Source organism: Peribacillus sp. B65 (assembly GCF_058513295.1).
The window spans coordinates 3,210,265-3,266,014 of sequence record NZ_CP195840.1 but is presented as its reverse complement, the minus strand read 5'-3'; the positions used below and the strand labels follow the sequence as shown (position 1 = coordinate 3,266,014).

General features: G+C 40.9%; 64 protein-coding genes and 4 riboswitches (1 of these 68 cut by a window edge). Of the genes, 36 read left to right on the top strand and 28 right to left on the bottom strand.

Translation table 11 applies throughout. From position 1 onward, the window contains the following. The 4 genes from ACSR9O_RS16025 to ACSR9O_RS16010 all read left to right on the top strand — a co-directional run. Positions 1-103, top strand: the 3' portion of a protein-coding gene (locus tag ACSR9O_RS16025) for a DEAD/DEAH box helicase (protein ID WP_491724694.1). It extends 3,107 nt beyond the left edge of the window; 103 of the gene's 3,210 nt are visible here — the last part of the coding sequence; the start codon falls outside the window, past its left edge; the stop codon is at positions 101-103. 208 nt (positions 104-311) lie between these two features. Further along, positions 312-794, top strand: a complete 483-nt coding sequence (locus ACSR9O_RS16020; protein WP_230176671.1) for a DUF2975 domain-containing protein — start codon at positions 312-314, stop codon at positions 792-794. Between the two features lie 10 nt (positions 795-804). Then, entirely contained in the window at positions 805-1,026 is a 222-nt protein-coding gene (locus ACSR9O_RS16015; RefSeq protein ID WP_101223077.1) for a helix-turn-helix domain-containing protein, read from the top strand. 58 nt (positions 1,027-1,084) lie between these two features. Next, positions 1,085-1,876: a DUF817 domain-containing protein gene (locus ACSR9O_RS16010; RefSeq protein ID WP_491725479.1), complete on the top strand. Its 792-nt coding sequence runs from the start codon at positions 1,085-1,087 to the stop codon at positions 1,874-1,876. Positions 1,877-2,044: 168 nt separating this feature from the next. Here ACSR9O_RS16010 and ACSR9O_RS16005 read toward each other — a convergent pair whose 3' ends face one another. The 3 genes from ACSR9O_RS16005 to ACSR9O_RS15995 form a co-directional block, all read right to left on the bottom strand. Continuing rightward, positions 2,045-2,359 (bottom strand): DMT family transporter, encoded by a 315-nt coding sequence (locus ACSR9O_RS16005; RefSeq protein ID WP_034309447.1) that lies wholly within the window; start codon positions 2,357-2,359, stop codon positions 2,045-2,047. Continuing rightward, positions 2,359-2,700 (bottom strand): DMT family transporter, encoded by a 342-nt coding sequence (locus ACSR9O_RS16000; RefSeq protein ID WP_063232562.1) that lies wholly within the window; start codon positions 2,698-2,700, stop codon positions 2,359-2,361. Before ACSR9O_RS16000 ends, ACSR9O_RS16005 begins: the two co-directional genes overlap by 1 nt. Positions 2,701-2,773: 73 nt before the next feature. Continuing rightward, positions 2,774-2,874, bottom strand: a riboswitch (guanidine-I (ykkC/yxkD leader). A gap of 285 nt (positions 2,875-3,159) precedes the next feature. Further along, complete coding sequence (locus ACSR9O_RS15995; protein ID WP_101223076.1) at positions 3,160-4,131, bottom strand: DMT family transporter; 972 nt, start codon at positions 4,129-4,131, stop codon at positions 3,160-3,162. A 486-nt stretch (positions 4,132-4,617) separates the two neighbouring features. On the opposite strand from ACSR9O_RS15995, the gene abrB reads away from it, so the two are divergent. Next, positions 4,618-4,902, top strand: a complete 285-nt coding sequence (gene abrB, locus ACSR9O_RS15990) for a transition state genes transcriptional regulator AbrB (RefSeq protein WP_053536026.1) — start codon at positions 4,618-4,620, stop codon at positions 4,900-4,902. A 60-nt stretch (positions 4,903-4,962) separates the two neighbouring features. Here the strand turns inward: abrB and ACSR9O_RS15985 are convergent, their stop codons facing one another. The 4 genes from ACSR9O_RS15985 to ACSR9O_RS15970 form a co-directional block, all read right to left on the bottom strand. Continuing rightward, positions 4,963-5,400: a GNAT family N-acetyltransferase gene (locus ACSR9O_RS15985; RefSeq protein ID WP_101223075.1), complete on the bottom strand. Its 438-nt coding sequence runs from the start codon at positions 5,398-5,400 to the stop codon at positions 4,963-4,965. Between the two features lie 340 nt (positions 5,401-5,740). Next, positions 5,741-6,886: a Ger(x)C family spore germination protein gene (locus ACSR9O_RS15980; RefSeq protein WP_157831030.1), complete on the bottom strand. Its 1,146-nt coding sequence runs from the start codon at positions 6,884-6,886 to the stop codon at positions 5,741-5,743. Positions 6,887-6,890: 4 nt separating this feature from the next. Further along, positions 6,891-8,375: a spore germination protein gene (locus ACSR9O_RS15975; protein WP_101223073.1), complete on the bottom strand. Its 1,485-nt coding sequence runs from the start codon at positions 8,373-8,375 to the stop codon at positions 6,891-6,893. Beyond that, on the bottom strand, positions 8,350-9,585 hold the full coding sequence (locus ACSR9O_RS15970) for an endospore germination permease (protein ID WP_491724693.1): 1,236 nt from the start codon (positions 9,583-9,585) through the stop codon (positions 8,350-8,352). The genes ACSR9O_RS15975 and ACSR9O_RS15970 overlap by 26 nt, the downstream gene beginning before the upstream one ends. A gap of 111 nt (positions 9,586-9,696) precedes the next feature. Here ACSR9O_RS15970 and ACSR9O_RS15965 point away from each other — a divergent pair, with 111 nt between their 5' ends. From ACSR9O_RS15965 to ACSR9O_RS15925, 9 genes are all read left to right on the top strand, one after another. Then, positions 9,697-10,215, top strand: coding sequence for a YfiT family bacillithiol transferase (locus ACSR9O_RS15965; protein ID WP_397315314.1), 519 nt, complete (start codon positions 9,697-9,699; stop codon positions 10,213-10,215). A gap of 34 nt (positions 10,216-10,249) precedes the next feature. Then, positions 10,250-10,762, top strand: a complete 513-nt coding sequence (locus ACSR9O_RS15960; RefSeq protein WP_101223070.1) for a GNAT family N-acetyltransferase — start codon at positions 10,250-10,252, stop codon at positions 10,760-10,762. 23 nt (positions 10,763-10,785) lie between these two features. Beyond that, positions 10,786-11,271: an SRPBCC family protein gene (locus ACSR9O_RS15955; RefSeq protein ID WP_101223069.1), complete on the top strand. Its 486-nt coding sequence runs from the start codon at positions 10,786-10,788 to the stop codon at positions 11,269-11,271. 643 nt (positions 11,272-11,914) lie between these two features. After that, positions 11,915-13,165, top strand: a complete 1,251-nt coding sequence (locus ACSR9O_RS15950) for an MFS transporter (RefSeq protein WP_491724692.1) — start codon at positions 11,915-11,917, stop codon at positions 13,163-13,165. A 127-nt stretch (positions 13,166-13,292) separates the two neighbouring features. Then, positions 13,293-13,490, top strand: a complete 198-nt coding sequence (locus tag ACSR9O_RS15945; protein ID WP_101223067.1) for a hypothetical protein — start codon at positions 13,293-13,295, stop codon at positions 13,488-13,490. Positions 13,491-13,661: 171 nt separating this feature from the next. Then, positions 13,662-13,784, top strand: a complete 123-nt coding sequence (locus ACSR9O_RS15940) for a hypothetical protein (protein ID WP_491724691.1) — start codon at positions 13,662-13,664, stop codon at positions 13,782-13,784. A 284-nt stretch (positions 13,785-14,068) separates the two neighbouring features. Further along, a complete protein-coding gene (locus ACSR9O_RS15935; protein ID WP_491724690.1) occupies positions 14,069-16,150 on the top strand; it encodes a methyl-accepting chemotaxis protein in 2,082 nt (693 codons plus the stop codon). A 247-nt stretch (positions 16,151-16,397) separates the two neighbouring features. Beyond that, a complete protein-coding gene (locus ACSR9O_RS15930) occupies positions 16,398-17,753 on the top strand; it encodes an arsenic transporter (RefSeq protein WP_101223064.1) in 1,356 nt (451 codons plus the stop codon). Positions 17,754-17,777: 24 nt separating this feature from the next. Further along, positions 17,778-18,443, top strand: coding sequence for a DUF2642 domain-containing protein (locus ACSR9O_RS15925; RefSeq protein ID WP_101223063.1), 666 nt, complete (start codon positions 17,778-17,780; stop codon positions 18,441-18,443). Here the strand turns inward: ACSR9O_RS15925 and ACSR9O_RS15920 are convergent. Then, complete coding sequence (locus ACSR9O_RS15920; RefSeq protein ID WP_491724689.1) at positions 18,414-18,635, bottom strand: hypothetical protein; 222 nt, start codon at positions 18,633-18,635, stop codon at positions 18,414-18,416. The two genes, ACSR9O_RS15925 and ACSR9O_RS15920, sit on opposite strands and share 30 nt — an antisense overlap. Before the next feature lie 394 nt (positions 18,636-19,029). Here ACSR9O_RS15920 and ACSR9O_RS15915 point away from each other — a divergent pair, with 394 nt between their 5' ends. Further along, a complete protein-coding gene (locus tag ACSR9O_RS15915; RefSeq protein ID WP_491724688.1) occupies positions 19,030-20,232 on the top strand; it encodes a C40 family peptidase in 1,203 nt (400 codons plus the stop codon). A 5-nt stretch (positions 20,233-20,237) separates the two neighbouring features. Here the strand turns inward: ACSR9O_RS15915 and ACSR9O_RS15910 are convergent, their stop codons facing one another. From ACSR9O_RS15910 to ACSR9O_RS15875, 8 genes are all read right to left on the bottom strand, one after another. Then, a complete protein-coding gene (locus ACSR9O_RS15910) occupies positions 20,238-20,867 on the bottom strand; it encodes a poly-gamma-glutamate hydrolase family protein (RefSeq protein ID WP_101223061.1) in 630 nt (209 codons plus the stop codon). Positions 20,868-20,936: 69 nt separating this feature from the next. Next, complete coding sequence (locus ACSR9O_RS15905; protein ID WP_157831026.1) at positions 20,937-21,086, bottom strand: CapE family protein; 150 nt, start codon at positions 21,084-21,086, stop codon at positions 20,937-20,939. A gap of 65 nt (positions 21,087-21,151) precedes the next feature. Continuing rightward, complete coding sequence (locus ACSR9O_RS15900) at positions 21,152-22,735, bottom strand: gamma-glutamyltransferase family protein (protein ID WP_260358402.1); 1,584 nt, start codon at positions 22,733-22,735, stop codon at positions 21,152-21,154. A 69-nt stretch (positions 22,736-22,804) separates the two neighbouring features. Further along, positions 22,805-24,082 (bottom strand): CapA family protein, encoded by a 1,278-nt coding sequence (locus tag ACSR9O_RS15895; protein WP_491724687.1) that lies wholly within the window; start codon positions 24,080-24,082, stop codon positions 22,805-22,807. A gap of 10 nt (positions 24,083-24,092) precedes the next feature. Further along, positions 24,093-24,542, bottom strand: coding sequence for a poly-gamma-glutamate biosynthesis protein PgsC (gene pgsC, locus ACSR9O_RS15890; protein ID WP_491724686.1), 450 nt, complete (start codon positions 24,540-24,542; stop codon positions 24,093-24,095). A 15-nt stretch (positions 24,543-24,557) separates the two neighbouring features. Continuing rightward, positions 24,558-25,739, bottom strand: a complete 1,182-nt coding sequence (gene pgsB / locus ACSR9O_RS15885; RefSeq protein WP_101223059.1) for a poly-gamma-glutamate synthase PgsB — start codon at positions 25,737-25,739, stop codon at positions 24,558-24,560. A 786-nt stretch (positions 25,740-26,525) separates the two neighbouring features. Next, positions 26,526-26,741 carry a hypothetical protein gene (locus ACSR9O_RS15880; RefSeq protein ID WP_101223058.1) on the bottom strand — a complete coding sequence of 72 codons (216 nt, stop codon included), beginning with the start codon at positions 26,739-26,741 and terminating at the stop codon, positions 26,526-26,528. Positions 26,742-27,179: 438 nt separating this feature from the next. Further along, entirely contained in the window at positions 27,180-28,859 is a 1,680-nt protein-coding gene (locus ACSR9O_RS15875) for a methyl-accepting chemotaxis protein (RefSeq protein WP_260358400.1), read from the bottom strand. Between the two features lie 185 nt (positions 28,860-29,044). Next, positions 29,045-29,087, top strand: a riboswitch (PreQ1 riboswitch). Between the two features lie 55 nt (positions 29,088-29,142). On the opposite strand from ACSR9O_RS15875, the gene queC reads away from it, so the two are divergent. The 3 genes from queC to queE are packed head-to-tail and all read left to right on the top strand — an operon-like array spanning position 29,143 to position 30,999. Continuing rightward, positions 29,143-29,808 carry a 7-cyano-7-deazaguanine synthase QueC gene (queC, locus tag ACSR9O_RS15870; RefSeq protein ID WP_101223056.1) on the top strand — a complete coding sequence of 222 codons (666 nt, stop codon included), beginning with the start codon at positions 29,143-29,145 and terminating at the stop codon, positions 29,806-29,808. After that, positions 29,808-30,278: a 6-carboxytetrahydropterin synthase QueD gene (queD, locus tag ACSR9O_RS15865; protein ID WP_101223055.1), complete on the top strand. Its 471-nt coding sequence runs from the start codon at positions 29,808-29,810 to the stop codon at positions 30,276-30,278. Before queC ends, queD begins: the two co-directional genes overlap by 1 nt. Next, complete coding sequence (gene queE / locus ACSR9O_RS15860; RefSeq protein WP_101223054.1) at positions 30,271-30,999, top strand: 7-carboxy-7-deazaguanine synthase QueE; 729 nt, start codon at positions 30,271-30,273, stop codon at positions 30,997-30,999. Before queD ends, queE begins: the two co-directional genes overlap by 8 nt. A gap of 52 nt (positions 31,000-31,051) precedes the next feature. Here the strand turns inward: queE and ACSR9O_RS15855 are convergent, their stop codons facing one another. Together ACSR9O_RS15855 and ACSR9O_RS15850 are read right to left on the bottom strand one after the other, a co-directional pair. Beyond that, positions 31,052-31,399: a DUF4260 domain-containing protein gene (locus ACSR9O_RS15855; RefSeq protein WP_101223053.1), complete on the bottom strand. Its 348-nt coding sequence runs from the start codon at positions 31,397-31,399 to the stop codon at positions 31,052-31,054. A 50-nt stretch (positions 31,400-31,449) separates the two neighbouring features. Continuing rightward, on the bottom strand, positions 31,450-32,019 hold the full coding sequence (locus ACSR9O_RS15850; protein WP_101223052.1) for a TetR/AcrR family transcriptional regulator: 570 nt from the start codon (positions 32,017-32,019) through the stop codon (positions 31,450-31,452). A 246-nt stretch (positions 32,020-32,265) separates the two neighbouring features. Here ACSR9O_RS15850 and ACSR9O_RS15845 point away from each other — a divergent pair, with 246 nt between their 5' ends. After that, positions 32,266-32,550, top strand: coding sequence for a hypothetical protein (locus ACSR9O_RS15845; protein ID WP_491724685.1), 285 nt, complete (start codon positions 32,266-32,268; stop codon positions 32,548-32,550). 46 nt (positions 32,551-32,596) lie between these two features. Next, on the top strand, positions 32,597-33,568 hold the full coding sequence (locus tag ACSR9O_RS15840) for an HD domain-containing protein (RefSeq protein ID WP_402939130.1): 972 nt from the start codon (positions 32,597-32,599) through the stop codon (positions 33,566-33,568). A 137-nt stretch (positions 33,569-33,705) separates the two neighbouring features. Here ACSR9O_RS15840 and ACSR9O_RS15835 read toward each other — a convergent pair whose 3' ends face one another. Further along, positions 33,706-34,146 (bottom strand): SRPBCC family protein, encoded by a 441-nt coding sequence (locus ACSR9O_RS15835; protein WP_402939127.1) that lies wholly within the window; start codon positions 34,144-34,146, stop codon positions 33,706-33,708. Positions 34,147-34,174: 28 nt separating this feature from the next. Next, on the bottom strand, positions 34,175-34,657 hold the full coding sequence (locus ACSR9O_RS15830) for an SRPBCC family protein (RefSeq protein WP_491724684.1): 483 nt from the start codon (positions 34,655-34,657) through the stop codon (positions 34,175-34,177). Between the two features lie 250 nt (positions 34,658-34,907). Next, positions 34,908-34,950, top strand: a riboswitch (PreQ1 riboswitch). Positions 34,951-35,000: 50 nt separating this feature from the next. Here ACSR9O_RS15830 and ACSR9O_RS15825 point away from each other — a divergent pair. Next, on the top strand, positions 35,001-35,543 hold the full coding sequence (locus ACSR9O_RS15825; RefSeq protein ID WP_491724683.1) for a VUT family protein: 543 nt from the start codon (positions 35,001-35,003) through the stop codon (positions 35,541-35,543). A 21-nt stretch (positions 35,544-35,564) separates the two neighbouring features. Then, a complete protein-coding gene (locus ACSR9O_RS15820; protein ID WP_157831025.1) occupies positions 35,565-35,714 on the top strand; it encodes a hypothetical protein in 150 nt (49 codons plus the stop codon). Positions 35,715-36,092: 378 nt separating this feature from the next. Here the strand turns inward: ACSR9O_RS15820 and ACSR9O_RS15815 are convergent, their stop codons facing one another. Further along, complete coding sequence (locus ACSR9O_RS15815) at positions 36,093-36,413, bottom strand: PadR family transcriptional regulator (RefSeq protein ID WP_101223047.1); 321 nt, start codon at positions 36,411-36,413, stop codon at positions 36,093-36,095. A 310-nt stretch (positions 36,414-36,723) separates the two neighbouring features. Here ACSR9O_RS15815 and ACSR9O_RS15810 point away from each other — a divergent pair, with 310 nt between their 5' ends. Continuing rightward, complete coding sequence (locus ACSR9O_RS15810) at positions 36,724-37,470, top strand: alpha/beta hydrolase (protein ID WP_101223046.1); 747 nt, start codon at positions 36,724-36,726, stop codon at positions 37,468-37,470. 101 nt (positions 37,471-37,571) lie between these two features. Here the strand turns inward: ACSR9O_RS15810 and ACSR9O_RS15805 are convergent, their stop codons facing one another. Next, the gene (locus ACSR9O_RS15805) at positions 37,572-38,276 is read right to left on the bottom strand and encodes a DUF421 domain-containing protein (protein ID WP_491724682.1); all 705 of its coding nucleotides are present in this window, start codon (positions 38,274-38,276) and stop codon (positions 37,572-37,574) included. Positions 38,277-38,530: 254 nt separating this feature from the next. Then, a riboswitch (purine riboswitch) is annotated at positions 38,531-38,631 on the top strand. A gap of 166 nt (positions 38,632-38,797) precedes the next feature. On the opposite strand from ACSR9O_RS15805, the gene ACSR9O_RS15800 reads away from it, so the two are divergent. After that, positions 38,798-39,991 carry a nucleoside transporter C-terminal domain-containing protein gene (locus ACSR9O_RS15800; RefSeq protein ID WP_101223498.1) on the top strand — a complete coding sequence of 398 codons (1,194 nt, stop codon included), beginning with the start codon at positions 38,798-38,800 and terminating at the stop codon, positions 39,989-39,991. A gap of 89 nt (positions 39,992-40,080) precedes the next feature. Here ACSR9O_RS15800 and ACSR9O_RS15795 read toward each other — a convergent pair whose 3' ends face one another. The 3 genes from ACSR9O_RS15795 to ACSR9O_RS15785 form a co-directional block, all read right to left on the bottom strand. Continuing rightward, a complete protein-coding gene (locus ACSR9O_RS15795) occupies positions 40,081-41,232 on the bottom strand; it encodes a CAP domain-containing protein (protein ID WP_491724681.1) in 1,152 nt (383 codons plus the stop codon). A 29-nt stretch (positions 41,233-41,261) separates the two neighbouring features. Then, a complete protein-coding gene (locus ACSR9O_RS15790) occupies positions 41,262-41,567 on the bottom strand; it encodes a hypothetical protein (protein WP_491724680.1) in 306 nt (101 codons plus the stop codon). Positions 41,568-41,796: 229 nt separating this feature from the next. Continuing rightward, entirely contained in the window at positions 41,797-42,168 is a 372-nt protein-coding gene (locus ACSR9O_RS15785) for a winged helix-turn-helix transcriptional regulator (RefSeq protein ID WP_063232600.1), read from the bottom strand. 188 nt (positions 42,169-42,356) lie between these two features. Here ACSR9O_RS15785 and ACSR9O_RS15780 point away from each other — a divergent pair, with 188 nt between their 5' ends. The 6 genes from ACSR9O_RS15780 (at position 42,357) to ACSR9O_RS15755 (ending at position 47,853) form a co-directional block, all read left to right on the top strand. Next, complete coding sequence (locus ACSR9O_RS15780) at positions 42,357-43,562, top strand: MFS transporter (protein WP_491724679.1); 1,206 nt, start codon at positions 42,357-42,359, stop codon at positions 43,560-43,562. 181 nt (positions 43,563-43,743) lie between these two features. Next, a complete protein-coding gene (locus tag ACSR9O_RS15775) occupies positions 43,744-44,586 on the top strand; it encodes an aldo/keto reductase (RefSeq protein WP_101223043.1) in 843 nt (280 codons plus the stop codon). Between the two features lie 165 nt (positions 44,587-44,751). Beyond that, the gene (locus ACSR9O_RS15770) at positions 44,752-45,780 is read left to right on the top strand and encodes an NADH:flavin oxidoreductase/NADH oxidase (protein WP_101223042.1); all 1,029 of its coding nucleotides are present in this window, start codon (positions 44,752-44,754) and stop codon (positions 45,778-45,780) included. Between the two features lie 161 nt (positions 45,781-45,941). Continuing rightward, positions 45,942-46,253 (top strand): rhodanese-like domain-containing protein, encoded by a 312-nt coding sequence (locus ACSR9O_RS15765; protein WP_491724678.1) that lies wholly within the window; start codon positions 45,942-45,944, stop codon positions 46,251-46,253. Between the two features lie 267 nt (positions 46,254-46,520). Next, positions 46,521-47,603: a tartrate dehydrogenase gene (locus tag ACSR9O_RS15760; protein ID WP_101223041.1), complete on the top strand. Its 1,083-nt coding sequence runs from the start codon at positions 46,521-46,523 to the stop codon at positions 47,601-47,603. 64 nt (positions 47,604-47,667) lie between these two features. Further along, entirely contained in the window at positions 47,668-47,853 is a 186-nt protein-coding gene (locus tag ACSR9O_RS15755) for a sporulation protein Cse60 (RefSeq protein WP_048682016.1), read from the top strand. 122 nt (positions 47,854-47,975) lie between these two features. On the opposite strand, the gene ACSR9O_RS15750 is transcribed toward ACSR9O_RS15755, so the two are convergent. Then, the gene (locus ACSR9O_RS15750) at positions 47,976-48,905 is read right to left on the bottom strand and encodes an SDR family oxidoreductase (RefSeq protein WP_491724677.1); all 930 of its coding nucleotides are present in this window, start codon (positions 48,903-48,905) and stop codon (positions 47,976-47,978) included. Between the two features lie 148 nt (positions 48,906-49,053). On the opposite strand from ACSR9O_RS15750, the gene ACSR9O_RS15745 reads away from it, so the two are divergent. The 3 genes from ACSR9O_RS15745 to ACSR9O_RS15735 all read left to right on the top strand — a co-directional run bounded on the left by ACSR9O_RS15745 (position 49,054) and on the right by ACSR9O_RS15735 (position 50,357). Next, positions 49,054-49,224 carry a hypothetical protein gene (locus ACSR9O_RS15745; protein ID WP_402939091.1) on the top strand — a complete coding sequence of 57 codons (171 nt, stop codon included), beginning with the start codon at positions 49,054-49,056 and terminating at the stop codon, positions 49,222-49,224. 238 nt (positions 49,225-49,462) lie between these two features. Then, positions 49,463-50,023, top strand: coding sequence for an MEDS domain-containing protein (locus ACSR9O_RS15740; protein WP_230176690.1), 561 nt, complete (start codon positions 49,463-49,465; stop codon positions 50,021-50,023). 1 nt (position 50,024) lies between these two features. Beyond that, entirely contained in the window at positions 50,025-50,357 is a 333-nt protein-coding gene (locus ACSR9O_RS15735; RefSeq protein ID WP_491724676.1) for an MGMT family protein, read from the top strand. A 172-nt stretch (positions 50,358-50,529) separates the two neighbouring features. On the opposite strand, the gene ACSR9O_RS15730 is transcribed toward ACSR9O_RS15735, so the two are convergent. Then, positions 50,530-51,795 carry a BaiN/RdsA family NAD(P)/FAD-dependent oxidoreductase gene (locus ACSR9O_RS15730; protein WP_260358629.1) on the bottom strand — a complete coding sequence of 422 codons (1,266 nt, stop codon included), beginning with the start codon at positions 51,793-51,795 and terminating at the stop codon, positions 50,530-50,532. A gap of 205 nt (positions 51,796-52,000) precedes the next feature. Between ACSR9O_RS15730 and ACSR9O_RS15725 the strand changes: the two genes are divergently transcribed. Together ACSR9O_RS15725 and ACSR9O_RS15720 are read left to right on the top strand one after the other, a co-directional pair. Then, the gene (locus ACSR9O_RS15725) at positions 52,001-53,602 is read left to right on the top strand and encodes a putative polysaccharide biosynthesis protein (protein ID WP_230176692.1); all 1,602 of its coding nucleotides are present in this window, start codon (positions 52,001-52,003) and stop codon (positions 53,600-53,602) included. A 123-nt stretch (positions 53,603-53,725) separates the two neighbouring features. After that, entirely contained in the window at positions 53,726-54,448 is a 723-nt protein-coding gene (locus ACSR9O_RS15720) for a pseudouridine synthase (protein ID WP_101223035.1), read from the top strand. 84 nt (positions 54,449-54,532) lie between these two features. On the opposite strand, the gene ACSR9O_RS15715 is transcribed toward ACSR9O_RS15720, so the two are convergent. After that, on the bottom strand, positions 54,533-54,754 hold the full coding sequence (locus ACSR9O_RS15715) for a DeoR family transcriptional regulator (protein ID WP_034309346.1): 222 nt from the start codon (positions 54,752-54,754) through the stop codon (positions 54,533-54,535). Positions 54,755-55,292: 538 nt separating this feature from the next. Between ACSR9O_RS15715 and ACSR9O_RS15710 the strand changes: the two genes are divergently transcribed. Then, a complete protein-coding gene (locus tag ACSR9O_RS15710) occupies positions 55,293-55,643 on the top strand; it encodes a hypothetical protein (protein WP_101223034.1) in 351 nt (116 codons plus the stop codon). Positions 55,644-55,750 lie beyond the last annotated feature (107 nt).

The following is a 55,750-nucleotide window of genomic DNA, read 5'->3' as shown; positions in this document are numbered from 1 at the left end:
TCAAGAGAAAAAGAGACACCTTATTGAAGAAATCATCGACCCTGGAGACAAATCGTCGTCTGCACTTACAGAAGAGGATATCAGGGAAATCTTGATGATATAAGGGAACAGCTGAAGGTAATCTTATTAATGAATTGAATAGTTCAATTATGGAGCATTCCTTTGTAAATGGAGGAGTGCTTCTTTTATTTTTAAAAGAAAAGGATATTACGGTAACAATAATAATATAATAAAAAACAACAATGTTTTATTGTAAAACGATAAAAATTGTGTTAAATTCAAATTGATAAAAAATAAATGAGGTGCTTTTTATGAAACAAGTGTCAACGATCTTTTTGAAGATAGCCGTTATTCTTATTGGAATGCCGATTCTTGCTTTGTGCATCTTTGTGGTGCCTGAGATTGCGAATTTTGCAGCAGAATTATATCCGGATATGACTTATTTGAAATATCTCGTTTTAATCGATTTGTATGCATCGGCGATACCTTTTTACTTCGCTCTATATCAAGCCTTTAAACTTTTAAGCTATATTGACAAGAACAAAGCTTTCTCGGAATTATCTGTAAGAGCTTTAAAGACAATAAAAAATTGTGCAATCACAATCAGCAGCTTGTATGTGGTAGGAATGCCGCTCTTTTATCTCATTGCGGAGATGGACGACGCCCCAGGCATCATAGTAATCGGATTGGTCATCATTTTTGCTTCAATGGTGATTGCAGTCTTTGCTGCTGTTCTTCAAAGGCTTTTGCAAGAGGCCATCGATATAAAATCAGAAAATGACTTAATAGTCTGAGGTGAATAAAATGGCAATTATAATCAATATTGATGTAATGCTGGCTAAAAGGAAAATGAGTGTTACAGAACTTTCTGAGAGGGTTGGAATAACGATGGCTAACCTTTCCATATTGAAAAATGGCAAGGCAAAAGCGATTCGATTATCAACTTTAGAGGCGATTTGCAAGGCGTTAGAATGTCAACCCGGAGATATTTTAGAATACCGTAATGATGAAGACACCCAAGGATAATGGTAAAGGGGAGTAAAACATGAATTTTTTAACCATTAAAAAAATGGAGACACCAATCATGCGAGCACTAAAACAACTCTTTCGGTTTGGTTGGGAGCAGGCCCTGTCATGTTTGTTTCCTGCCGTTATTTTTGCTTCTTTGGCTATTACAAAATTCATTCCGCTTCCCTTCCTGCCGCGGTATGACTGGCTGCTCATCATCTGCCTTCTGATGCAGTGGTGGATGCTGCGTTCCGGGCTTGAAACACGGGATGAACTAAAGGTTATCACATTGTTCCACCTTATTGGACTTGCTCTTGAACTTTTCAAGGTACATATGGGCTCCTGGACTTATCCAGAGGAAGGTATTTTTAAGATCTTTGGAGTGCCTCTGTATAGCGGATTCATGTACGCAAGTGTAGCGAGTTATCTTTGCCAGGCGTGGAGGAGGTTAAAGGTTGAACTGTTCAAGTGGCCGCCGTTTTTTGTCGTTGTATCTCTTGCAGCTGCGATTTATTTGAATTTTTTCACCCACCATTATTGGATTGATGTTCGTTGGTGGTTATCTGGACTTGTCATCATCGTCTTTTGGCGGTCATGGGTCACATACGAGGTTGGTGGAGCTCGATATCGTATGCCAATCGCGCTTTCTTTTGTGCTCATCGGATTTTTTATATGGATAGCCGAAAATATCGCAACGTTCTTTGGGGCATGGGAATATCCAAACCAAACCGATGCATGGAGTCTTGTTCATCTAGGAAAGGTAAGCTCATGGCTCTTATTAGTAATTGTTAGCTTTCTTATAGTAGCGACGCTAAAGCAGGTTAAAGGGAAAGATTCCACTAAGATGGATGCTAATCATTTTTTATAAAATGACTTCACACAAGAAAATAAATAAGTAAAGACGACACATTAATTCGATATATCAAAATTGTGTCGTCTTTGTTTTTCTATGCTTTTATATACTAGATAACATAATGGTAATGCGGTGTCATATTCCGAATTTCTATAGACAAAAGAAAATCACCTTCACTCATTTTTATGAAACAAGTTTTAATCCCACTGCTGCGCCAAGGACCATGGCTATAAAAACGACTCTTCGCCAATCTTTGGATTCCCCATATAATAGCATCCCGATTATCGCTCCGCCTGATGCGCCGATTCCTGTCCAGATAGCATAAGCAGTCCCCATCGGCAAGGTTTTCATGGCATAAGCAAGAAAAAGGAAACTTGCTCCAAATCCGATGAACAACAGCAGCAAGGATTGCCAATTACGGTCTTTGTGCAATTTATTTATCATCGCAACCCCAAACATTTCGAATAGCCCCGCTAAGATTAAAGAGACCCAAGCCATTATGATTCATCCCCTTTCTCTGCCTTATCATCAGTCACTAGCTTCAAGCCAATCACCCCTGATAATAAAAGGAGGATCAATAGCGTTTTGCTCAGCTTGAAGGATTCTCCAAAGAAAATGATTTCTGAAAAAACGGTACCGGCTGTCCCCATACCGACAAAAACGGCATATACCGTACCGACAGGAAGCTTCCTGCCAGCCATTATCATCAAGTAAAAACTGATGATGATCGAAATGACCGTTCCAGACCAAGTCCAAAAGTCATCTGCATGTTTTAAGCCAATCACCCAAAATACTTCAAAAAAAGCTGCAATGAATACTTTAATCCAGTTTGTGCTCATGAAATATCGCACCTCCGATTTTATTCTTTACCAAAAAAAACAAAAAAAGCCCAAGAGATAACTGTTAAACAGTTTCTCCCAGGCTTTTATCCTTCCGTGACACAGCATGCTGTGAGTTTTCTCTCGGACCAGACCAGCAATAAGACGCACTGCGGAACCCTAGAAAACCTTTGACATATGCAATTACCTTTCATTATACATACTTTTTGAACTTACTCAAGGTAAAAATTTTTTTGCCAAGGCAATGCCCAATTTGGACTAATATGGCAAATGCCCCGTAACGTTTGCAGCAGAGATGACTGAAAAGTTTAATGATAAAAATGGAAGGTGAGCTGTTTGCCACTTTAAAAAACCATCAATTTATCATGACCTGTCAATGGAAAAAAAGAACGTAGTCAGTTTCTGTTTTCAAGTCAAAAAAGCCCCGAAATCTTATCCGGGGCTTTTTTGACTTGCTATTTAGGCACTCACTGTCCGTTTCCTGGATGAACCTTCTTTTTTATGTGAAACATAGCTATGCAGGATCATTCCTATGATGACGATAAAGATACCGAACCACGATAACGGAGAAGGGATAGGTAAAGATAGGAATAGTAATTCGCCGGCGAGGGCAAAAAGGACCTCCATCGATTGTGTAGCTTCGACTGAAGCTAATTTCTGCATATTTCCACTTACCAAATCGGTCGCTTTGAAAAAAAGGACTGTGGCAATGACACCTGAAAATAGTGCGACCAAAAGGGATTGGAAACTCTGCATCTTCGTCGGTGCCCCTACTGTAAAGAAACCGTACAATGAAAGCAGGAACCAGAATGGCAAACTCGCCAAAGTCATTCCCAATACACGCTGGTAAGCATCTAAACGACCTTCGGATACTTCCATCATTTTGCGATTTCCCAAAGGATATGCAAACGAAGCGATGACGATTGGAATCACTCCCAGCCAAAGATTGGCCATTGAAATGTGTTTAGTATGTTCCAGTTGCATCAGGATGATCCCAAGCAGAATGATCATGGACATGAGGAGGCCTTTCACAGAAACCCTTCCTCTTTGCCTTTCGATCCCATCTTTCGTTTGGACACTTTCAAAAAACAGCGGCGCAAGCAGCGCACCCGAAATGATCGTGATTTGCCAAGTGCCGGCGATCAGCCAGCCAGGTGAGTAGGCGGACGCAAAGCATAAAGGAGCATAAAATAACCCAAATCCGACAAAACTCCAAAGCAGCCAAGGACCTGGCTTTTCTCTCATCACTTGTAAAAGGGGACGCAGGTTTTTTCTGCTCAATACGATACACAACAGAAATGGCACCATGAAGAAATAACGCAGCGAAGCACTCCAAATCCAACTTCCGCCAGACAACTCCATGGCCTGATTCAAAACAAACGTAAATGCAAAAAAGAAAGCAGAACAAATACCTAATATAATCGGACGCAATTGACTCACCTCAATCTGTTTTATGAGTCAGTAAGACTCTGGAAGGATGGCAATCGTTTCGGCTTTCTGAATCCACTGTTTTAAAAGCGGAATGAATTTTCGGAATATTATAAGCGATCAATTTAAATTTTCCTTCAAAAGCAAAAGAAAATCAACAGGATTCTTTTAAGCTAGTGAAATTCATTCTTCATGATTCGACATGACATAAAAAGAATGCTTGTTGGAATTAAATGAAGGCGTTTCCATTTCAATATCCATTTTAACAATATATACCAACTAAAGAAGCGGGAAACGTTGTCATGACGCGTGTTATGAAGGTATTACTAATATTTTATATAAAAATCATATAGAGGCAGATAATATATGAAGATACGAGAATTGACGAATATGGTAGGTAGTGGTATCTTAATAGAAGTGCAAATAATGTCGAATGGTGACGAAATATATAAATGCAACATTCGCAAGAAAGTTAGTGGGGTAAATTAAATGAAATCTACAGGTATTGTACGTAAAGTTGACGAATTAGGACGGGTAGTCATTCCAATTGAACTGCGCCGAACATTAGGAATTAATGAGAAGGACGCTCTGGAGATTTATGTAGAACAAGAGCGCATCATCCTTCAAAAATATAAACCAAACATGACTTGTCAGGTTACAGGTGAAGTTTCCGATGACAATATGAAACTTGCTGACGGTAAATTAATACTTAGCCCTGAAGGTGCCGAACTTCTAATTAAAGAAATTCAAGCCAGCATGGAAACTGCTAAATAATTAATATGCTAGATTAATAGCATCCAAGTGTAGGGAGGTTTTCCCTACACTTTTTTTATATTAAATGGTGAAATAATAAAAATGATTCGATTCACGGACGAAACCAATTTTTTCATAAAGCTTCTGTGCATTAACATTATCCTTACCTGTCTCCAGTGAAACCCCTTTGGCACCTGTTTCCCGTGCAAATGTGATGGCCGCGTTCAATAACTCCTCGCCAAATCCCTTTTTGCGGGCGGACTCCCTCACGAATAAATCATTCAATACCCATGACCGCATCATACTGACAGACGAAAAAGAAGGATACAATTGTACAAAACCAATTGGATTTCCTTCATCAAACGCCATAAAAACCACAGACTCCCCATTTGTCAGCCTTTCCCTTAAAAACTCGCTTGCACGACCAGGATCGGATGCTTGCTCATAAAACACTCTGTATAAATCAAAAAGTTCCGTCAGTGATTCCAGCTCATGTAATGTAGCCTTTTGTATGCTCATAAATGGACCCTCCAATTGTTAGAATACTCTAAATTTACCATTTAATCATACTTCCCGCCAAATTCAGGACCACATTTTCCGGCGCCAAAAATCAGGATGGAGCCTAAAAAGGCACCATCCTACATGAAAAGGGCTATTAAACCCAAGTTGGGCTGTAAACTCATGGATTATAAGCGATAATACGTCAAATGCAGCAGCAAACTCACGAATTATAAGCTTTTACTTGTGAGTTTTGGCAATTTACTCGTGAAATTAGAACAAATACTCGTGAGTTTGGCCGATTTACTCGTGAAAGGAGCATCATCAAATTGGGACCTAAAATAATAAATCAAATCCTTCATTACTCGAGTGGTTTAGCTTCTAAACCGCCTGTATTAAGGATGTGAACATTAACGTTTATATCATGTAGTGAATCGTTATCTAAGTAGTCCTTCGGATCATTTATATGATTCTTTTGCCAGTATTTTGTCTCTTTGATATAAAGGATTTTACCTAAGCTTAAAGGATCCGCGTTCTTTTGAATCCCTGTCATGAAGGTTGTTTGGATTTCTTTTTTTATTTGGCTTTCGAATTTCCGTTTTATTTTATCGATATCCATTTGTGTATCAAGCCCCAGTATCTTACCTGATACATCAACGTCAATATTGAATTTGTACTTTCCATCCATGAGAACAGGCTTTACTTGATAATGCGGATGGGAGAAAGAGGCATAGATGTCTTGCTTATTCATGTTAATATTTAAGGGTGTTTTGTTGGTCCTTTTATTGAGCCAGCGTAAACCGCTCAAATCCTTTTCAGAGAACCAGGGCTGGGACACTTTATAATAAATGACAAATGCACCATCCATAAAGAGACTTTTTCTTTTTTTATCCTTTTCCTTCCATACTTTATCGTTCCAGGAAATGGAGGGCAGGATGGTTGTGGATGCTTTTTCCCGCTGGTTAGAATAATACTTTTGGACCGTAATGGGTTGGATGAATGATCGATTCCGGTAGACATCCTCAGGTAAATATAATGTCGTGTATAAAGGCGATAAATTAAAATAACCATTAATGGAGAAAAGCTCATCCATGGAACTTTTTGTGGCAAAGATATTGGCAGAGTACCTAAGTAACTGGTTTCTGTATATATAATCCACTATTTCTGTACTTTGCTGCTTCAAAACATTTTCACTGATGACAAATGTGGAAACATGACCTATATAGAGAGACTGTTGAGTATTGCGCATTAGTTTATTAATGGCGATCGAGATGGAACGCGCTTTTTGTTTCCCTACATATACGGGCGGGGCTTGAGTGGGTTTTGCCTCCGTTTTAGCTACCGCAGAGAAGTCCACAAGTTGCGTATAAACAATGTATTCCCCATCTTTGAAATCTATCCCGATGGCCGTTATATAATGAAAGTCCTGGATCGTTTTTTCATCCCAGCAGCCTGAAAGTAAAAGGAATAGAGGGATGGTTAATAATATTTTGCAGATGCGGAACATGGCCTTACTGCCCCTTTCTGGTCTTATCATTAGCTGCCAAGGATCGTTTGCTCATGGAATTCCATGGCCTCTTTATGAATGAATCCAGTAGTTTAGTGAATATTGGCGGGTTCATTCCGCCAATATATGAAATCCCGAATGAATCAAGCCTGGATAGTAAAGTGACAATGGAAAGGAAACCGATTATCGTGCCATAGATTCCATAAATACAGCTTAGTAACAGCACAAACATGCGCAGAATCGTTACGGCCCCTGTTAAAGACTGGTTTACAAGAGTATAAGATGCGACAGAGGTTACGGCAGTAACCACAAGCATGGTTTGTGAGGTCAGTCCGGCCCTTATCGCGGCATCACCGACAATGAGTCCGCCTACAACAGCAACTGTCTGCCCAACCGCTTTAGGTAACCTGACTCCGGATTCGCGGAATAATTCAAATAAAATGAGCATGAGAATGAATTCCATGGTGGCGGATAAGGGAAGTCCAAGCCTTGAAAGGGTGATGGTGGCCAATAACGGGAACGGCACCTGTTCAATGTTGAAAGCGGAAATGGATATCCAAAACCCCGGCAATAAAATGGTAATGCCAAGCCCCATAAAGCGAAGCAGTCGCTCAAGACTTACAAATAGATAAGGAAGATTCGAATCTTCTGCTGTTTTTATTTGCAATAATAATGTAGAAGGAGCCACGATTATTGTTGGCATTCCGTCCACGATTAGAATGAATCTTCCTTGATTGAGTGCTTCCACTACAAAGTCGGGGCGACTTGTATAATGAGTGAGTGGAAATATACTAAATTTACTGTTAGTGATCAATTCCTCCAATTGTTGGCTGCTCACCAATATATCAATATCAATGGAGTTAATCTTGGACCTCACATTTTTAACGAGTTCTTTATCAATGATGTCATCCATGTACATTAGTGCGACTTTCGTTTGACTGCGCCTGCCGACAATAAAGTCTTCATAGGCGAGCGATTTTGTTTTTAGCCGCTTTCTGATTAAAGCGGTATTTATGGATAAATCCTCGACAAATCCATCTCTTGGTCCTCTTACAGAGACCTCGAAGGAAGACTCCTCAGGCTGCCTGTTCGGAACATTGGACAAATTTATTGAAAATAACTTTTGGGTTGATGGAATGAATAATAAGGCATTCCCGGAGAAAATCAGCTGCTGGACGCTATTGAATTCACTATCAATTGTCACTTTAGTCAAATCTATCAATGGTTTTAGCTTGTTGAATGCCTCTTCTTCATCGATTCTCTCATCCAATTCCATCATTTTGTTTAACTTTTCCAAAATCCCCTCGTTCAGTAAACTGATATCGGTCATACCCGAGCAATAAAAGATAAGGACAGGAATGGGCCTTTCGGTTTCTCCAATATAAATCGTGTCAAATATGATATCCGAGCTTGAACTGAATAACTCCCGAAATGTCTCCTCCTTTAATTCAGGCAGGGTTGGTTCATTTTTGGATCGTTTCATTCTCATGTCGTTTACCCTCCTTAGATCTAATGAACGTGCCGATAAACAAAAAGGCGGACAAAAGTAACAGGAAATAAAAAGCGCCAGGATAATAAAAAGTTTGGGTCACATGCAAAAACTTGAAATTACTGAATGGTACGATGGAGATGACGACCATGAGAAAGCCGACAGCGAAAAGAATTCCTACCTTCATTTTTTCAGTTTTCCTATTAAAGATTTCCGTTATTAAGAATAATGCCAGTGAAACACGGATATAGGCACCAGCAAGCCATTGATAAATGGAAAAGAAATCTGTATGTTCGATATATTTTCCAATAGTCAGCAGACGCCACTGTTCATAGGCAGGGTACCTCATGGCTTCGGCTAAGGTCGGTCCGAATTCGGCAATTGCAGCTGTTAATGGTCCTAGAAGTAAAAACACTAAACCGAGGCATATGAAAACCAATACTTTCCGACTGATTTTATCAGTAAGCTTTTCCTGGAAAAAAGCGATTAAAATCAGTTCGGCAAGACCATAACCAGAATATTTCATGGCTTTAACGCCATGAAAATAGCCATTCTCGAAAAGGGGAAGGAGGTGGCTATAGTCTTTTGTCGGTATATTTCCGGTCGCAACAAACATGCCAAGAATGACGACTATTGGCAATAATACAGAAGAGCAAATGGCGATGGAGCGCATACCTGAATGGGCAAGGAAGATGCAAAGCAGTGTAAACGGAATGATAATCGCTAAACTTGGGGTTTCAAAAAGAAAGCTTGTCGTGATCCAATCAATCGTTTCCTTTGTGGTGGCCAATACAAGACTGATCAGATAAATCACGATAAAGAATAAAACGATATTTTTAATAGGATTACCAAATCTATTTTCAAGCCAATTTGTCAGGGATTGATTATTCATATTCTTGATTATCCTCGATAATATGTAGACCCAAACCGGTATCAATCCAATAGTCAGGATAGAAAAAAACCAAGAATCCCTTCCGCCGGTGGATAGAAGGAAAGGGATCAACATAACGTGATTTAGAAGGCCGATTGATAAAAAGAAGATGCTAAGAGTTTGTATCGATCTGATTTTCTTCAAGATGATCCTTTCCCCATTTCCATTGTTTAAAGATTGTATTAATGCAAATGCCATTCTTTTGTTATGGTTGCTAAATATGGAAATAGTATACGTGATAATGATTGGATTAATATTCCTGATGATTAATGAAAGCATGTGCAGGCTTGCAAAACAAAGAATAGCAGGTAAAAAGGATTTGTCTCAATCAATAAAGAATATAGAATATATCTGGATGCTATTTTTATTGAACATCAAGGGGGGATGAAGATGGATTTAAGATACCCGGTTGGAAAGTTTCAGTTTGACGGGGAAATTACTAGTGATGTGGCCGAGGGGTGGATCAAGGAGATTGAAGCTTTGCCTCGGATGCTGCGGGAAGCGGTATGTAACATGGATGATAAAAGGCTTGATACGGCTTATCGGCCTGGAGGATGGACGGTCCGCCAGGTGGTGCATCATGTTGCCGATAGTCATATGAATGCATATATTCGTTTCAAATTGGCCCTTACGGAAGAAAGTCCGGTCATTAAACCGTACGAAGAGGCACAATGGGCTGAGCTGCCTGATTATGATTTGCCGATTGAAGTTTCTCTATCACTAATCGAAAGTGTACATATCCGGATGTGCAAACTTTTATCGTGTCTTCATGCAGACGACATGGGCCGAACATTCATCCATCCTGATTCAGGAGAGGTGACGGTCGGTGAAAATATAGGCATTTATGCATGGCACGGACGCCATCACCTGGCTCATATTACTTCTTTATCAAAGCGCCAGGGTTGGTGAATATGATTGTATCACCTGAAAGGTTGTGATTACTGTGAATGCTGAGTTGAAAATCGAACAATTAACATCAATCGAATACCACCTTAATGAACTTTCCGAACTTTTGGTGCAGGTGGTGGATGATGGCGCGTCCATTGGTTTTTTACCTCCGATGGAACGGTCTGAGGCGATTGATTATTGGAGTAGTGCCATAAATCCTGATGTGGTTCTATTAGTTGCTAAATTACAGGGTGAGATAGTCGGGAGCGTACAGTTACATTTATGTTCAAAGCAAAACGGCGGCCATCGTGCGGAAATCGCAAAATTAATGACGCATACTGGTTATAGGCGAAATGGAATAGGGCGTTCACTCATGCTAGAGGCTGAGAAGAGGGCCAAGCAGGAGGGACGGACATTATTGGTCCTGGATACAAGGGAAGGAGATCCTTCTAACTCCCTGTATACTTCATTGGGATATATTCAGGCAGGCAGGATTCCCGATTATGCGAAATCTGCAAATGGTGAATTACATCCGACCATGTTTTATTATAAAAATAAAATCGGGTAACGAATTGTAAGGGGGGAATCCAATTGCAAGCTGTAATCGAAAAAGAAGGTAATGGGATTATCGCAAGATTCGATAGCCTGCTCAATCATTCGGTTGAAAAGGTATGGGGTGCTTTAACGGAGAATGATAAGGTGGAAAAGTGGATGTCCAACCTGGAAATGAAAGACCTTCGAAAAGACGGGACCATAAAATTCAATTTCAATGATGGGTCAGGGAAATCTTTTGATATGAAGGTCAGGGACTTCCAAGAATTTTCCGTTTTAGATTTTGAATGGGGGGACGGCTGGGTTCGTTTCGAGGTATCCCCTGAAAAGGATGGATGCTCATTAGTATTGAAAGAATCCATCACGCCAGTTAATGATCATACATCAAAAGATTTGGCAGGCTGGCATATATGCCTTGATATGTTTAGTGATTTACTTGATGGTCATCATCAGGACTTCCCGATGGATGAATGGGAAAAAAGGCATAAGGAATATTCGGCCGCCGTCAAACGAATTGAAGGATGAATGGAATGTGTGACATGCAGGTGGATGCATAAGGAAGCGGAAAAGTGAATTTCGGCCTAAACCGAAGTGAGGCTTCTGCAATTAAGGCAGTTTTTTATTGATATTCCAGTTGTCTCCATGTTAAGATGACTTTAACTTTTAAGAAATGGAGGTTTTCCTTGTGACATTTATCAGACTGCGTTTCCAATCTTTGAACCGTTAATTGAATACGTTCAAAGGCTCTGCATGTCCGCAGGGTAAATGGGAATGGTCTGTCTATTTTTAAGGAAACCTTCATTTTACGCTTTAGTGAAAAAAAGAGACGATTTCAACCTCTTTTTTTTGTGTCCAGCTGATGCCGCGACAACCTTTGTGATCAAAGGGTTTCGCTATTCCAGTTGACTTTAAAATAGAAGAATTATTAAGGGGAGAAATACTTTACCTATCCAAGGAGGTCATTTTGGATACGTGTAAAGTGGTGAATTCTCCATTGTATTGACCAAACCGAAGGCCAGTAGGAGATTACTTTTTATCGTGAACTAATCATCCTCTCAGTTTCTTTAGATAGGTTCTGATCCATTTACTCTAAACACAGGCAGATAGCCTGTGTTTTTTTTAGGGCATTAAGAAAAAAATATTGAAAATAGAATGAGGTGTTTAAGAGATGAAATCATTAAATGAACAAGTAAAGGACAATTGGAAAAAGAATATCACTCTTTTTCTAGGCAGTCAGACCATATCCCTCTTTGGTTCGTCCTTAGTTCAGTATGCCATCATGTGGTATATCACGTTGAATACACAGTCGGGTGTCATGATGACGATATCCATCGTTTGTGGTTTCGTGCCTACCTTTATACTCTCCCCAATTGCGGGGGTATGGGCAGACCGCTATAATCGGAAGATGCTGATCATTCTTTCGGATTCATTGATTGCCATTTCAACGCTGATTTTGGCCATATTGTTTTTAATCGGCTACGATGAGCTTTGGCTACTTTTCGTCATGTCCGCTGTCCGGGCGATAGGAACTGGAATCCAGACTCCTGCAGTCGGGGCCATTCTTCCGCAGCTTGTGCCAGAGGATAAGCTTACGAAGGTGAATGGGACAAATGGAAGCATTCAAGCGCTGGTGATGCTAGTTTCCCCCATGGTGAGCGGCGCGCTGCTTACGATGGCTTCAATCGAAACCATTTTCTTCATTGATGTGATTACAGCTGCAATTGCCATCTTCACTTTGCTGGCATTTTTGAAAATTCCAGCACATGCGAAGGCATTACAAAAGCAAACTACCAGCTATTTCACCGATTTGAAAGAAGGATTCAGATATATCAGGAATCACGACTTTCTTAAGAAGTTCTTTATATTTTTCGCATTTTTCTTCGTGCTTGCCGCACCTGTAGCATTTCTTACACCGCTTCAGGTCACACGCTCTTTCGGGAATGATGTTTGGCGGTTGACTGCGATAGAGATCACTTTTGCCATCGGAATGATGCTAGGCGGGATTTTCATGGCTTCGTGGGGAGGCTTTAAAAACAAGATCCATACGATGACACTTGCGAGCCTAATAATTGGCGCCTGTACTTTCGCTCTTGGAATCATCCCCGTTTTCTGGATTTACTTGATCATCATGGGGGTAGTCGGATTGGCGATGCCCATCTTTAATACGCCGTCCATGGTCTTGTTACAGCAGAAGGTAGAGGGTGATCTTCTTGGAAGGGTATTTGGTGTTTTAGGGATGATCTCGACATCGATGATGCCCCTGGGAATGCTAGTATTCGGACCGATATCCGACATCATTAAAATTGAGTGGCTGCTTATAGGAACTGGTTTATTGCTGTTCATTCAAGGTTTTTTCCTGCTGGGCAGCAAAGTGTTGATCGAAGCCGGAAAACCAATCTCGAAAGATACCCCCGAGTAATGGTACACGGGACACCATGTAGCTGAAGGACTGGAGCCAGAAGGGTATTGGATATTAGGGCAGCACTCCAGTTTTTTATTCTTATCACACCATGAAAGTCATCATTAGATTGACTAAGGAGGAAAAGATGGATTTTTTGGGAAAGTTATTTAATTGGATGGTAGTTATCGGAATGATCCTACTTATAGGACGACTGCTTACGATGGCGTTTTTATTTCTGGAAATTCCATTTACGACCTTTTTTAAGGACTACAGTCTCATTTCGATCATCATTTTAATAATAGGTGCAATTGGTCAGCAATTCACCAAACCGGGTAAAAGGTAAATTGGTTTGAGTTATCATCTTCCCTTTTCATGGAAAATGATTAGCTTCGAATCCAACAGATCGGCATATTCTATTGTCGGTCTAAAGTTTTTCTGAAAAAACGGAAGATATGAGACTCCGCGCAAAGCGAGTGCCTGGGGTGGAAAGTGAGTTCACTAAGTTCCTGACGAATTGAAAGCCAATTCCGTTGAATATGCAAAACAGCATGACGTTGCGCATGATGATATCATTACAGGTGATGGTCCGGATGGTGCAAAAGAATTCGTAGAGAGCCTAGCTGCAGCATTACGCTAAATCTCGTTTTCTGCTAACCTTGTTATTACCCATGTGAAACCCTTGGATTCTATGTAATCCAAGGGTTTTTTGAATTTGAAAACGAAATAAGTTCTTTGTACCTACATATTTATCCTTAATTGGCAATTGACAAGGTTTAATTAGGTATATAGTATGTTTATGTGGAAAAATAAAGTAAGTGATCGTAAATAAGGAAGGATCCATTTTGAGCATAGATTGAATCTTTGTTTTCACACAGGTAAGCGTAGCATTTTTGCAGGTCAAATAAAAAGGGGAAATAATTAATGAGAAGTTCATCGATTGAAAAGAAAGAAAAAGTGAAGAGGAGGATATCGCTCCGGATAAAATGGTTATTATTTATATGCACATCCGTTTTTCTAGCTATTGTCGTATCCGTTTCGATAATGGGGGTAAAAGTGACCTCCATTTTTAAAGAAGATAGTATATCCATCAACAAAAGCTCGGCCCAAAATGCGGCGGCACAAATCAATTTGAGCATGGCCACGTATGAGAATTCGCTAGAGCAGTTATCACAGCTAGTTTCCAATCAGATCAAGAATGGTGATTCAATCAAGGATATCCAAAAAACGATAGAGGCATTTCAAAAGAACAATGAAGATTTAATTTCTGTTTATTATATGGATGGATCGGATGGTTCCTTGTATGCTTCGCCCCAAATGGATTTCAATCAGGATGCAAGGGAGACCAAGACATATACGCAGCTGACCGAAAGGCCAGAAACGAAATGGATGGATGTGTATAAGGATGGAGTTTCAGGGATGATCATGACTTCCGTTGTAACGCCCGTTTTATCGGACGGGAAAATGGCAGGAGCCCTGGGCTATGACATCGACCTTTCGACAATCGGGAAAATGAGGACAACCATCGAAAAAGAGTCCACTAGCAATCTGGTTATATTGGATTCACAAGGTTTTATTGTGAGTTCATTCATGCAGGGGATGGACGGGAAGAATATGAATCCTGAAAAAAGCGGGATGGAAGTAGGTGTGGAGGATTTCATGGCGGATACTGACCGATTCAATTCAGAGTTCAAGTGGGTGGCCGACATGTATAATGGCAACGTCAAGGCGAATCAGGCCTTGACGTTGGAAGGTGAAGATTATACAGGTGAATTGAGTACGGTCCCTGAAGTGAACTGGAAGGTTTTGGCGCTCAATCCAGATAAAATACTGCAATCAAAGCTGGATGACATTAATAGAATCGTAGTGATATCAGGTATTTTAGGTCTTCTATTCGGGACGGCATGTGCTCTTTATCTAGCAGGAAAGTTAACGAAGATCATGGCCGACTTCCAAAAAATCATAGAAAAGACAGCTAATGGGGATTTAGTGTCCGAATTTGCCATTAAATCCAATGATGAGATTGGGGACTTAAGCAAAAGCTATAACTCGATGTTGGGGAAATTAAGAGGATTGGTTGCCAAGGTAAACGGCAATGCGGAATCGGTGACAAAGGCCAATGCCGGCTTAAGCCAAATAGCTGCTGAGAATAGTGCGGCCATTACAGATGTTTCACGTGCGATAGAAGAGATTGCAGCGGGAGCATCGAATCAATCTGAACAAGTGGAGCATGGTGCGGGCACGATCCAGGTTCTTAGTGTCGAAATCGATGGGTTATCAAAAAAATCGAGGGAGACCCAAACCGTATTGGAGCTTGCATCTGAAAAAATAGAGTCAGGGAAACAACAGGTAAGTGGCTTGGAAACGTCGTACCATAAATTAGAAATGGCTTTTGCTGCAGTCAACAGCATGAGCTTAAGACTTGTGGAAAAATCAAAAACCATTTCCGATGTCACGAATGCCATCTCGAAAATATCGGAACAAACCAATTTGTTATCTTTGAATGCATCCATAGAAGCGGCAAGGGCAGGTGAGTCCGGCAAAGGGTTTGCTGTCGTGGCGAATGAAGTAAGGAGCTTGGCTGATGATTCAAAAGAAGCTACAAAAAACATTCAAGCCATCATCCAAAGCATTCTGTCAGATACAGAGGAATTGCTGAGGACGACCAATGAAACGAATCAAATCAGCAAGGATCAGAAAAATGCCGTGATCACGGTAAGTGAAGCCATGAAAGAGCTGGAGGATTCCGTCGGGGAGATTTCTAATTCGATCCAGGAAGAAACACGATCCATTGAAAGCATCAATCAACAGAAAGAAACGGTTATTAAAGTAATAGAAGAAATCACCGCCGTATCTCAGCAAACGACAGCTTCATCAGAGGAAATTGCATCATCGATGGAGGAACAAGCAGCTTCATCCAATGAACTAGCTCAATATACACAGCAGCTATCACAGTTAATAAATGATTTGGAGCATACGCTCGGGGAATTCCAGATAAAGGATTAGAGGAACGGACAACATAAGTGTTTCGAAAAGGGGAGGCCACTAAGTGGTCTCCCCTTTGTTGTATTGCCATTGACCCTGATTTCTGTGAACTGGGCATCTCTCTTTAGTGGACAAAATCACTAGAAGTACAAAAGTACAATTTAGAAGGACTGGTCAAGTATCCATGCTTTTTTTACAAAGGGGAATAATATATAGGAATCGGACAAGTAGGGTCCAATGGCTCAAGGCCCAAAAAGGGGAGAACAACATGCATTTCGAAATAGGAATGACTATTTTTGTGTTCGTCATGACAATGATAGTTATATTGTGGAGGCCAGGAGGTATCAATGAAGCATGGCCAGCTTCAATCGGTGCAGTGATAATTTTACTGAATGGCACAGTATCCCAAGGCGATATTTTGGATATCATCAATAAAATCGGGGGCGCATCGATCACCATCATGGCAACGATTGTCATGGCAGTCATCTTGGAAAGTTTCGGATTTTTTCACTGGGCGGCTGCGAGACTTGCGATCCTTGCCAAAGGATCGGGGTATCGTCTGTATTGGTACATTCAATTATTGTGCTTTTTAATGACCTTGTTATTCAATAACGACGGCAGCATCATGATTACGACCCCCATCTTGATCTTGCTTTTGAAAAATCTCAGATTAAAGCCGCATGAAGCCATCCCGTATCTTTTGAGTGGAGCATTGATTGCAACAGCTTCAAGTGCGCCTATTGGTGTGAGTAATATTGTTAATTTAATCGCTTTGAAAATTGTGCACATGACGCTTTATATGCATACTGCCATGATGTTTGTACCTGCAACTTTGGGGTTGGTCTTCATGTCATGGTTGATGTTCGTAGTGGTCAAGAAAAAATTGCCCAAGAAACTGCCAAAAATTTCTTATGACATTGAGGAAAGTTTCTTCACTAAGAATTTCCACCCCCTAAAGGGGAAAGTGACGGTTGAAACAAAAAGGCAACGCACAAAATTCATGTTGAAAGTATTGCTCTATGTGTTCGTGGTGCGCTGTTTACTCTTTGTAGCTTCTTATTTTTCCATTCCAATCGAGTGGGTTGCTGTACTTGGCTCTTTATCTTTACTGATCTGGAGGTGGTACCATTTACGGACAAACCCTGTCGATATCTTAAAAAAGACCCCATGGCACATCCTGATATTCGCATTCTCCATGTATGTGATCATTTATGGTCTACATAATGTAGGCCTTACAGACATGCTCGTACAGATATGCGAACCGATTGTAAATCAAGGGTTACTGAGTGCGAGCTTTGTCATGGGAGGATTGGTTTCGATTCTATCAAACATCTTCAATAATCATCCAGCATTAATGATAGGTACCATTACCTTAACCGAAATGGGACTGGATCCGGTCACATTAAAAACTATCTATCTAGCTAATATAATCGGTAGTGACATGGGATCATTGTTATTGCCCATCGGTACTCTTGCCTCACTTATCTGGATGCACATCCTGAAACAAAACAAAGTGAAAATTAAGTGGAAAGATTATTTAAGTGTAACCCTGATAGTCATACCAATAACGACAGTGGTGACACTGCTCTTATTATTTTATTGGGTGCAAATGATTTTTAGCTGAATAACCCCCTAGGAGGAGATAGTAATGAGTGATGCGTTTGCATTACTGGGTAAACAGATTGATGTCCAAATCTCAGGAAAAAAAACTTTCAAAGGAATTCTAACTGATCTGAGCACGGATATTCTAGTGTTGTTCAATGGACAGCAGTTTTTGTATTTTCCTATGCTGCACGTCCATAAATTCAATCTGAGTACAGAGATTGATAACGAGATCAAAAATCCTATGGAGTCCCCCATAATGGAAGACATGGCGTCGATTTCCTATCGTAAAACACTAATGAACGCAAAAGGGGTTTTTTCAGAAATCCATGTTGCTGGACACATTCCTTTACACGGCTATATAACCAATGTTTTCAATGATTACTTTGCATTCTACTCGCCTGTATATAAAATGATGTATGTCTCGCTGCATCACCTTAAATGGCTTACCCCGTACAATCAAAGTGCCACACCCTATACACTCAGTAAAGAGAGTTTTCCCGTCAACCCTTCAGATGTGCCAATGCTGCGTTCTTTGGAAGACCAATTAAAGAAAAATGCAGGAAAGCTAGTAGTATTTGATGGGGGAGAGGACCCGATGAAAATCGGTATGCTTAAAAAGGCGGAAAACAACTTGGTTGAATTAACGACAGCCAGTGGAGAACATGTGTTTTTGAAGCTTTCACATATTAAAACGGTGTACATGCCATAGATTCTTAGAAACGAGGGGAAGGCCATTAAGCTTTCCCCTTTTTTCTTCTGCTAGATGATGGGTGATATCAATGGCTTCGGGTTCCTGATCCTTTTTTAGAGTTGCCAAGCTATATGTGTAGTTCATCACGTTACAGCAAGGTCTGTTTATGCCAAACCTCAAATGCGTTGCCCCTCCTAAACTATGTTGCATATCTTCACTCCTATATCGTTAGTACGACTTTATCATCACTGGCCTCAGCTAACTTTACCCATTCTGTCCAAAAAAATAAAATCTTCTAGTAATTTTCCGATTCCAACCATGAACATTTCTCCATGACCTGGGTAGCTATAGGGAAAGTCACACTGTGACGGTAAAAGAGCATAATATAGGAATAATGGTTTGTTTTTAAAGTGGTTTTATTGAATCGGATTGATGATAATTTGTGAAAATAGGTTAAATGTTTTATTCTGTTCGCCGATAATATGGAAGTGTTGAGAGTTAAGGCTCATTTTTTGGGGTGGATGATAGGATAAAAGATTCGTGTGATGGAGTTTACTTGAACATCGTATATTTAAAAATATTTCAGCTATAAAGGAAGGTTAAAATGTTTAACGGAAAATTAAGCGGTATGATACTTACATTGGTATTCATGATCAATTTCACTTTTTTACCTGGCTTAATGGCCGAGGCAGCAGAGCCTGTGCATACTGTAACCTCTGGCGAAACGGTTGAATCGATTGCCAAGACATATGAGATATCGGCTGAGCAATTAATGAAAACGAATGGTTTACCGGATGATAAGTTATTTGCGGGCCAAAGGTTGACAATCATTCACACGGCGTATACTCCTTCCATCTTTCAATGGTCGGAGAGAGGAAAAAAAATTGCAAACTATGCGAAATCCTTTATAGGGTTTAAAAAGACAGCTGGAGAGGAGACGCCTGAAAAAGGATTTGATTCGAGCGGATTGATTCATTGGGTGCTTTCCCGGCAAAATGTGCCGGTCGACCGTTTGACAGTAGATGGCTTTTATAAGCAAGGGATGGATACAGCCACTCCGAAAACGGGGGATATTATATTCTTTCTGGAAAAAGACAGCTTAAAAGTCGTGACTGCGGGTATTTATGTCGGCAAAAACCAATTTATCAATTCTGGATATGGTGCGGAAACGGTGCAGGTGAGATCCACTACAGAAGATTACTTTGCAAAATACCAAGTGGCGTACAAAACATATACGCCTAAAGGAGAGCATATCGTCCAAACGGGAGAAACGCTTAAAAGTATATCGGGGAATTACAGCATTTCCATGAGGACGATCAAAAGTCGTAACGCTTTAAGTACGGATGAATTGATGCAAGGGCAGTATCTTCAACTATACAGCAACCCGTTGTATCCGTTTTATGTAAACCAGGAGGCTGCATATGATAAAGCATATGATGTCATCAAGTATGCATACACTCTACGCGGATTCAACTATGTTTTCGGTGGGGAAGATCCGATGATCGGAATGGATTGCAGCGGATTCATTTATTGGGTCATGAAGGAACAGGGCCTTTCAGTAAAACGGGGTTCTGCAGCGGATTACTTCTCATTACTGTCCAAAATCGAAAATCCAAAGGCAGGGGATTTAGTGTTTTTTAGGGACACAGGAACAAGGCTGGGTGTGACCCACGTAGGTATTTATCTAGGTGATGGCCGTTTTCTCCATACAACGGAAAACACGGGCGTTCATATCTCCAATCTTTCGTCAGTTTATTTTGCCGAGAAATTCGAAAGCTTCGGCCAAGTTGAAAGCCTTATGGACTAAGAAGATCATTCAATCTGTTTATATTCAAGAGTCGCTTTTTCAATGGCAGTAACGAACCGTTTAAAAAGATCACAGTGATTGACCCTGTTTTTACTGGTAAAGTCATCACCTTTGAAAAAGCTTTTTCTAAGCTTAGTGGAAAGTTCCAATTGCACGCCTGCACCCGTTTTGGATATGTTGGTGATGTTGTTTCCTTTCATCCCTGAAAGGTGCTGCGGTGCATGAGCAGTTTGGAATCCAGCTTTGTTGAGGCATTGCTGTATCAGGTTCTTAAAGGGTTCGTTCCTTCCGCCAAAGTAAATCAGCGCATTATGTACGTCGTAGTGGCCATGGATGGAAAGGGTGGTTTGTGCGTTCGCTGCCATTGAAACGCCGATCGGTTCATTGAACAAGCGGGATGTTATATGGAGGACCTGGTTGCCCCTTGGTTTAAGACCTTCGAATAGATAGGTGCTTGCACAAAGTCTCTCTCCAAGTGCGGCTGCAATCTCGCTAGTTCCTGGTTCAATGTTCCCGCCATGTATGGCTAGAACTGCAATATCAGGATTCCTGTGATGAACGATGATACGGTAATCGAGGTCTTCTTGTTCATTTTGCTCTAGTTCAATAAAATCAGTATAGTTATTTTCCTTCATGGTTATCCTCCGTATATCTTTCACTCGTTGACGGCAAAAATAAAAAAAGCGGGGATGCCCCGGCTTTTTTCATTTTTCGACAGTCGTATATTGTTCTATCTTTTTTTGCTCGTCGGGTGTTAAAGTTTCTGTCCGTTTAAACGTATTCATGGTCACAAGCAGGGCCGCTATTATAAAAACGGGTATGACCCAGCTTGTTATTTTTTTTACGATATTCATATTCTACGTCCCCTTATACATCGCTAACATATGATATTTAGAAAAGGAGGAGCTGGATTGCTCGTTTATTGCTGAGCTTTCCAGCTTCCATTTCTTCTTTTATCCCCTGCTCCGGATAATTGTCCATTTTTCTCGTTTTTAACAAGTACTTGAACACCGCCATAATACATGGGGGAAATCTTCTGAATGACTTCATATCCTGAATCTTCCAATTCTGATATTGTTTCATCCGAAAGCCTGGATTCTGTATAAATCTTCTTTCCATCAAAGACGAACCGATTACGGTCGACGATATCCTGAAATGGGCCTTCATTCTCTGTGTAAGAATAAAGAACCTGCATCAATACTTGCGGAATCCTATCACCGCCTGGTGAGCCGATCCCAATCGATTCCTGCCCTGGTTTCTTGAGAATGGTCGGAGCGGTGAAAGTTCTTGACCGTTTATATGCCTCTTGAGAATTCAAGCCGGACCGGAAATTTTTCAATTGATCGTTAAGGAAAAATCCATTCGTATAATCCCCAGATCCGAAAAAGTTACTGAGCGTATTTGTTGTTGAAACGACAGTGCCATACTTGTCCATTATCACAAAGTGTGTCGTACTTTCATGTTCTTCTGAACCATTCGATTCTTTATCGTCCCATTTTTCACTTTTGATCTTATTTTTAAGATTATCCAAATGAATGGGGGAGAGCAATTTTTCCGCTTTAGAGTGACTTATTCCATCTCCAACATGGGCGGACCGATCTTGATAAGCAGTATCCGTGATGCCCCCCAAGACTTTCATATAAGCTGATTTGCTTGAAGTATCACCTAGGTTCATTTCCTCGGCGAGCTTTAACATTTCAAGAACTGTAATTCCTGAAAAGGGCGGAGGGGCGGTAAAAACATCATAACCGGCAAATGCTCCTTGGACCGGCTTACGTTCCTTCACCTCATAGCGTTTTAAATCCATCAAGTCGATATCTGATTCTCTTTTAATATCCCGTGCAATTTCCCCTTTATAAAAACCATCAGGACCTTCCTTTTGAATCTGCTTCAATGTTTCAGCAAGTCTTTCTTGGACGAGAGTTTTGCCTGGTTCAATGGCATCACCATCAGGATAAAAAAGAGAAGTCGCATCGGAAGATATCCTTGGCTGAGCTGCTTCTAAGCGTGATGATAACGATTTGTCGACTTCAAATCCGTCTTCAGCCAGATCTATCGCCGGCTGAAGTAGATCCTCCATCGGTACGCTCCCATACTTATCACTTATAACCTGCATGCCGGCCACTAAGCCTGGAATCCCTGTATCGTGTCTTGAACTTGGGTCTTCCGGAGAGGATTCACGATAATCGATAAAATTGGGATCGCCGGATTCCGGGGCAATCAGCATACCGCCGCCGCCACCCACGCCAGATCCATAAGGTTCAACTACACCTAATACATAGGATACCGCAATGGCGGCATCCGCCGCCGTTCCACCATTTTTTAATATATCCATCCCTACATCTATTGCGATTGGGTTTGAAGAACTGACCCCATATGATTGTTCCGTTTTACTCTCTATCGGATCATTCGTGTCAGAAATAGGGGGTGTCTTCGAACATCCAGCAATATATATGAGTATGCTAATGGGAATGAGCACTTTTCTCGTCATACGGTTAATCATCGATTATTCCCCCTTCTCGTTGAGCTTCCAAGTTGTTTCTCTTTTCACATAGTAGTATCCAATCGATCCTTACTGAATGGGCTGGATGTCCTGTTGTATAGCTTGTGCTGCCTTTTTCTCTTGTGCAGCTTTTTTCTTTTCCTTTGCTTCCTTCGCTGCTTTTTCTTCTTGTTCACGTTGTGCCTTATGGTCGATTACCTTTTTGTGATCCAAGGTAATCTCGATGCTATCCTCTTTTTTCGACCACTGGACCTTTTCACTCGTTTCCTTCGTCAACTGCCGGTAAACACGTGATTTGTCGATTGAAGAGGTAGCTGGCCTTGGTGTTGCTTCTTCAATTTGAAGTGGAACGACATCGATTGTAGCTTTTCCGTCTTCCGCTAAATGGTATTGAACCATGGCCGAATCCTTTGTGCGTGTCCAGCCTTGATCGAATATGAAATTTCCTAAACTATAGAAAATGATTCCATCTTTATAAACATCAAACGATTGAAGCACGTGGGGGTGATGGCCGATGATGATGTCAGCCCCCGCATCGATGATAGCTTTAGCCAAGTCTTTTTGACGAGCGGTGGTTGATGTTGAATACTCTTGTCCCCAGTGCATATTCACCACAACCAAGTCTGCGTTGCCTTGCTTGGCATTCCTTGCTTTGCCGATCATTTCAAATAATAAATCAGGGTTGGAGTTCAATAGTCCGGCTTTATCATTTTTTGACACGGCATCCTTACCGTAAACATCTGTGAAGCCAAGTGTTGCGACACGTACGCCATCAACATCCGCATAGTCGATGCTATTTTTAGCTTCCGCAGTGTTCGATCCAACACCGACATAGTGCATATCTGCACTTTTGAATTCATCAATCGTGTCAAGGAGTCCTTGTTCTTCATAGTCCATCATATGGTTATTTGCCAAAGACATCACAGAGAAGCCAGCATCTTTAACGGCTTCCACACCACTAGTATTGGAGTTTAACCGGATGGGCGTATCTGCTTCCTTGTAGTTAGATACCTCTTCTTTTAAAGCGGTATGTTCATAATTCCCACTGACATAATCTGAATTGGCGAAATATGGCTTCATATACCGGAAGAGGTATTCATACCCGTGCCTTTCCGTCACTTCTTCAACATAACGTCCCATCATCACATCACCGACCATTGTCATAGTCAATGGTTGATCGGATTTTGGAGCGGTTGTTTTCACTTCTTCAGCCCGTCCCATCCAAGTGGTGATGACCAAAGCGATTAGTAATATAGGTAGTATGATTGCAGAGTATTTAAGATTCTTTTTCTTAGTGCGTTTAATAAAGATAAGTGTTTTTTCTTTTGCATTTAAAGTCCGTTTCATTTTTTGCACCTCAGAATAGGTAGTACACGTTCATTATACCGAAAGTCAAGCCGGATAATAAAAGCGTGCTGCCAAGTGTCAATGGCATTCCTTGTCTTTGAATCGTATTCGCTATCAATCCAGGTACGATTATACCGATTCCCCGAAACTCGAATATTTCAAATGGCATGACGGGGTAGACTAAGTCCAATAGGAGCTTCAAGCAAATCCCGGTCACCATCATGGCTGCGAATTTTCTTCTTCCATATAAAATCACCCATCTTGAAAGACCATGAGTGACGATTAAATAAGTTACGACACTGATGATCAGGATGGTCAGCATGATTTCCCATTGGTCAAATACCAATGCCAAATAACCTGGCACGATAAGTCCTGCGGGTACGACACCCGTTTTTTCTGAAAATATAAGGCTAAGCGTAACTCCTAGCACTAGGGCTACATATAAATCCGATCCAAACATTAAGGTTCCTCCTACTTAACTCGCTTTTTGCTTCGTTTTAGATTTCATGAATGCTTCAATTAATGGTTCCGCTGCACCGTGAATATTCCCGACACCGTAGACGATGCGATTTTTCATCATTGGGCGGAGGCGGGCCACGATTTCTTCAGTTGACCAGTTTTCCAAATCCCAATACTCTTTTGTATCCAATTTACCTTGCTCGAATGCCCGAGTGATCGGTGATGTGGTTTCACCAATTGATATGACGATTTCAGATTTTATGTAAGGCAATACATCTCTAGCAAATTGCTCGGTACGGTCCACACGGTCGGGACGGCAATTCATGATGACGATAGGAGGTTCTGTGCTGTATCCGAATGTATTGACTCGTTCCCAGATGTTCAACGTCGATGACGCGTCATTGGCAGCAAAGCCATTGACAAAGAAAGTTGGCTGGATGGGATCTCCGAATTTGGTGATCCGCATGGCACCTGGATCGGGATGCGCATTCAACATGCCGCGAAATGCTGTTTTTTCATCAATGCCCAAAGCTTCCGCAACGGCCAATGCGAGGGATGCATTATCCGGAAATACCATATAGTCGAATTCGCGTAGAAATTCTTCCGAAATTCTGGAGTTATCTGCAACAATCACTTTTGTGTTGCGTTCTTTGGCAATTTGCTTGAAAAAGTCCAAGTATTCACTTTCGATGGTTATTAAGTGACCATTATAGGGAATGGTAGCGGTGAAGGCTTCAGCAACCTCATCCAAAGTCGGTCCCATGACATCCATATGGTCTTCCAATACATTCACGATGACCCCGATGTTTGCTTGGATCATTTTGTTTTGGAAGATTAGTTGATAGTCAGGCTGTACGGCCATACATTCACAAACCAACGCCTCGGTTCCTAAATCGGCAACTTCTTTAATTACACGCCGTTGTTCTCCTATGTTGGGTCCTTCCGGTCGGCGTACAATCGGTTTTTCCTTGTCGGTAAACCAATAGATCATTCTTGCTGATGTACCGGTTGTTTTACCTACTGTTTTGTACTTAGCTTCCTGGATCACACCTGTAATCAGACGCGTTACAGTCGATTTCCCTCGGATCCCATTCACATTCACACGTACCGGGATGGAGTCGAGACGCTTCTGATGGCGCTTTTGTTCGAAAATGCCATAGCCAAGCAAAAAGATCGCACAAATAAATATTGGTGCCATTTTTTAACCTCTCTTTTTTTAAATATTTGATTTACTGAATACACACTACATGATTTTAAACTTAATAGGCAAGAGTCAATTATTCTATTGCAATATAGTTATTATCAACTTTTTCAAATAAATGTATATTGGAGTGTAATAGTATCTAATGGGATAAATTGTTTTATGAGTACAAAGATATGGCTGGAAATCAAGGGAATCCTCGGTTTATTTACACTAAATTATGGAAAATTTAATAAAAACCCATTTTGATTAGAATCAAAATAGATTCATGAGCATTTAAACCTAATTCATAATGGCTATATTTGAATAATAATTGTTTTTGAAAAGTGAGGTTTATTACAGTTTGTTAATTGTTTCTACCCATTGTTTGACATAAACGTAACAATTTTTAAGCATTTGTCATTCAATGTGAAATATTGCATCTAACGACTCAATTAGTTGAACTCTTTTGAATATGGACAAAGATGAGTAAAAGAACACATCTCTTTTTTTTGATATTTACCGGTTTTTTCCTTAGGTAATACCCATGGGTCTATCATTGATCTTTTACCTAAAACATGAAATAAAATAAAGTTAACCCATTTTTTAAAAAAATACCTAGTTTCTTCTATAGATATAGTGTTTATAGATGAATGCAAAATAAAAAAGCTCAGAAGCATTTCTGAGCTTTCGGCTTATATATTGCAAATGAATGGAATGGTCACGAATCTCCGTTCATCTGGAGATTTAACGTTGGGGAGTCTTGAACTGCAGCCTGGGTAGCTGATTATGGAAGGAATCAGGTCAACTGGATTTCTTTCTGTCAGAAATTTCAAGGTTGGAGCCCTTTTTACCGCCATCAATCACATAAAATCTAGGAGTTAATCTCCTTCTTTTTCCTTGATTGTCAGGATTCATCTTCATATAATTTTCGTATTCTTTGCGAAAGAATTCATCGGTTTCCCGTTCCAGTGCTTTTCTTTCGTTAAAATCTGTTATGAATTTGAAAAAACGTTTCATATGAATTCCTCCTTATGGGGTTAAAAGGTCTTGGTTTAATAGTATCATATCATTAGTGAAATTTAACCTTTTTAAAAAATTTGAAGTGGGAATCGTGTTTTTGTGTGAATAAAGTTGTGAATGGCTTGATTCGAGAGAAAGCATGCAATGGAACCTTACTGGGTATATGTTCTCGTGCATGTTGAAAGGAAATGTCGGGATTTGCAGTAGCAGGTATTGGAAGTAATGAATATTTAAGTTAAAATATTCCTTTAATCAATTATACACTAAATATTCTGAAAACAAAGGAAAATATTCACTTCCAGCCACTTCTGATAGATTTGTTTTTTAATGGTTCATTATTGTGTATAGTTATTTATTCCCCGAATATACGAAAATGAAACAACCCTTATAATGGAAGGGAAAAAGCAATTTCCCGCATTCGGGAAATTGCTAGTGTCATAATTGGAACTTCTTAACCTGTTCAGTGAGCAGTTCTGCCGAAGATGCAAGTTCACTGGCATGATTCGTGATTTCATCCATCGAAGAGCTGGATTGCTGAGCGGAGGCGGAGACTTGTTCGATTCCTGCCGCGGACTCTTCAGAAACGGCTGCGATATCTTCGATAGCCTGATTGATTTTTTGGCTATTTATGGAAATATAGTTCAATTCGTCTGTTATATGCAGTATTTTCATTTCCATATTCCCGACAGAATGATTGATTGTTTCAAAGGTTTGCCCTGTGAGCGTGATTTGTTTCGTGCCTTCATCCACTTGAGTATAACTATCTTCCAGGGAGTGGACGACCGTTTTTGAACCTGTTTGAATGGCGGAGACAATATTGGTGATATCCCCAACGGAGTCTGTGACCTCTTCAGCGAGTTTCCGCACTTCATCGGCGACGACGGCAAAGCCCTTGCCATGTTCACCAGCACGAGCAGCTTCTATGGCTGCATTCAGCGCCAATAGATTAGTTTGATTGGATATATCCTTGATGACCTGCACAAGCTGCGAAATTTGCTGTGATTGAGAATCGAGTCCTTTCACTTGCTCTACGGCATTTTTGACAATCCCATCAATACTTTGCATCTGTTGGACCGAACTGCGCATTAAAGTGGTGCCTTCCTTGGTCAAGGAAAGGATTTCGGTTGAACTGTTAGCTACATCCACCCCTTCTAGGTGGGCAAGCTTAATCCTGCCGGTGAAATCATCCATGATGCGAACCATTTCAGATGCCCGGTTGGCTTGTGACTCCGAACCTTCCGAAAGTTCATACATAGTAGTCGCTATCTGTTTGGTGCCCTGCTGCACTTCATTTGCTGATTGAGTCAGATCTTCGCTTTGGTTGGAAACGGATTGCGAAACAATGAGCATTTTTTCAATCGTATCACGAAGGTCTTTCTGCATTTGATTGGCGGATACCGTTAGTTCGCCCATTTCATCATTTGACTTTTGCTCCAGGGGCTCATGATTCAGCTCTCCTGCAGCCACCATTTTCATCCTATCCCTGATTTTAAGGAGGGGGGTGGTAATGAGGTTGGCAGTGACAACCGCAAGGACAAGGCCGATAAGGACTGCCGCAATGGATATGATGATACTTGTCGTCTTAACCGATTTCCCGTTGGTGATGACGGTTTCACCTGAAGCGACAATCAATTCCTCGCGTTCCGAAGCAAGCTCCTTGAAACCCTCCATAACTTCATTGCTTATTGGCGCCACTTCATTTTCGAGTATTTCTTTAGCGCGTTCTTCATTTCCATTTTCATATTGTGGAAACACCCGGTCTACAATCATCGTCCTCCAATCCACGCTTTTCTCGATTAATTCCTTCGCTTTAACAGAATCGCTTAAGGCAAGGAGATCCTCCTGGATGACCTGGCTTTCTTCGGTATATTGTAAGAACCCTTCTTTATAACTCTTGTCACCATAAAGAATATATGCCCGGGCGTATGCGGTTCTTTGTGCTAGATTGTATAGCAGCTTTTCGTCTTGGATAAGAAGCGGAAGCTCCTTTTTGATGATATCCTGGGAATATACCAGTGACTTGTTGCTGCTGTAGATGTTGAATGCTCCTAAGATGACACATAAAGATATGATGAGTGAAAATGCCACCAATACCTTTGCTTTAATGCTTTTCAAATTATTGGGCCCCTTTATCGATATTTTATTCACACTGTTTTATCGGATAAATAAAAGGATATTTAAGCAATGAAAAGTTAACCAAATTTTCCATCAGATCCAATGTTCTCTTAATATAAACATCTTGATTTCTTATCGTTTTCAAGTTACTATTGACTTGGAAAAATATAATATTCCGCGTTAAGGCGGAAGAGGTTCTAGCTACCCTCTCAAAAAAACTAAGGAGAAACAGTGCTCTTTTCTTAGGGTGCTGTTTTTTTCCGTAAAAAGGAGTTTTATAGAAATGAAGAAGAAAGAAAAGGCAGTGGTTGTGTTTAGCGGAGGTCAGGACAGTACGACGTGCCTGTTCTGGGCGATGGAGAGATTTGAGGAAGTGGAAGCGGTGACGTTCGATTATAACCAGCGGCATAGCTTGGAAATCGAATGCGCTCAAAACATTGCCAAGGAATTGGGCATAAACCATCATATCCTTGACATGTCGCTGCTGAACCAACTGGCACCAAATGCGCTGACGAGAAGTGATATTGCGGTGGCGGACGGAGAAGAAGGGGAATTGCCGTCGACGTTCGTACCAGGGAGGAATTTGCTGTTCCTTTCGTTTGCCGGAGTGCTGGCGAGTCAGATTGGCGCTAAACATATAGTCACCGGTGTTTGTGAAACGGATTTCAGCGGATATCCGGACTGCCGCGATGTATTCATTAAATCATTGAATGTGACCTTGAACTTGTCGATGGACCAGTCATTCGTCATTGATACGCCGCTAATGTGGCTTAATAAAGAGGAAACATGGGAGCTAGCGGATCAGCTAGGCGCGTTCGATTTTGTACGCGAAAAGACCCTGACTTGCTATAACGGAATCATCTCCGACGGCTGTGGAGATTGTCCGGCATGTAATCTGCGGAAAAAAGGACTGGATGACTATGTAAGCAGACGGAAGGTGCTTTCATGATGTACGGTTTTACGATAGTTGATAAACTCCAAAAAATAGATGAAGATATTCAGCGCAGCCAATTGAAGTATACAAACAAGAGGGTTCTCGTGAGTAAGGAATTCACCTTTGATGCGGCACACCATCTGCATGATTATGAAGGAAAATGCAAGAACCTGCATGGCCACACGTATAAGGTCATTTTCGGATTAAGCGGGTATACAGATTCACGCGGGTTGATGATAGATTTTGGGGACATCAAGGATATATGGAAAAATGAAATTGAAATCCACCTGGATCACCGTTATTTGAATGAAACCCTGCCGCTCATGAATACAACAGCTGAAAATATGGTTGTCTGGATTTATGAAAAAATGGCCGAATCCCTTTCATTAAAAGAATATGAAGGTGCTAGAGTCGAATTTGTTCGACTGTACGAAACGCCGACAAGCTATGCCGAAGCCAGACGGGAGTGGATGGAAAGTGAGTAAACTCCCGGTTATGGAAATCTTTGGGCCGACCATCCAAGGAGAGGGAATGGTCATTGGCCAAAAAACCATGTTCGTTCGGACGGCCGGCTGCGATTATTCGTGTGCCTGGTGTGATTCCGCATTTACATGGGATGGCACCGGTAAGGAAGATACCGTCCAGATGACTGCCGAAGAAATATGGGATGAGCTGAAGCGTATTGGGGGTTCCGCTTTTTCCTTCGTTACGATATCAGGAGGAAACCCGGCTCTGCTGAAAAACCTAAACGGCTTGATAGCGATCTTACATGAAAATAAAATGAAAATAGGTGTCGAAACCCAAGGGAGCCGATGGCAGGATTGGTTTCTCGATATTGATGAACTGACTATTTCACCTAAGCCGCCGAGCTCTGGAATGAACACCGACTTTACGGTGCTCGACAAAATCATCTCGAACCTTGCCAATCGAAATCCTGAAAACCATGTCTCATTGAAAATCGTCGTATTTAACGAGGAAGATTATCAATATGCCAAACATGTACATGGGCGTTACCCGGAAATTCCTTTTTATCTGCAGGTCGGCAATGACGACAGCAGGACGGCGGATGATCGTCAATTGATCAGCGGCCTATTGAAGAAGTACGAAGAGTTAATTGATAAAGTGATAACAGATGATGAATTGAATGATGTGAAAGTCCTGCCCCAGCTGCATACCTATATATGGGGTAACAAGCGGGGCGTATAAAGAAAAGAAAGCGGAGGCAGTGTGATGCGTAATCACACTGCCTTTTAAGCTATTACAACCTTTGAATGTGTGTAGCTTTGAAGGATGATGTGTATTTAAGGCCATATCCAAATAAGCGATCCATTCCAATATGCGCAGTCCAAATTAAACCAATCAGCATCAATGCATCAGACTTTAGAAAAATGGCTAGCAAAATCATGAAGATGGACAGAGTATAAGTATGAAATAAGTTATAAACCCTTGCTCCAATCCGATCATTGATCAGGTAGGCCAGCATGGAAACATCAGGCGATAAAATCAATAGAAGGAAAATCCACCAGCTGAATTCATATAACGAATAGATGTAAATCACCGCTAAAAGGACCATGAGTCCTTCAATATGAAGGTATTTCTTTACCATATTAAAACCTCCAATGTTTAATTGACCTATGGTTAATAATATTCAAAAAATTATATGATGTTCCTGATGATATTTTTTACATGAAAATAAGCTAAGCCTTTTACATCTTGATAAGTTAGCTCAGAATTAATATAAAAAGTTATAAATCCGTGAAGAGAAAGAAAAATCGACCATATGGATGCAGGATTCAATTTGTTGTCCGTTAGGTCCGTCAGGGACTGGATGAGCTTTTCATATGTTTTATTAGAATCAAATTGAAGTAACTGCTGAATTTCTTTTTCCTTCGATAAAAACATGATGGAATAATGATTTTGTTGGGTTAGACCGAACTCCAAGAAGCACAATAAAATCTTTTCCATTTTTACAGAAGAATCCTTTTCCGACATGATGATATCATCGATTAAATTATTTAAAACGGAGAAATCCGTTTTTACCAAACTATAAAATATTTCCGCCTTATTTTTAAAATGATAATAAATGGCTCCATGGCTGCAATCCAATGATTTAGCCAATTGCCTCATGGAGACATTAGAATACCCTAACGTTGCAAAAAGGTTTCTAGCTTCATTCAACACCATGTCCCTGGATAATTCTTTACCTGCCGATTTCCTTGGCGACATCTTGTCACCTCCTTATTAATTGACCACTGGTTAATTAGGATGATAGCTCACTGATTTCCAAATGTCAAATATTAGATTGAATAATAAATTCCTGTTTTTAAAGATAAACTTTACCATTTACTGAAGCGGAATTCCACCAGTGTTGCAAAGGGGAGCATTCAGGACATTGCAGCGTTTTTATTTTTAACTTTAATACCTTTATATGGTATTATAAGGATATTATTGGAGCTTTGAGGGGATGGATAAATGAAAAAGAAATTCGGTATTTTGGCATCAATTTTCATAGTCTTGACGGCTTTTTTTTTATTCAATAAACCGTATAAAGATAAAACAATTCCTGTAGAAGACATTTTTGAAGTGTATCCACGAGAACAGGTAATAATAAATGAAATGGTGATCATAGATGGAGTTGATGAGGACAATCCGAGTGATGTCGATTTGAATGATGAAGAGGAATTGGAAAATTTGGTAAAAAAGCAATATGAGCAAAATCAAAAGGGAGAAATAATTTTTACAGAAAAAAATCAGTGAAATCACCTGTCTGTAATGAGTAAACTAATGGTGGAGGCGGCAGTTATTGATAGTTTCGGATAGTATCTATGGGGAACACATTGTAGAGGGAGTTCTGGAAGGGCTGATAGTAAGTAAACCGGTCCAAAGATTGAAGGGGATACATCAAGGCGGGGCAAGTTATTTAGTTAATGAGAAGTGGGATGTCACACGATTTGACCATTCAATTGGTGTGATGCTTTTAATAAAAGCGCTTGGAGGTTCATTGGAGGAACAAATCGCGGGCTTGCTGCATGACGTATCCCACACTGCATTCTCACATGTAATTGATTTCGTTCTGGATTGTAAGGATGAAGATTATCATGAAAAAATATATGAACAAGTCATTATGGAATCCGAAATCCCATTTATACTGAAGGAATATGGATATGATCGTAAAGTCATTTTTCAATCAAAATGGGAATTGCTTGAACAGCCAGCACCTGAGTTATGTGCCGATCGGGTAGATTATACTCTCCGGGATATGTATCAATATGGACATATCACCATCGAAGCCATTAAAGAATTCCTAGAACATGTAATCATAATAAATGGAAGGATGTATCTGGATAATATTGAATCGGCGGAATGGTTTGTAAAAACGTATTACAGCGAAGTTATTGATTTTTTCATGAACCCACTTAATATATATGGCTATGATATCTTGGCAAAGACATTAAAAGTGGCTTTAGCAAAAAAACTGATCAGCCTTGATGACTTACTCGGTACAGATGAAGAAGTCATGTGCTTGTTAAGCTTCACTGAAGACCATGAAGTTCAAAACCTGTTAAAACGGATCCATGGTAATGTAAAGTTGAAAGAAGATCAAGTGGAATACGATATACATCGGAAAAATAAAATGCGCCTGATAGATCCTTCAGTTATTCAAGGAACCCAATTGGTAATAGCATCCAGTTTATCGGAAAAAGTCAAGAAAATGGGAATTGAAGCCTACAAAAAAGCTTCAAAGGGCATGTATCTAAAAGTGATTTCCGATTGAATTTCGTGTCAAACCATACGGGAAGTTTTTTCTCGGAAACATCTAGGTCTCCTCCCTTAGTTGATTTAGACAATCGACATTAGGAAGGAGCTTGCTTAACGGATGCCTTATACATCTGAACCAGCACCCTTTAATAATTAAAAAACCAATGATGCTCTCAAAGTATTAACGCCATTTTCTAAATAACCCTTTAAACAGGTTAATGTATAAACCCAACCTTCTTTTTGTCCAATCATTTTGTTTATTATTTCAGGGTCGTCCTCACTCAATCCTGATTCGTTTACTTCAATGATTGTACTCGTTTTATCCAACTCTTTTAGTGTAATGGTAACAATCGTTTCTTGATCATTTCCGCCCCACGCAAACACGATTTTCCTATTTTCCTCAACTTCCATTACATTAATGACCACTTCAGCATCGTATTCGTTGTATCTCAATGTAAGTGTCCTGCCTTGTTCCCATCTTTCCGAACTCGATGAGAACCAGAAATTCCTGATTTTTTCAGGATTCACTATGGCTTCAAACACTTCATTAGCTGGCTTGATTATCTTAAATTTCGTGATTATTTGGGTATCCATACTAAAACAACTCTCTTTCGATTTGTTTTTATTTTTTTCCACTATCCCAATCTACTGATATTGACGGCAGTGTCCGTCCAGTTTCAAGCAAGCTCTTCAGGTTACTTAGAATGGCTGGCCATCCATTATTCAAGCCTTCATAGGTATTTTCATCATATACGAAATCTGTCTTCAAAAGCTCCTCATGCCTAAGAATTAACTTCACAGTCGAATCGCCCATTTTCTGTAATTCAAAAGTGACCCGTGTAGGCTGCTCGCGAGGTGTTTTGTCTCCTGCCATGATCCATGTAAACGAGAGCAGGTGCAACGGCTCGCATTTAAGTACATTACCATGATCAGTAATCCGCCCATCTTCCAGCAAATATTTAACGGCTGCCCCTTCTTGCCAGTCAGACTGTACTTGCAATCCAAAGTGATATTTCTTCGTGACTTCACCACTCGTCAAGGCTTCCCAAAGCTTCTCTGGTGTGGTTGCGATATAAATAGGATAGACAAACGTAGTTTTTTTCATAATTCTTTTTCCTCCTCGCCAAATAAGGTATCAAGATCATAACATGACTCTATCATTGATTTTCGGCTTTCAGATACAGGCGGTCAAGCAGTTTTTTGCGACAGAAATCGGCAAAGTCATTGCATTGAAGAAGATTTGAAGTGCATTGCTAATATCGGATTCTCCGTGACATAAAAGGGCCATATGGAAACTTCTTGATTTCCAATCGTTTTCAAGCTACGATAAATGAGGAAAATGATAATCCGCCCGGGCGGAAGAGGTTCTAGCTACCCTCTCAAAAAAACTAAGGAGAACAGTGCTCTTTCTTAGGGTGCTGTTTTTTCTGTATAAGGAGAATTAAGAAATGTTAAGAATTTTATTGTATTTAGTATCCATAATCACGGCGAATGTGGTTACAGCAGCTTTTGCGCCATTACATTTTGGCATGTTCATCATCCCGATGGGGACATTGCTCATCGGGGGAACCTTCATCTTCCGAGATCTGGTCCAGAATAAATTCGGCCGCGCGAAGACCTATATATGTATAATCACTGCACTTATTCTATCTGCATGTGTATCATTTTTATTAGGGGATACGTTACTGATTGTATTTGCTTCCGCATTATCGTTTGTGGTCGCAGAAACGGCGGACACGGAAATTTATACCCGTTTAAAGCTTCCGATGAGTTGGAGGGTGTTTTACAGCGGGATCGTTGGAGGATTTTTCGATTCGGTGATATTTGTCGTGATTGGCCTAAGTCCACTGGGTGCCAATATATTGCCATGGGAAGCAGTACCCGCTGCGGTCATCGGGCAAATCATCGTTAAAACCATCATACAGTCAATTGGTGCCGTACTGTTGGGACGAATCAACGTAGAACTGGAGAAACGTGTAGTCGCCAGTTAAATGCCAGGAGGGGTGCACTCGATGGAAGGAACCAAAAAGGAAGAAGATAAATGCTATTGCCTCGAGGCCTTTCGTGAAAAATATGGCCCCCATGTTCAAGGGGAATGCATGAAGCTCTCCTGCGCCAATTATCGCAAGCATAAAGGAATTGACAAAAAAGGACCAAAATAGGTCCTTTTTTTGCGCGTTAACGGAGTAACTCACGAGTAAACAGTGCAAACTCACTAGTAAAAGTGTGAAACTCACGAGTAAACAGCGCAAACTCGCGAGTAAACGTGAAAAACTCACGATTAAATAGTGCGAACTAAGTGTGCAGTACGAATTCACGAGTAAAAGTGCAAAATTCACGAGTAAACAGTCCAAACTCACGAGTAAAAGTGCGAAACTCACGAGTAAACAGCGCAAATTCACGAGTAAACAGTGCGAACTCAAGAGTAATTCACGAATAAACAGTGCGAAATTATGAGTGCAGGACGAATTCACGAGTAAACATCAAAAAAAGCTTCCTGCACCGTTCCATTATTGGGGCTAGGAAGCTTTGTATTTTGTTTAGAATTGCTCTGTGGTTTTCCGAACTAATTTTTCGAGGAAGAAAAAGCATTCTCGCTTCCGTTCAAGTTCGGTTTGTCCATTTTCGGTGACATGATAATATTTCCTGCGGCCTGACTCGGACTCTTTCCAATGGCCTTTTATGAATTCTTTTTTTTCTAACCGTTTTAGGGCGGAGTAGAGGGTGCCTTCACTTATTTGATATTTGCCCATGCTCATTTCCTTCAAGATCTTCGTGATTTCGTAGCCGTATAGCTTTTTTTGTGAAAGAAGTGAAAGCAAAAGGAGGTCAATGCTTCCCTTCATTAATTCTTTATCCAAATAAATTCTCCTCCTTTTCATTTCTAAAGTGTAATACGTTGTACATCGTATCACAAGGTGCATTTTACTTTTCTAAAAAAAAATGGTTAAATGACGATTGCTAAATAAATTTAATCATAGTAAAATGTGCTTCGGAACGGATGAGTTGTGAAGAGTGTGGTAAGGATACTATATACATGATTTAATTGTTTTAATGAAAATACGGAATAGGATAGAAGAATCACTACTCAAGGGGTATTAATTGATTTTTTTTCAAAAATCATTTAGATTCTATTTATCAACAAGAGCAAAGAAAGAAGGTCCTAGATAGATGAAAGTGAAAGCACCAGAGCCATTCACATATATTGGTGGAAAGAGAGCTGTTCTTTTACTTCACGGGTTTACCGGAAGTACAGGAGATATGAAGAAATTAGGGAAATACTTGAATGATCTTGACTATACTTGCCACGGACCTCTTTATAGAGGGCATGGAGTGTCTGGTGAGGAACTCGTTAAGACTGGTCCAAAGGAATGGTGGGAAGATGTAGTTAATGGCTATAAATTCCTTAAAGAAGAAGGCTATGAAGAAATTGCTGTTGTAGGAATTTCCTTAGGAGGAGTTTTCTCATTAAAAGTGGGAATTGAATTGCCTGTAAAAGGCGTAGTTTCAATGTGCGCTCCGACGCAAGGGAAAAGTATCGATCGACAAAAGAACCGCTTGCTCAATTATGCACAGGCTTATAAGAAGTTTGAGGGCAAAAATGCAGACCAAATTGCTGCAGAAGTGAAGCTGCTGGAAGAAGAGCCTATGCCTCAACTTAAAGATGTGCTGAATATTATAAATGAGACAGGTGAAAATTTAGATTTAATCACATCACCAACGCTTGTTTTACAAGGGCGCTTGGATGATCCTGACTATACGGAGAGTGCTACAGCGATTTTCAATGAAGTCGATACGCAGCATAAACACTTGATATGGTATGAAAATTCAGGTCATATTATCACATTGGGCAAGGAACGTGAACAGGTGTATGAAGATGTGTATAAGTTCTTAAATACACTGAACTGGTCGGAGTAATAAGCGAGTTGATAAATCCCCTTTAAGTTAAACTGTGTAAAGCCTGCATTCATAAGTAGGCTTTACACTATACTTGAGGGGATTTTACTTTGGCTGAAGATTTATTTGTAGAAAAAGACATTTAAGGTGTCGTTATTGTCAATAGTTGCCAATAAAATATCGTTCACGTCGGCATTATATGTTATTTTGATTCTGTTTTTCAGCCATGCTTCGTCCTTGCCGCCCCGATTTAATTCTTTAGAATCAATCTTTCCCTCTTTAATAATCGTTTTAGGAAATGTGAAGGCATTTGTTGCTAGGTGCATATCTGCTGGGGTTACCGCTTCATATTGAGGATATAAGAACAATGAAATGGTACCACCTGGTTCCCATAGTGCGAGTGATACTTTTTGAATATCTTTGACTTTTTCTTTTCTTAATTCCGATAATAAAACATCGATCGAGATTCGGGCCCTTGCCAAGCTTTTGTATATGATTTGTCCATTTTCGATAAGGGGAAAGGGATCAGAGTCAAAAAACCTTCGGAGTTTACCCCACTTAAGGCTTGTAAACACACTAATTATATATAAAATGACCAATACACCTGTTGTTATCATTGAGCCCTCCAAACCTAACTGTTCATCAGATAAAGGGTGAGCAAGAATGTTTCCAATAATTAATGCCATTATGAAATCAAGTAACCGTAACTGCGAAATGGACCGTTGTCCCATAAATTTAACCGAAAAAAGTAAGAAGATGAAGGATATAATGGCTCTTAAAGTCCACTGGATTGCAGTAAGAGTTTCCTGGCTATTAAAAAATTCCACAAAAAATTCACGTCCTTATTTCCTTTAAAGGAGATGTAATGGTCAGTAGGATGAATTGAAACAACTGGGAGCGTATTTAAGACATCTTTAGATAAGGCCGTTTATAGTTTAAGCCACCTCCTTCTTAAGTATTACCCAACCTCGGTCCTTCTGAGACTTTCTTAAATGTTTTCAAAAAATTTATATTAATATAACAACTTTAAAACGTATTGTAATTAAAAATAAACTGATTTAAAATGATATCTTTCCTAAGAAATTTATTTAAAAAATATCCTTGTATAATATCAGTGACGATGGTCTGATAGTTTCTACCTGGCAGCCGTAATGCCGGACTACAAGGAAGTATGAATATAGAAGAGATGGACAGGTTCATGTTGGTTCGCTTGTGATCCATATAACATGTTTGAATGGATGCTCTTACTTTTTCACACTTTCTTCCTGCGGCTGAAGGTGTAAAAAGGTGAGGGCTTTTTATATAAAAAAAACGAATGGGAAATGATATAGCCAAAGGGGATGAAAGCATGTATTTCTTATTGAATATATTAGGTGTTTTAGTTGTAATGGGCATCGTTTACCTTTGTTCACCTAATAAAAGGAACGTTAAGTGGAAAGCCATTCTTACCTTGCTGGTTCTAGAATTGCTTATCACATGGTTCATGTTATCGACAAAAATTGGGGCGTGGGTCATTAATCTGATCGCTTCATTCTTCACCTGGTTGATTGAATGTGCGAATGAAGGGATTTCTTTTGTCTTTCCTTCACTTATGGCAAATGAACAAGTGGATTTCTTTTTCAGCGCATTGATGCCAATTATCTTCATTATCACGTTTTTTGATGTTTTATCGTATTTCGGTATACTTACCTGGATCATTGATAAAGTGGGATGGCTCATCTCAAAAGTATCCGGATTGCCAAAACTTGAGAGTTTCTTTTCGATTCAGATGATGTTCCTAGGAAATACTGAGGCACTTGCCGTACTCCGCCTTCAGCTCAGTGCGATTAAGGATCAGCGTCTTTTGACATTTGGAATCATGAGCATGAGCAGCATCAGCGGTTCAATCATTGGAGCCTACCTGTCCATGGTACCGGCAACCTATGTTTTTGTAGCGATACCTTTGAATTGCTTAAATGCCCTGCTGATAGCTAACATGCTGAATCCTGTCGATGTCAGTAAAGAAGAAGACGTCGTTTATGTACCTTCCAAGGAGGAACGTAAAGATTTCTTTTCCACCATTTCCAACAGTATGCTGGTTGGGGCCAAAATGGTCTTCGTCATCATGGCAATGGTTATCGGCTATGTGGCGTTAACGGCCAGCGTAAACGGCATTTTCGGTTTCTTCGTGGATGGATTGACCATTCAAAAGATTTTCTCTGTCATTTTTAGTCCATTTGCATTCTTGCTTGGATTATCTGGACATGATGCCATGTATGTTGCTCAATTGATGGGAATCAAGCTTGCCACAAATGAGTTCGTTGCCTTGCTCGATTTAAAAGATAAAGTCAGTACACTGCCTCCGCATACAGTTGCTGTGGCTGTCACTTATCTGACGTCATTTGCCAACTTCAGTACAGTGGGCATGATTTATGGAACATTCAATTCCATTCTCAATGATGAGAAATCGAACATTATCGGAAGGAATGTTTGGAAGCTGCTGGTTAGCGGGATGGCTGTTTCCTTGCTAAGTGCCATGGTCGTTGGATTATTCGTTTGGTGATTTAACACATGGGCATCCATTTTTATGAATGGGTGCCCTCTTTTATATGAAAAAAGCTGTGCAGGTTTTCCCTTGCACAGCTTTTTCGTTTATTTCGTCAAATAGTTTTCCGTATAATATGGTTTATCTTCCTCATCGAAGGCAACTCCGACACCGAGCGATTCAAAATCCTTCTGTAATTTGTTTTCCCTGTGTCCAATGGAATTCATTAGGCCTTCATGGGCAAAGATACTGCTATTCTGACCGGCAGCCAGGTTTTCCCCAGCCATTCGAAAATTGATTTTGTCATCTTCCATCCGGTCAAAAGGGGATTCTCCTTCAAGGTTTGTATGGTTGAAGTATTGATTAACGGCCATATCTGAACTATGATCCTGTGCAGTGACCTTCACTTGTTTATCCCATGAAAGCACTGAGAGCTCATGATTGACCCGTGAGGCATTGGTCAAATCGAATAATTGATATTCAAAGCCCTTCTTTAATCCAGGACCGGCTTCTGCAAAATAGCCGCTCTTTTGCTTTTCGAGTTTTGCGTCGATGATTTGGATTGCCGTGACTGTATTTTTCTCATGTTTGTCATAAAAAATGGTCACATAGCTATTATCCATTTCAAACATATCGTATTCGCCGCTGTCACTTCGAATTTGGTAATAGACGTTTCCTTTAAGCAGTTTTGTTACAGGCTCCCCCATTTTCCCAGTCACGGTTTCTTTGGGGGTGCCGCGTTTAATGCCCTCCTTTGAGGAAATCAAATCTTGGTTCGTATATAAACCAACAACTTTATTGTTGTTATCATAGGCAACCATGAAGAAGTTTTGATAATTTTCGTGATAGGCGAACCAGTCCACGCCATATTCATTTCGCGTATTCCGTTTTGCTTTACCAGCCAATTTTTCTACATCATCCTTCGTATCGCCAATTTCGATATTACGGACTGAGAAGGATGCATCGGCAGGTGCTTCCAGTGCTGGTTTTTTCACTTTTTCCGTTTCCTGCAATTCTTTTTCAGAAGCGGTATCCAATGTTTCCGACAGCGAGCCAATCAGGCTGCTGACTCCAGTACTCAGTTTTTCCAAAGCGGTTGAAACCTCGGGCCCGTTTATAAAGGAACGAACATCTGAAGCAAAGGCACTAACCCCTGCTTTGAATCCAGACTCCTGAATATCTTTACCATATCCATACCATAATCCAGAGAGTAGGAGTATGAGGACCACAATATTAAACAATTTCCGCAAATCGTTCACTCCTGCTCTATCCAGGATATAAATCCCGTTTAATGAAAGATCATCGGCACAAAACTTAAGACAGGTGGGGCACATAACAAAAATAGTGAACACAGAATGAGTATTTGTGAGGCTGTTTTTGGAAGCTTTACCTTCCCTTTTCCCGAGTACCAGCCACTGAACTGAAGTTTATTTCTATACCAGGCGAATAATAAAATCAGTATCGCAATCGATCCTAGCCAGCCATACTGATTCACTCCTATGTTTATATATATGCCGTTTACAATGCTCGAAATGATTGTGCCGGCTATCCCGAATATTAATATGATGCGTATCAATTCTAATAAGACCCTCATATGTCACTCCTTGGTTTCACCATTATACTTCTTCGATTAAAAAATAAAAACTTTAAATGATGTGATATTACATATTATACCAAAAAGAAGGAGGGGAATAAAACAGGTGCCTCTTACGACGGGGAATTTATGGGAATTTGGGGCTAGCTTTAATTATTGGTTAAACCAGGAGAATTCTTTATAAACAAAAAAGGATTAGCCACTTCAAGCTAATCCTTTTTGTTTAAGATTACTTTAATTGATCATTCAATACACTTTCCTCTAGAACGGAAAACTTATCACCATACACCCTGGTTATGTGGTTTTCCCCCCACGTACATAGTGCGGATAGGATGCTTTCGAGGCTTTGTCCATACTCACTTAGTTCATATTCCACTTTTGGGGGGACCTGGTTATAAACGATCCGATTGATGACACCGTCCTGTTCCAACTCCCGCAATTGTTGAGTCAGCATTTTTTGGGTGATGTTTGGCATTAGGCGCTTCAATTCACTAGTCCGCTTTTTTCCGTGAGTCAGATGGCAGAGGATTACGCATTTCCACTTCCCGCCCAGTACTTCCAGTGTTGCTTCAACGGATATATTGTACTTCTTTTTTTGCATGATTTGTATACTCTCCTTATTTTATAGGAACTTTAAGGTACCTATATTACTTTAAAGTACGTACTGTTTTTTATTTATATTATATCTCATAATAACATTTGCACACCGAATTCCACTGTACCATTTATAAAAAAAGTTGCTTAGGCAATTTCAATGATAGTACAAAACAACAAGAAGGAGAAGAGGATATGATTTCAAATAAAAATAGAAGTACATGGGCATTGCTCGCTTTAGCGATCAGCGCCTTTGCAATTGGAACAACCGAGTTCATCAGCGTGGGATTATTACCGCTCATTTCTAAAGATTTACACATTACAGTCACGACGGCGGGGTTGACGGTATCTCTATACGCCTTGGGGGTCATGTTCGGGGCACCTATCCTTACATCCCTTACATCGAATATGTCGAGAAAGACCTTATTGCTTTGGATCATGGTCGTGTTCATTGCCGGAAATGCATTGGCGGCTTCTGCGACCACGATCAGTGTGTTATTGATCGCACGTGTCATTTCAGCGCTTGCACATGGTATTTTCATGTCGATCGGCGCTACGATTGCGGCTGATTTGGTCCCTGAAAACCGCAGGGCGAGTGCCATCGCCATCATGTTCACAGGTCTAACGGTGGCAACGGTGACCGGAGTTCCGTTTGGAACGTTCATCGGGCAGCAATTCGGCTGGAGATTCGCTTTCATCATCATTGTGGCAATCGGCCTGATAGCTTTCATCGGAAATGGCATCCTTGTCCCATCCGATTTAAGAAAAGCTGCACGGACGACGTTCCGTGACCAAATCAAATTGGTGACGAATGGACGTTTGCTGTTAGTATTCATCATTACAGCGTTAGGATACGGAGGTACATTCGTTGTCTTCACGTACCTGTCGCCATTACTTCAGGAAGTAACAGGGTTTAAAGAAGGAACTGTGGCCTTGATTTTGCTAGTATATGGAGTAGCCATAGCGATAGGGAATACTCTCGGCGGGAAATTGGCCAATCGCAATCCTATTAATGCCCTATTCTATATGTTTCTTATACAAGCCATTGTACTGGTGGTCTTGACCTTCATGGCACCGTTTAAGATAGCTGGTTTAATTACGATCATTTTAATGGGATTGTTTGCATTCATGAATGTTCCAGGGCTTCAAGTCTATGTCGTCATGTTAGCGGAGCGTTTCGTGCCGAGTGCAGTGGACGTGGCGTCAGCCATCAATATTGCCGCCTTCAATGCGGGAATCGCCATTGGTGCCTACTTAGGAGGGGTGATTACCGATTCGATCGGACTGATCCATACAGCGTGGATAGGTGGAGTCATGGTGTTTGCAGCAGTGATTTTAACAGGCTTGAGCCGGGCCTTGGAAAGTAAAGACCGTACCAAGGGAACGGACAAAATAGCATAGGAATGAAAAAGTGATGCATCTTAGAAAAAGCATGCTATGCGTTTAGAGTATCAATAACCAAGTATCATTGCATCCCTTCAGCGAATGATGGAAGGTTCCTTGAAGGGATGTAATGATACTGATACTTAAACGCATTACAATCTTAAAAAACAATGAAGAGAAAATTTGGGGGTAGAGTATAATGGTGAAAAATTTACAAGATACAACTACGTTGCATAATGGAGTTAAAATGCCTTGGTTCGGATTGGGCGTATTTAAGGTGGAAGAAGGACCGGAGCTGGTAAATGCAGTTAAAGTGGCCATTAAACATGGTTATCGCAGCATCGATACGGCTGCCATTTATGAAAATGAAGAAGGGGTTGGACAAGGGATCCGTGAGGGATTGAAAGAAGCTGGAATCTCGAGGGAAGAATTATTCGTAACATCAAAAGTCTGGAATGCTGATTTGGGATATGAATCAACAATCGCGGCTTACGAAAAAAGCTTAAAGAAACTTGGCTTGGAGTACTTGGATTTATACCTTATCCATTGGCCAGTGGAAGGGAAATATAAAGAAGCTTGGAGAGCGTTAGAAACTTTATATAAAGAAGGAAAAGTAAAGGCGATCGGTGTGAGCAATTTCCAAATTCACCATCTAAAAGATTTGATGGAAGATGCAGAAGTGAAGCCGATGGTCAATCAAGTAGAATGCCATCCGCGTTTAACTCAAAAAGAAGTTCAGGCATTTTGTAAGGAACAAGGAATACAACTTGAAGCATGGTCTCCTTTGATGCAAGGTGAACTGCTGGATAATGAAGTATTACAAGCAATTGCGACCAACCATGGCAAGTCTGTTGCACAAGTCATTTTACGCTGGGATTTACAAAATGGGATTGTAACGATTCCAAAATCAACTAAAGAACATCGTATTGTTGAAAACTCAACTGTATTCGATTTCGAATTGACAGAAGAGGAAATGAAACAAATTGATGGATTGAATCAGAATCACCGTGTTGGTCCAGATCCTGATAATTTCGACTTTTAATTAAGTATGAAGGAGAGGGACGGGATATCCGTCTTTCTCTTTTTTTATGGATTTCTGCATCGGAATTTACAATGACAGCTTCGGGAATCTGATTAGTTGACACAGTATTACTGGGATGATATAAATGCATGTGCATGCATTATATAAAAAAGGAGATAAAAAATTATGAATGATTTATTTTCACCTTATCGCATAAAAGAACTTGAACTGAAAAATAGGATCGTCATGCCGCCGATGTGCCAATACTCCGTCGAAGCGGAAGATGGTATACCAACGAATTGGCACCATCAGCATTATGTAAGCAGGGCAGTTGGCGGTACGGGGTTAATTATAGTTGAAATGACCGATGTGGAGCCTGATGGGCGCATTTCGAATCGCGATCTTGGATTATGGTCCGACGATCAAATTGGGGCTTTCTCCAACATCGTTAAGGAAGTTCATCAATACGGTGCAAAAATCGGAATACAAATTGCCCATGCAGGCCGTAAAGCGGAGGATGCGGAAACGCCGGTGGCACCATCAGCCATTGCGTTTGATGAAACGTACAAAACACCAAGAGCTTTAGAAACGGAAGAAGTTAAGGAAATGGTCGATAAATTCCGGGCATCGGCCAGAAGGGCAGTTACAGCAGGATTTGACGTAATCGAATTACATGGTGCACACGGGTATTTAATCCACCAATTCACATCACCGCTTACGAATAAACGTGATGATGAATATGGAAGAGACCTGACAAAATTCGGAGTGGAAGTCATTAAAGCAGTGAAAAGCGAAATGCCTGCCGACATGCCTTTAATCATGCGCATTTCTGCAAAAGAATACGTTGAAGGCGGATATGGTATTGAAGAAAGCATTGCATTTTCACAAGTCTTTAAAGAAGCAGGCGTCGATATGTTCCATGTGAGCTCTGGAGGAGAAGGCCCGATTGGAGCAGACGGAAGGCCTGGTACCCATGCCAGCTATCAAACTCCGTTGGCCAGGGAAATCAAAAAAGCTTTGGATATTCCGGTGATTGCCGTAGGTAGATTAGATGATCCGATTCTTGCAAATTCAATCATAGGTAATGAAGAAGCGGATTTGGTTGCCGTCGGCAGAGGAATGCTGCGAAACCCTTATTGGGCATTGGAAGCATCTAAAGCTTTGAATAAAAAAACGGAGATCCCTGAACAATATCAACTGGGATTCAAGCATTAATACGAATTCATGCTTTAAAACGCCGGCGAATAATATATTCGCCGGCGTTTTTACAGTCAGGCTTGAGGGAATTTTCATCAGGAAATCGATTACGTGATGTTTAACTGGAAATTTTGCTATAATGAAAAAGATAAATCAAACGATAATTCGAGGTGCTAATTATGGAAGAAATCAAAATCATTACAACTGAAGAAGTGGAAGCTAAGCTTGAGGCAGGAGAAGCGATGGAACTTGTCGATGTTCGTGAAGACGATGAAGTGCAAGAGGGAATGATCGAAGGCGCTAAACATATTCGCATGAATGATATCCCGGCAAACCTTGACTATTTTGATAAAGAAAAAGAATATATTTTTATCTGCCGTTCAGGACGCCGCAGTGAAAATGTATGCCATTATCTTCAGGAACAAGGATATAAAGTGGCAAACATGGTTGGCGGAATGCTTGAATGGGACGGCGAAGTCATCGTTAAGTGAGGTTCCTCAAAAAGACCTGTTACTTTTGTAAGCGTAAATCCAGGAATGTGACGGTTTATTTGAATGAAGAAAGAAAAAAGATCATGGTTTGTTCACAGTGCCGTGAATATGCAGAAAGACGCGCATATTTGAAGGCGTAAAAAAAGAGACCTTTCATCATGAAAGGTCTCTTTTTTCTGTATGGACCTCTTCTAACTGGAATGTATAAATTATATGTTAAAATTAGGGGGTTAAAATCAGAAAATATAGAAAAAGGAGAGTTGAAGCATGAATGTTCATAAAATAGCGGTCATTGCGGGTGACGGGATAGGCCCTGAGGTGATTGATGAGGGTGTAAAGGTCCTTAAAGAAGTAGCTGCAATTGCCGGGGAGTTTTCTTTCCAGTTCACCTATTTTCCATGGGGCTGTGAATATTATCTTGAGCACGGTAAAATGCTTCCCGACGACGGACTTGAACAACTGATGAAGTTTGACGCTGTGTATCTTGGGGCGGTCGGTTATCCTGGTGTCCCGGACCATATTTCTTTACGTGAACTTCTGCTGAAAATCAGAAAGGGATTTGATCAATATGTGAATGTTCGACCCGTTAAATTGCTTCAAGGTGCACCCTGTCCATTAAAGGACGTGACTCGTGACCAAATCGATATGGTTGTCATCCGTGAAAACAGTGAAGGGGAATATTCCGGTGCCGGTGATTGGCTTTTTAAAGGCAAGCCGGAAGAAGTCGTCCTGCAGACGGGGGTCTTTTCAAGAAAAGGGACGGAGAGGATCATCCGTTATGCGTATGAACTTGCGCGTAAGACGGGCAGGACGCTAACGAGTATAAGCAAGGCGAACGCTTTGAATTATTCAATGGTTTTTTGGGATCAGGTTTTTGAAGAAATTGGACAAGAGTTTCCGGATGTAGAAACGAATTCCTATTTGGTCGATGCTGCAAGCATGTATTTTGTCAAGCAGCCCGAACGGTTTCAAATCGTTGTCACCTCCAATTTGTTTGGTGACATCATCACGGATTTAGGTGCTGCCATTGCAGGCGGGATGGGACTGGCGGCCGGTGCCAATTTAAACCCGGAACGGATTTATCCTTCGATGTTCGAACCGATCCATGGTTCAGCCCCGGATATAGCACATCAAGGCATTGCCAATCCACTTGCGGCCATATGGTCCGCCAGTCAGATTCTTGATTTCTTTGGGCATGAGGTTTGGGGTGCTAAAGTGTTGGACGTGATCGAACAGGTGATGGTCGATAAAAAGGCGCTCACCCCTGATATGGGCGGGACAGCTTCTACAGGAGAAGTCGGGGATGAAGTGGTTGCATTAATATCCGCTTTACAAACAAATCAAGTATAATATTTTTGAAAAATGGGCATCCTGCACAATAACTATCATTATAGTAAAAGGGCGGGGAGAGCCGATGATACAAGTCAAATTATTTGATTATGAGCATGAAAAGGATCTTGAGGATGAAATGAATTTTTTCCTTGAAGACATTCGTGATAATCAAATAGTCGATATCAAATACAATGTCGCCACTACAGGTGAAGAGGAAGAGGAACAGATCTACTGTTTTAGTGCGATGATCATCTATAAAAAAAAATAAAGGCCGGCTGGCCTATATTCAACATTAGACTACCTATTGCTTGCTGGCAGGCAATAGGTAGTCTTTTTTTATGGAAATCAGAATTTTGACTTCCTCGGAAGGGAGCATATACGATGTGGAAATTAGGACGATGTCGCTTCCCCGCCGTTGACATGAAGTGTTTGTCCTGTCACAAAACGAGAATCATCAGAAGCGAGATAGACAAAGGTGGGAGCCAGTTCAAATGGCTGGCCTTGACGCTCCATCGGGTTATCGACTTGTGTCACTTCGTCTGACGAGAAACTTGCCGGGATGAGGGGTGTCCAAAACCTTCCGGGTGCAACGGCGTTCACCCGGATGCCTTGATCGACAAGACTGTTTGCCAAGGCACGGGTAAAACCAATGTTGGCTCCTTTAGTCGCCGTGTAATCAATTAATTGCTTATTCCCATTAAACGTCACGACAGAAGATGTATTAATGATGGAGGACCCAGCTTTTAAATGGGGAAGGGCAGCACGGGTCGTGTAGAAGTGGGAATAGATATTCACCTTAAAGGTATCATCGAATTGCTCATCCGTAATATCAAGCAAGCTTAATTGTTGAAATTGAATACCCACGTGGTTACAAAGAATATTGAGCTTTCCAAATGTTTCGATGGTGTCTTCCACGATCTTGATGCATTGCTGTTTATCCCTTAAGTCACCAGGCAGCAGTAAGCAACGTTGTCCAAGCTCTTCAATTCTCGTTTTAGTCCGATTGGCATCCTCATGTTCATCCAGATAAGCGATGGAAACATCTGCGCCTTCTTTAGCAAAAGCGATGGCAGCCGCAGCGCCAATTCCACTGTCTCCGCCAGTTATCAATGCGACACTGCCTGTTAATTTTCCACTGCCCTTATAATTGGGATTTTCGATGATGGGCCGTGGCACCATTAATTTTTCTACACCAGGCTGGCGAAATTGGCGTTGCTCCGGAACCGTGATGGGGACGTCTTGATAACGAGTGACTTTTCCATAATTCGGATGCATGGGATAGCCTTCACATGATGATTTCTTTTTCTTATCTTCTGCCATGAGGAGTCCTCCTAAAAAAGAATTTAGTCGGATTACTCTATGACGATCAGGTATATGCCGTGCATGAAGAACATGTATGGGTACGGGCTCGTTGCCGTACAGCTCGAATATGCTGAAGTGTAGAAAAAAAGTTTTTGGAGGCCTCAATATGCCATATTATTATAGCGAAGAAGTGAAATTGTTATTGGTCGATCAATCTGATGAAAAAGTGGAGTTGTTATATGATTCCAACCCAAATACCTTTGAATTGCCGCTGATAGGACCAAGACCGCCATATTATTATAACCCGCGCTATGTGCCGTTTTATCCCGTGATTTAAGGTCAACGTACCAGGGGGAATGCATGAAGAAAGGAGTTTGCTGAAATGGGCTGCCTTGGTCTTTCGATGAGTGGACTAAAAGCAGCCTCAATTCGATTCAACTAAGTTCCGGATCATAACAGATGTCATTAAGAAAAACTGATTATATTTATCTATGAATTTTACAAACACGGAGATAATAGGTAAAGTTATACATAATACATAGAGCGGATTGGTGTATTTAAAGGAGAGATTCATTTTGGATAACAATATGAAACAACTAATAGAAAATCTACAGCAATCGGATGGTGGACATATCTTATACTGTTTTAATGAATTGGAAGCCTACATTGAAAATGAGGCAACATTCATCATTGAGGGTGTTGAACAGGGAGACCATATTCTGGTCGTCGAAAATGACCGTATCTTTCCTTTTGTGTACAAGAAATTGCAGCTTCATTTAAATGAGGAGCAATTGGAGCAAGTGCATCTTATGAACAATTTTGATTTTTATTGTTTTCATGGAAACTTCCATCCTTCGACGATGGTTAATTATTTCTTGGAAAATATCGTTACATATACTGAACGCAATCAGCACGTGCGGACTTGGGGCCATGTTGAATGGGGCCATGACGATCAAGCCACCTTAGCGATAGGAGAATATGAAAAAGGAATCGACAAATTGATCAAGGAACGAGGATTGATTTCTGTTTGTGCGTACGATGACTGCAGAGTGCCTGCCGAGCTTAAAATAAACTTGATCAAGCATCATGGGGTCCTGATAACCGATGAAAAAATCACGATTTTAGCAAACGGATAGAATGGAAGGGGCAAGTTATTTGGAAAGTTTTACTGAACGGGTAATTAATATCATACAACAAATCCCTTCCGGTAAAGTGATGACATATGGTCAAATTGGACAGCTCGCCGGAAGTCCGCGCGGTGCAAGGCAGGTCGTAAGGATCCTTCATTCAAGCAGCAAAAAGCATGACCTTCCTTGGCACCGGGTAATCAATGCCAAAGGAGAAATCGGCATAAAAGCGGAGGGAGCCGCAGAACACCAGAAGGTGATGCTCGAGAGTGAAGGCGTCACTTTCACGAAACGGAATACCATTGATCTTGAAGCCTTTCGCCATCATCCAGAAATATTTTAAACGAAAAGCCGGATAATAGAGGCGTCGCGGGTACGGCCCAAAAAAGTACGGTGAAGACCCAAATAACCGCATCTTCGCCTGAATCAAAGCCCAACAAACACCGAATGGATGTATAGGCTTACGAAATCGCATTAAAAGAGGCTGATCCAAGCGGATCAGCCTCTTTTACGAATTATGAACGGGCATACATGGCAGCATTCATTCCGGCGAGTCTTCCGGTTACTAATGCCGATGTGATATTATAGCCGCCTGTGTATCCGTGTATATCCAGAATTTCACCGCAGAAATACAGTCCGTCCATTAGTTTGGATGCCATTTCCTTTGGATGTATTTCTTTGACGGATACGCCGCCGCCCGTGACGAAGGCTTTTTCCAGCGGCTGGGTGCCGTGAACTCCGAATTGGAAGTCCTTGCATAATTCTGCAAAGCGGCGGATTTTTTCATTTGATATCGTCGCTCCTTGTTCTTGAAGGTCGATGCCGCTTCGCTCAAGCAGGAAGTGAAGGTATCGTTCAGGAACTAAGCCTTTTAAGGTGTTTTTAATGGCTTTTTTCGGTTCGGCCTTGATTTCCTTCATGATATCTTGAAAAACCTCTTCCTTGTTTCGGTCCGGCAGGGCATCGAGTTTCATAGTCACTTCCGACAGGTTCCATTTTTTCATCGCTTTCACGACGAATTGGCTGCATCTTAGAACAGCTGGACCGGAGACGCCAAAATGGGTGAAGAGCATATCCATTCGGTGTGTAATCAGGGCCTTGCCCTTTGGGTTAAGGACACTCAATGAAACATCGCGAAGTGCGAGACCTTGAAGTGTTCGATTTTTAATGAATGTTTCATTGCTAAGTACGGGAACTTCAGTTGGGAAAAGCTCGGTAATCGTATGTCCCGCCTTTTTAGCCCATGCGTAGCCGTCTCCCGTTGAACCGGTGTGGGGAACTGATTTTCCGCCGACTGCAATCACGACTGCATCCGTGTCAATGGTCTGGCCATCTTTTAACTGGACACCGCTGGTTTTTCCATGTTCATAGAGAACTTCCGCAACTGGGGAGTTCTTATAGATCGTTACTTTTAAATTCGACAGGCGCGTCAGAAGGGCATCCACGACACTTTGCGCTTTATCGTTGACAGGGAACATCCGGCCATGGTCCTCTTCTTTAAGAGCCACGCCCAATTTTTCAAAGAATTGAATAATGTCTTCATTATTGAACTCTGAGAATGCACTGTATAGAAATCGCCCGTTTCCAGGGATATGCTGAATGATTTCATCGATTGAGAGCCTGTTCGTCACGTTGCAGCGTCCGCCGCCCGAGATTGCAAGTTTCCTGCCAAGCTTCTCGCCTTTATCCACTAACAAGACATGGGCACCTTTTTCCCCGGCTGCAATTGCTGCCATCAATCCGGAAGGACCGCCGCCAATTACCACTACATCATATTTCAAATTGATCACCACTTTATCATTTTCAGTCCCTTCATTATATAGCAAGAGCCCGTCAGATTGCGAATGTAGAAGAAAAGGAATTATTTGTTTGTGTATTATCATCGAAAACGATAAACTTGAGTGTAGTTTTCTATAGAAAAAATTCTTTAATATGATAAGATAAAGAGCGTGTGAAACGTAACTGACAGAGGCAGGAAGGGATTAGATGTCATCTAAGTTTTTAAAAGGGGCTTTTATATTAACGCTGGGAGCGATCATTTCCAAGATACTTGGTTTATTTTACGTTATCCCATTTGAACATATGGTTGGGAATAAAGGGGCTACCCTCTATCAATATGGGTACGTTCCATATACCATTTTCATTAGTTTTGCAACGGCAGGCATGCCGCTTGCTGTTTCTAAATTCATTTCGAAGTATAATGCGCTTGAGGAATACGCAGTCGGTGAGAAGTTATTTAAATCGAGCCTGAAATTAATGGTTGTCACAGGTTTTCTCGCTTTTTTGATTCTCTATACGATGGCCCCGCTGTTTACTGGAGTCTTTGGGGTCAGGCAGGAAGATGTCAGTGATGTCACCGAGATCATACGGGCAGTCAGCTTCGCCTTGATTTTTGTACCGTTCATGAGCATCATCCGCGGCTTCTTTCAAGGTCATGAAGCGATGGAACCAACGGCCATCTCTCAGGTTATCGAACAAATTGTCCGCATCGTGTTCCTTTTGGCCGGTGTGTATGTTGTTTTGAATGTCCTGGATGGAGAGTTAGTGAGAGCCATCCAAGTAGCTACCTTCGCGGCAACGGTCGGGGCTGTCGGCGGTTTAGTGGTGTTATTTTGGTATTGGAAAAAACAAAAACCCCATTTGGACAGCTTGATGAAGAAAGACCGGGGGACGATGGAAATTTCCCTGAAGGAGATTTATAAAGAAATATTTCTTTCGTCGATTCCTTTCATATTTGTCGGAATCGCGATGCCATTGTTTCAGTTTGCGGACTTGCTGTCTTTCAATAAGGCGATGTCTTCAATCGGTTTGCAGCACGTCGCAGAAGATGCCCTTGGGGTGTTGAATGTATATGCCCAGAAGCTTGTCTTGATTCCGATGACACTTGCAACCGGATTTTCAATGGCGCTTCTTCCCTCGGTGACGAAGGCATATGTAAGCGAGGATTCGGAAGAGTTAAACCGCCAGCTGAACCAAGCCTTCCAAATTTTGTTGTTCATTACCATTCCAGCTGTCGTTGGCATGTCGGTGCTAGCCGATCCAATCTATAGTGCCTTTTACAGCCATGATCCACTTGGAATCAGTGTCCTGAAGGCATATGCGCCCGTTTCCATCTTATTTGCGCTTTTTTCCGTTTCGGCGGCCATTTTACAAGGCATCAATCAGCAAAAATATACAGTGCTCAGCCTGCTTGTGGGCTTTTTAATCAAATTGAGCTTGAATATCCCGTTGATCAAGCTGTTTGAAACGGAAGGATCCGTTTATGCTACGGCATTCGGCTACTTGGCTGCCGTGCTGCTGAATTTGTATGTCATTACCTACTTTACTGGATATCGTTACGGCCTTACCATCAGAAGATCTGTTTTGATCACAGTTTTTTCAATAATAATGGGACTGGCTGCATGGGGCATGAACAGTTTATTATCGCTTTGGCTTACAACGGAAGGGCGCTTCCAGGCGATTTTGATCGTGGCCGTTTGTGCAATTTTTGGAGCGCTCATTTATGCGGCGCTTTCCTTGAAAAGCAAACTTGCCCATCGTTTGTTCGGTACCCGGATCGATCGGTTAAAAGCTAAATTAGGATTATAAGCTGGAAGTTTGATGTGTAAAATAAAGGGTATTGAATGGTGAATCCCAGATTAAAATATATTGGCCTTGCCTGACATTTAAGTGGGCAAGGCTTTTTACTGAAAAAGGCTTTAGGAGGACACGATGAGAATAGATAAGATTTTATCCAATATTGGTTATGGCAGCAGGAAAGAAGTGAAAAAGCTCCTGAAATCCGGCGCCGTGAAGGTCAATGACAGGCTTCTTAAGGACCCGAAGGAACAAGTGGACCCTGAAACGGAAATAGTTACGGTTCATGGTGAACGGGTTGAATACAGGGAATTCATATATTTAATGATGAATAAACCGCCAGGCGTATTGTCGGCAACGGAAGACAACTACCAAGAAACGGTCATCGACATCTTGGAGCCGGAGGATTCGGTATTCGAGCCATTTCCTGTAGGCCGTCTTGATAAGGACACAGAAGGTTTATTGCTAATAACGAATGATGGAAAGCTTGCCCACCAACTGCTTTCTCCAAAGAAACATGTCCCTAAAACATATTTTGCGGTCATTGATGGCGAAGTGACGGAACGGGATATCGAGGCATTCCGCAACGGCGTGACCTTGGATGATGGATACGAAACAAAACCAGGTGAATTGAACATTTTAAAATCAGGTCTGACATCGGATATCGAGCTAACGATCATGGAAGGAAAGTTCCATCAGGTGAAGCGGATGTTTGAGTCCGTTGGCAAACGTGTCGTCTACCTAAAGCGTCTTTCCATGGGGAGTTTACAGCTTGATGAGGAACTTGAGCTTGGTGAATACCGTGAGTTGACGGCGGAGGAGCTTGAACAGTTAAAGGCAGGCCAACCGACTGAATGATAGGTGGATACAAAAAATGAGGCGGACAATATTGTCTGCCTCAAAGTATTTTACATATCGATCTTGTTCGGGTGGTCGTTCTTTTTACGATGACATCTTCACCTTTTTACTTGTTGTCGTCCAAAGGCCACGGCTTGGGCTTTGAACAAGGTCATTGTATGCTAAGACATTTAAATCGCGCTGCACAGTTCGAGGAGTGATGCCAAATTCTTCTACAAGCTCTTGAGTAGAAACCGTACCGTTATTACTAATGAACATATAAACGGATTTAATACGGGTTAACATGCGATTTGTTGAAGGTTTCAAAAAATCACTCCTTATTCTTTTCATTGTTATTTTGAACAAATGAAAACAACCGATATGTCGGACAGCATTTCAGCTGTCACTATGTACTTGCTATACCCACCCTATAACTCCTCGGAAACATTTAGAAAAAATAAGATGTCATTAGCTTCATTCTACCCCTTTGCAAAAGCAAATTCTAGGAAAAGATACTAATTGACTAAATATTACATTTATTATATCAAATTTTAACAAAATTATTCTCTATACCTATAGAAAAATTAATAAAGAGCTGTTCCATTTGTTCATGATCATATTTTTCCAATACAGGATGCTTACTATGCATCCTGAGATGTCGCACAAATCGAACGTTGACTTTTAAGGCATATACATGTTATTTTACTTAAATGGATTATAAATCGTAACAATTACGTTTTGTGTATTGGTATAGGAATTGCTTGATGGCTTGCGGTTACGATGTCATAATGAGGTATCGGTCAGTATAGACTTTTCATACATATCTAAAAGGATTTAAATATAAACCAATTCGAGGTAGAGCCATATGAACGAAAGATTAATGGAGTTTTTATTGCGCGACGAAGTAACCAGACTTTCTGGCGTCAAAAAACAAGTGTATGAATTCATTGTGAACGAAGAAGATTATCTTGCATCGAAGGCGGACACGGTCGATCAATTCATGAGATTGCTGGTAAAGCATTCTCCGCCAAGGCTCGCAGCCCGTCATTTCAACATGCCATATGGGGAAATCATTCGTTTCATGAATGAAATAGAAGATGAACTGAATGAGAGATTAGAGGAAAGATGCAAGAAAGTGAAGTGGATGGACTACACGGAAAAGGACCAGCAGGCATTTGAGGAATATCATAGGAAGTTATATCTATTTGTAAATTAATAAATTGGATCATCAAGATGCCCTGGTATGAAAGGGCATTTCAGACTGTAGCCAAACTCGATGAAAATCGAATTTGGCTACAGTTTTTTTTTGCTTGTACAAATTTA

Excerpts from the sequence above, each read along its gene's own strand:
- ACSR9O_RS16015 (WP_101223077.1), top strand. The coding sequence starts at position 805 with ATGGCAATTATAATCAATATTGATGTAATGCTGGCTAAAAGGAAAATG.
- ACSR9O_RS15895 (WP_491724687.1), bottom strand. The coding sequence starts at position 24,082 with ATGAAACGGACTTTAAATGCAAAAGAAAAAACACTTATCTTTATTAAA.
- ACSR9O_RS15935 (WP_491724690.1), top strand. The coding sequence starts at position 14,069 with ATGAGAAGTTCATCGATTGAAAAGAAAGAAAAAGTGAAGAGGAGGATA.
- ACSR9O_RS15720 (WP_101223035.1), top strand. The coding sequence starts at position 53,726 with ATGAGAATAGATAAGATTTTATCCAATATTGGTTATGGCAGCAGGAAA.
- ACSR9O_RS15765 (WP_491724678.1), top strand. The coding sequence starts at position 45,942 with ATGGAAGAAATCAAAATCATTACAACTGAAGAAGTGGAAGCTAAGCTT.
- ACSR9O_RS15760 (WP_101223041.1), top strand. The coding sequence starts at position 46,521 with ATGAATGTTCATAAAATAGCGGTCATTGCGGGTGACGGGATAGGCCCT.
- ACSR9O_RS15725 (WP_230176692.1), top strand. The coding sequence starts at position 52,001 with ATGTCATCTAAGTTTTTAAAAGGGGCTTTTATATTAACGCTGGGAGCG.
- ACSR9O_RS15810 (WP_101223046.1), top strand. The coding sequence starts at position 36,724 with ATGAAAGTGAAAGCACCAGAGCCATTCACATATATTGGTGGAAAGAGA.
- ACSR9O_RS15830 (WP_491724684.1), bottom strand. The coding sequence starts at position 34,657 with ATGAAAAAAACTACGTTTGTCTATCCTATTTATATCGCAACCACACCA.
- queC (WP_101223056.1), top strand. The coding sequence starts at position 29,143 with ATGAAGAAGAAAGAAAAGGCAGTGGTTGTGTTTAGCGGAGGTCAGGAC.
- abrB (WP_053536026.1), top strand. The coding sequence starts at position 4,618 with ATGAAATCTACAGGTATTGTACGTAAAGTTGACGAATTAGGACGGGTA.
- ACSR9O_RS16010 (WP_491725479.1), top strand. The coding sequence starts at position 1,085 with ATGCGAGCACTAAAACAACTCTTTCGGTTTGGTTGGGAGCAGGCCCTG.
- ACSR9O_RS15850 (WP_101223052.1), bottom strand. The coding sequence starts at position 32,019 with ATGTCGCCAAGGAAATCGGCAGGTAAAGAATTATCCAGGGACATGGTG.
- ACSR9O_RS16020 (WP_230176671.1), top strand. The coding sequence starts at position 312 with ATGAAACAAGTGTCAACGATCTTTTTGAAGATAGCCGTTATTCTTATT.
- ACSR9O_RS15900 (WP_260358402.1), bottom strand. The coding sequence starts at position 22,735 with ATGATTAACCGTATGACGAGAAAAGTGCTCATTCCCATTAGCATACTC.
- ACSR9O_RS15770 (WP_101223042.1), top strand. The coding sequence starts at position 44,752 with ATGAATGATTTATTTTCACCTTATCGCATAAAAGAACTTGAACTGAAA.
- ACSR9O_RS15755 (WP_048682016.1), top strand. The coding sequence starts at position 47,668 with ATGATACAAGTCAAATTATTTGATTATGAGCATGAAAAGGATCTTGAG.
- ACSR9O_RS15855 (WP_101223053.1), bottom strand. The coding sequence starts at position 31,399 with ATGGTAAAGAAATACCTTCATATTGAAGGACTCATGGTCCTTTTAGCG.
- ACSR9O_RS15950 (WP_491724692.1), top strand. The coding sequence starts at position 11,915 with ATGAAATCATTAAATGAACAAGTAAAGGACAATTGGAAAAAGAATATC.
- ACSR9O_RS15835 (WP_402939127.1), bottom strand. The coding sequence starts at position 34,146 with ATGGATACCCAAATAATCACGAAATTTAAGATAATCAAGCCAGCTAAT.
- ACSR9O_RS16005 (WP_034309447.1), bottom strand. The coding sequence starts at position 2,359 with ATGGCTTGGGTCTCTTTAATCTTAGCGGGGCTATTCGAAATGTTTGGG.
- ACSR9O_RS15775 (WP_101223043.1), top strand. The coding sequence starts at position 43,744 with ATGGTGAAAAATTTACAAGATACAACTACGTTGCATAATGGAGTTAAA.
- ACSR9O_RS15980 (WP_157831030.1), bottom strand. The coding sequence starts at position 6,886 with ATGTTCCGCATCTGCAAAATATTATTAACCATCCCTCTATTCCTTTTA.
- ACSR9O_RS15920 (WP_491724689.1), bottom strand. The coding sequence starts at position 18,635 with ATGCAACATAGTTTAGGAGGGGCAACGCATTTGAGGTTTGGCATAAAC.
- ACSR9O_RS15735 (WP_491724676.1), top strand. The coding sequence starts at position 50,025 with ATGGAAGGGGCAAGTTATTTGGAAAGTTTTACTGAACGGGTAATTAAT.
- ACSR9O_RS15790 (WP_491724680.1), bottom strand. The coding sequence starts at position 41,567 with ATGAGGGTCTTATTAGAATTGATACGCATCATATTAATATTCGGGATA.
- ACSR9O_RS15970 (WP_491724693.1), bottom strand. The coding sequence starts at position 9,585 with ATGCTTTCATTAATCATCAGGAATATTAATCCAATCATTATCACGTAT.
- ACSR9O_RS15785 (WP_063232600.1), bottom strand. The coding sequence starts at position 42,168 with ATGCAAAAAAAGAAGTACAATATATCCGTTGAAGCAACACTGGAAGTA.
- ACSR9O_RS15710 (WP_101223034.1), top strand. The coding sequence starts at position 55,293 with ATGAACGAAAGATTAATGGAGTTTTTATTGCGCGACGAAGTAACCAGA.
- ACSR9O_RS15820 (WP_157831025.1), top strand. The coding sequence starts at position 35,565 with ATGGAAGGAACCAAAAAGGAAGAAGATAAATGCTATTGCCTCGAGGCC.
- ACSR9O_RS15930 (WP_101223064.1), top strand. The coding sequence starts at position 16,398 with ATGCATTTCGAAATAGGAATGACTATTTTTGTGTTCGTCATGACAATG.
- ACSR9O_RS15780 (WP_491724679.1), top strand. The coding sequence starts at position 42,357 with ATGATTTCAAATAAAAATAGAAGTACATGGGCATTGCTCGCTTTAGCG.
- ACSR9O_RS15745 (WP_402939091.1), top strand. The coding sequence starts at position 49,054 with ATGCCATATTATTATAGCGAAGAAGTGAAATTGTTATTGGTCGATCAA.
- ACSR9O_RS16000 (WP_063232562.1), bottom strand. The coding sequence starts at position 2,700 with ATGAGCACAAACTGGATTAAAGTATTCATTGCAGCTTTTTTTGAAGTA.
- ACSR9O_RS15965 (WP_397315314.1), top strand. The coding sequence starts at position 9,697 with ATGGATTTAAGATACCCGGTTGGAAAGTTTCAGTTTGACGGGGAAATT.
- ACSR9O_RS15825 (WP_491724683.1), top strand. The coding sequence starts at position 35,001 with ATGTTAAGAATTTTATTGTATTTAGTATCCATAATCACGGCGAATGTG.
- ACSR9O_RS15845 (WP_491724685.1), top strand. The coding sequence starts at position 32,266 with ATGAAAAAGAAATTCGGTATTTTGGCATCAATTTTCATAGTCTTGACG.
- ACSR9O_RS15800 (WP_101223498.1), top strand. The coding sequence starts at position 38,798 with ATGTATTTCTTATTGAATATATTAGGTGTTTTAGTTGTAATGGGCATC.
- pgsC (WP_491724686.1), bottom strand. The coding sequence starts at position 24,542 with ATGTTTGGATCGGATTTATATGTAGCCCTAGTGCTAGGAGTTACGCTT.
- ACSR9O_RS15945 (WP_101223067.1), top strand. The coding sequence starts at position 13,293 with ATGGATTTTTTGGGAAAGTTATTTAATTGGATGGTAGTTATCGGAATG.
- ACSR9O_RS15915 (WP_491724688.1), top strand. The coding sequence starts at position 19,030 with ATGTTTAACGGAAAATTAAGCGGTATGATACTTACATTGGTATTCATG.
- ACSR9O_RS15985 (WP_101223075.1), bottom strand. The coding sequence starts at position 5,400 with ATGAGCATACAAAAGGCTACATTACATGAGCTGGAATCACTGACGGAA.
- ACSR9O_RS15880 (WP_101223058.1), bottom strand. The coding sequence starts at position 26,741 with ATGAAACGTTTTTTCAAATTCATAACAGATTTTAACGAAAGAAAAGCA.
- ACSR9O_RS15905 (WP_157831026.1), bottom strand. The coding sequence starts at position 21,086 with ATGAATATCGTAAAAAAAATAACAAGCTGGGTCATACCCGTTTTTATA.
- ACSR9O_RS15975 (WP_101223073.1), bottom strand. The coding sequence starts at position 8,375 with ATGAGAATGAAACGATCCAAAAATGAACCAACCCTGCCTGAATTAAAG.
- queD (WP_101223055.1), top strand. The coding sequence starts at position 29,808 with ATGTACGGTTTTACGATAGTTGATAAACTCCAAAAAATAGATGAAGAT.
- pgsB (WP_101223059.1), bottom strand. The coding sequence starts at position 25,739 with ATGGCACCAATATTTATTTGTGCGATCTTTTTGCTTGGCTATGGCATT.
- ACSR9O_RS15925 (WP_101223063.1), top strand. The coding sequence starts at position 17,778 with ATGAGTGATGCGTTTGCATTACTGGGTAAACAGATTGATGTCCAAATC.
- ACSR9O_RS15910 (WP_101223061.1), bottom strand. The coding sequence starts at position 20,867 with ATGAAGGAAAATAACTATACTGATTTTATTGAACTAGAGCAAAATGAA.
- ACSR9O_RS15750 (WP_491724677.1), bottom strand. The coding sequence starts at position 48,905 with ATGGCAGAAGATAAGAAAAAGAAATCATCATGTGAAGGCTATCCCATG.